The 56,912-nt window shown below is 66.6% G+C and carries 47 protein-coding genes and 1 tRNA gene (1 of these 48 only partly in view); 28 read left to right on the top strand and 20 right to left on the bottom strand.

Features of this window, described 5'->3' with window-relative positions; translation table 11 throughout:
• From AC1RQK_RS22845 to AC1RQK_RS22835, 3 genes are all read right to left on the bottom strand, one after another.
• Positions 1–333, bottom strand: partial view of an ABC transporter substrate-binding protein gene (locus tag AC1RQK_RS22845; RefSeq protein WP_492372718.1) — the beginning only. It extends 636 nt beyond the left edge of the window; only the first 333 of its 969 coding nucleotides appear in the window; it begins with the start codon at positions 331–333; the stop codon falls past the left edge of the window.
• 20 nt (positions 334–353) lie between these two features.
• Positions 354–1,463, bottom strand: coding sequence for an LLM class flavin-dependent oxidoreductase (locus tag AC1RQK_RS22840; protein WP_492811336.1), 1,110 nt, complete (start codon positions 1,461–1,463; stop codon positions 354–356).
• A 238-nt stretch (positions 1,464–1,701) separates the two neighbouring features.
• Positions 1,702–2,091: a hypothetical protein gene (locus AC1RQK_RS22835; protein WP_492811334.1), complete on the bottom strand. Its 390-nt coding sequence runs from the start codon at positions 2,089–2,091 to the stop codon at positions 1,702–1,704.
• A 207-nt stretch (positions 2,092–2,298) separates the two neighbouring features.
• Between AC1RQK_RS22835 and AC1RQK_RS22830 the strand changes: the two genes are divergently transcribed.
• Both AC1RQK_RS22830 and AC1RQK_RS22825 read left to right on the top strand, forming a co-directional pair.
• A complete protein-coding gene (locus AC1RQK_RS22830) occupies positions 2,299–3,156 on the top strand; it encodes a hypothetical protein (RefSeq protein WP_492811332.1) in 858 nt (285 codons plus the stop codon).
• A 247-nt stretch (positions 3,157–3,403) separates the two neighbouring features.
• On the top strand, positions 3,404–4,258 hold the full coding sequence (locus AC1RQK_RS22825) for a hypothetical protein (RefSeq protein WP_492811330.1): 855 nt from the start codon (positions 3,404–3,406) through the stop codon (positions 4,256–4,258).
• 37 nt (positions 4,259–4,295) lie between these two features.
• Here AC1RQK_RS22825 and AC1RQK_RS22820 read toward each other — a convergent pair whose 3' ends face one another.
• Complete coding sequence (locus AC1RQK_RS22820; protein WP_492811328.1) at positions 4,296–5,708, bottom strand: lysozyme inhibitor LprI family protein; 1,413 nt, start codon at positions 5,706–5,708, stop codon at positions 4,296–4,298.
• Positions 5,709–5,869: 161 nt separating this feature from the next.
• Here AC1RQK_RS22820 and AC1RQK_RS22815 point away from each other — a divergent pair, with 161 nt between their 5' ends.
• Genes AC1RQK_RS22815 through AC1RQK_RS22790 form a run of 6 tightly spaced genes read left to right on the top strand, consistent with a single transcriptional unit; the run spans position 5,870 to position 12,822 of the window.
• On the top strand, positions 5,870–7,300 hold the full coding sequence (locus AC1RQK_RS22815) for a leucyl aminopeptidase family protein (protein WP_492811326.1): 1,431 nt from the start codon (positions 5,870–5,872) through the stop codon (positions 7,298–7,300).
• Between the two features lie 35 nt (positions 7,301–7,335).
• Entirely contained in the window at positions 7,336–8,925 is a 1,590-nt protein-coding gene (locus AC1RQK_RS22810; protein ID WP_492811324.1) for an ABC transporter substrate-binding protein, read from the top strand.
• A gap of 16 nt (positions 8,926–8,941) precedes the next feature.
• Positions 8,942–9,907, top strand: a complete 966-nt coding sequence (locus AC1RQK_RS22805) for an ABC transporter permease (RefSeq protein ID WP_492372710.1) — start codon at positions 8,942–8,944, stop codon at positions 9,905–9,907.
• A 16-nt stretch (positions 9,908–9,923) separates the two neighbouring features.
• On the top strand, positions 9,924–10,874 hold the full coding sequence (locus AC1RQK_RS22800) for an ABC transporter permease (RefSeq protein WP_492811400.1): 951 nt from the start codon (positions 9,924–9,926) through the stop codon (positions 10,872–10,874).
• Complete coding sequence (locus AC1RQK_RS22795; protein WP_492811322.1) at positions 10,871–12,598, top strand: dipeptide ABC transporter ATP-binding protein; 1,728 nt, start codon at positions 10,871–10,873, stop codon at positions 12,596–12,598. The genes AC1RQK_RS22800 and AC1RQK_RS22795 overlap by 4 nt, the downstream gene beginning before the upstream one ends.
• Before the next feature lie 47 nt (positions 12,599–12,645).
• Positions 12,646–12,822, top strand: coding sequence for a hypothetical protein (locus AC1RQK_RS22790; RefSeq protein WP_492811320.1), 177 nt, complete (start codon positions 12,646–12,648; stop codon positions 12,820–12,822).
• Positions 12,823–12,882: 60 nt separating this feature from the next.
• On the opposite strand, the gene AC1RQK_RS22785 is transcribed toward AC1RQK_RS22790, so the two are convergent.
• The 6 genes from AC1RQK_RS22785 to AC1RQK_RS22760 form a co-directional block, all read right to left on the bottom strand.
• Entirely contained in the window at positions 12,883–13,653 is a 771-nt protein-coding gene (locus AC1RQK_RS22785; RefSeq protein ID WP_174427668.1) for a ferredoxin--NADP reductase, read from the bottom strand.
• Between the two features lie 235 nt (positions 13,654–13,888).
• Positions 13,889–15,775 (bottom strand): family 2A encapsulin nanocompartment cargo protein cysteine desulfurase, encoded by a 1,887-nt coding sequence (locus AC1RQK_RS22780; protein WP_492811318.1) that lies wholly within the window; start codon positions 15,773–15,775, stop codon positions 13,889–13,891.
• On the bottom strand, positions 15,750–16,682 hold the full coding sequence (locus AC1RQK_RS22775; RefSeq protein ID WP_492372706.1) for a family 2A encapsulin nanocompartment shell protein: 933 nt from the start codon (positions 16,680–16,682) through the stop codon (positions 15,750–15,752). Before AC1RQK_RS22775 ends, AC1RQK_RS22780 begins: the two co-directional genes overlap by 26 nt.
• Positions 16,683–16,858: 176 nt before the next feature.
• A complete protein-coding gene (locus AC1RQK_RS22770; protein WP_150986150.1) occupies positions 16,859–17,119 on the bottom strand; it encodes a helix-turn-helix domain-containing protein in 261 nt (86 codons plus the stop codon).
• The gene (gene epsC / locus AC1RQK_RS22765) at positions 17,116–18,069 is read right to left on the bottom strand and encodes a serine O-acetyltransferase EpsC (protein ID WP_492811315.1); all 954 of its coding nucleotides are present in this window, start codon (positions 18,067–18,069) and stop codon (positions 17,116–17,118) included. The genes AC1RQK_RS22770 and epsC overlap by 4 nt, the downstream gene beginning before the upstream one ends.
• A gap of 103 nt (positions 18,070–18,172) precedes the next feature.
• The gene (locus tag AC1RQK_RS22760; protein ID WP_492811313.1) at positions 18,173–18,640 is read right to left on the bottom strand and encodes a rhodanese-like domain-containing protein; all 468 of its coding nucleotides are present in this window, start codon (positions 18,638–18,640) and stop codon (positions 18,173–18,175) included.
• A gap of 301 nt (positions 18,641–18,941) precedes the next feature.
• Here AC1RQK_RS22760 and AC1RQK_RS22755 point away from each other — a divergent pair, with 301 nt between their 5' ends.
• The gene (locus AC1RQK_RS22755; RefSeq protein ID WP_492811311.1) at positions 18,942–19,790 is read left to right on the top strand and encodes a class I SAM-dependent methyltransferase; all 849 of its coding nucleotides are present in this window, start codon (positions 18,942–18,944) and stop codon (positions 19,788–19,790) included.
• 17 nt (positions 19,791–19,807) lie between these two features.
• Here AC1RQK_RS22755 and uca read toward each other — a convergent pair whose 3' ends face one another.
• The 3 genes from uca to AC1RQK_RS22740 form a co-directional block, all read right to left on the bottom strand.
• The gene (gene uca, locus AC1RQK_RS22750) at positions 19,808–23,407 is read right to left on the bottom strand and encodes an urea carboxylase (RefSeq protein WP_492811309.1); all 3,600 of its coding nucleotides are present in this window, start codon (positions 23,405–23,407) and stop codon (positions 19,808–19,810) included.
• Positions 23,408–23,420: 13 nt separating this feature from the next.
• Positions 23,421–25,274 (bottom strand): allophanate hydrolase, encoded by a 1,854-nt coding sequence (gene atzF, locus AC1RQK_RS22745; RefSeq protein ID WP_492811307.1) that lies wholly within the window; start codon positions 25,272–25,274, stop codon positions 23,421–23,423.
• Between the two features lie 332 nt (positions 25,275–25,606).
• Positions 25,607–26,593, bottom strand: a complete 987-nt coding sequence (locus tag AC1RQK_RS22740; protein WP_492811305.1) for a LysR substrate-binding domain-containing protein — start codon at positions 26,591–26,593, stop codon at positions 25,607–25,609.
• A 146-nt stretch (positions 26,594–26,739) separates the two neighbouring features.
• Between AC1RQK_RS22740 and AC1RQK_RS22735 the strand changes: the two genes are divergently transcribed.
• The 5 genes from AC1RQK_RS22735 (at position 26,740) to AC1RQK_RS22715 (ending at position 33,606) form a co-directional block, all read left to right on the top strand.
• Entirely contained in the window at positions 26,740–27,762 is a 1,023-nt protein-coding gene (locus AC1RQK_RS22735) for a tripartite tricarboxylate transporter substrate binding protein (protein ID WP_492811303.1), read from the top strand.
• A 6-nt stretch (positions 27,763–27,768) separates the two neighbouring features.
• Complete coding sequence (locus tag AC1RQK_RS22730; RefSeq protein ID WP_492811301.1) at positions 27,769–29,292, top strand: UxaA family hydrolase; 1,524 nt, start codon at positions 27,769–27,771, stop codon at positions 29,290–29,292.
• A gap of 466 nt (positions 29,293–29,758) precedes the next feature.
• Entirely contained in the window at positions 29,759–31,243 is a 1,485-nt protein-coding gene (locus AC1RQK_RS22725) for an NAD-dependent succinate-semialdehyde dehydrogenase (RefSeq protein ID WP_492387160.1), read from the top strand.
• 46 nt (positions 31,244–31,289) lie between these two features.
• Positions 31,290–32,093 carry a 4-hydroxy-2-oxoheptanedioate aldolase gene (gene hpaI, locus AC1RQK_RS22720; protein WP_492811298.1) on the top strand — a complete coding sequence of 268 codons (804 nt, stop codon included), beginning with the start codon at positions 31,290–31,292 and terminating at the stop codon, positions 32,091–32,093.
• 112 nt (positions 32,094–32,205) lie between these two features.
• Complete coding sequence (locus tag AC1RQK_RS22715) at positions 32,206–33,606, top strand: FAD-binding oxidoreductase (protein WP_492372278.1); 1,401 nt, start codon at positions 32,206–32,208, stop codon at positions 33,604–33,606.
• 151 nt (positions 33,607–33,757) lie between these two features.
• Here AC1RQK_RS22715 and AC1RQK_RS22710 read toward each other — a convergent pair whose 3' ends face one another.
• Entirely contained in the window at positions 33,758–34,957 is a 1,200-nt protein-coding gene (locus tag AC1RQK_RS22710; RefSeq protein WP_492811296.1) for an MFS transporter, read from the bottom strand.
• Positions 34,958–35,050: 93 nt separating this feature from the next.
• Between AC1RQK_RS22710 and AC1RQK_RS22705 the strand changes: the two genes are divergently transcribed.
• The 8 genes from AC1RQK_RS22705 (at position 35,051) to AC1RQK_RS22670 (ending at position 44,078) form a co-directional block, all read left to right on the top strand.
• Complete coding sequence (locus AC1RQK_RS22705; RefSeq protein ID WP_492811294.1) at positions 35,051–36,445, top strand: aminotransferase-like domain-containing protein; 1,395 nt, start codon at positions 35,051–35,053, stop codon at positions 36,443–36,445.
• 106 nt (positions 36,446–36,551) lie between these two features.
• The gene (locus AC1RQK_RS22700; protein ID WP_492372185.1) at positions 36,552–37,097 is read left to right on the top strand and encodes a DUF1697 domain-containing protein; all 546 of its coding nucleotides are present in this window, start codon (positions 36,552–36,554) and stop codon (positions 37,095–37,097) included.
• 38 nt (positions 37,098–37,135) lie between these two features.
• The gene (locus AC1RQK_RS22695; RefSeq protein WP_492372186.1) at positions 37,136–37,729 is read left to right on the top strand and encodes a thioredoxin domain-containing protein; all 594 of its coding nucleotides are present in this window, start codon (positions 37,136–37,138) and stop codon (positions 37,727–37,729) included.
• 69 nt (positions 37,730–37,798) lie between these two features.
• Positions 37,799–38,608 (top strand): YbaY family lipoprotein, encoded by an 810-nt coding sequence (locus AC1RQK_RS22690; protein WP_492811291.1) that lies wholly within the window; start codon positions 37,799–37,801, stop codon positions 38,606–38,608.
• A gap of 492 nt (positions 38,609–39,100) precedes the next feature.
• Entirely contained in the window at positions 39,101–39,553 is a 453-nt protein-coding gene (locus tag AC1RQK_RS22685) for a hypothetical protein (RefSeq protein ID WP_492811289.1), read from the top strand.
• Positions 39,554–39,852: 299 nt separating this feature from the next.
• The gene (locus AC1RQK_RS22680; RefSeq protein ID WP_492811287.1) at positions 39,853–40,227 is read left to right on the top strand and encodes a DUF2946 domain-containing protein; all 375 of its coding nucleotides are present in this window, start codon (positions 39,853–39,855) and stop codon (positions 40,225–40,227) included.
• 84 nt (positions 40,228–40,311) lie between these two features.
• Entirely contained in the window at positions 40,312–42,627 is a 2,316-nt protein-coding gene (locus AC1RQK_RS22675) for a TonB-dependent receptor (RefSeq protein WP_492811285.1), read from the top strand.
• An 11-nt stretch (positions 42,628–42,638) separates the two neighbouring features.
• Entirely contained in the window at positions 42,639–44,078 is a 1,440-nt protein-coding gene (locus AC1RQK_RS22670; RefSeq protein WP_492811283.1) for a PepSY-associated TM helix domain-containing protein, read from the top strand.
• On the opposite strand, the gene AC1RQK_RS22665 is transcribed toward AC1RQK_RS22670, so the two are convergent.
• From AC1RQK_RS22665 to AC1RQK_RS22650, 4 genes are all read right to left on the bottom strand, one after another.
• Positions 44,062–46,185: a TonB-dependent receptor gene (locus AC1RQK_RS22665; protein WP_492811281.1), complete on the bottom strand. Its 2,124-nt coding sequence runs from the start codon at positions 46,183–46,185 to the stop codon at positions 44,062–44,064. The genes AC1RQK_RS22670 and AC1RQK_RS22665 overlap by 17 nt on opposite strands.
• A gap of 204 nt (positions 46,186–46,389) precedes the next feature.
• On the bottom strand, positions 46,390–47,583 hold the full coding sequence (locus tag AC1RQK_RS22660) for a CaiB/BaiF CoA transferase family protein (RefSeq protein WP_492811279.1): 1,194 nt from the start codon (positions 47,581–47,583) through the stop codon (positions 46,390–46,392).
• Positions 47,584–47,635: 52 nt separating this feature from the next.
• Positions 47,636–48,604 (bottom strand): tripartite tricarboxylate transporter substrate binding protein, encoded by a 969-nt coding sequence (locus AC1RQK_RS22655; RefSeq protein WP_492372279.1) that lies wholly within the window; start codon positions 48,602–48,604, stop codon positions 47,636–47,638.
• Positions 48,605–48,725: 121 nt separating this feature from the next.
• On the bottom strand, positions 48,726–49,607 hold the full coding sequence (locus AC1RQK_RS22650) for an HpcH/HpaI aldolase/citrate lyase family protein (protein ID WP_492811277.1): 882 nt from the start codon (positions 49,605–49,607) through the stop codon (positions 48,726–48,728).
• A gap of 95 nt (positions 49,608–49,702) precedes the next feature.
• Between AC1RQK_RS22650 and AC1RQK_RS22645 the strand changes: the two genes are divergently transcribed.
• Complete coding sequence (locus AC1RQK_RS22645) at positions 49,703–50,572, top strand: LysR substrate-binding domain-containing protein (protein WP_492372195.1); 870 nt, start codon at positions 49,703–49,705, stop codon at positions 50,570–50,572.
• 39 nt (positions 50,573–50,611) lie between these two features.
• On the opposite strand, the gene AC1RQK_RS22640 is transcribed toward AC1RQK_RS22645, so the two are convergent.
• Entirely contained in the window at positions 50,612–51,517 is a 906-nt protein-coding gene (locus tag AC1RQK_RS22640; RefSeq protein WP_492372196.1) for a LysR family transcriptional regulator, read from the bottom strand.
• Positions 51,518–51,666: 149 nt separating this feature from the next.
• Here AC1RQK_RS22640 and AC1RQK_RS22635 point away from each other — a divergent pair, with 149 nt between their 5' ends.
• Together AC1RQK_RS22635 and AC1RQK_RS22630 are read left to right on the top strand one after the other, a co-directional pair.
• Entirely contained in the window at positions 51,667–52,833 is a 1,167-nt protein-coding gene (locus AC1RQK_RS22635) for a serine hydrolase domain-containing protein (RefSeq protein WP_492811275.1), read from the top strand.
• On the top strand, positions 52,830–54,053 hold the full coding sequence (locus AC1RQK_RS22630) for an MFS transporter (protein WP_492811273.1): 1,224 nt from the start codon (positions 52,830–52,832) through the stop codon (positions 54,051–54,053). The genes AC1RQK_RS22635 and AC1RQK_RS22630 overlap by 4 nt, the downstream gene beginning before the upstream one ends.
• A gap of 113 nt (positions 54,054–54,166) precedes the next feature.
• Here AC1RQK_RS22630 and AC1RQK_RS22625 read toward each other — a convergent pair whose 3' ends face one another.
• On the bottom strand, positions 54,167–54,973 hold the full coding sequence (locus tag AC1RQK_RS22625) for a 5'-3' exonuclease (RefSeq protein ID WP_492372199.1): 807 nt from the start codon (positions 54,971–54,973) through the stop codon (positions 54,167–54,169).
• Positions 54,974–55,130: 157 nt separating this feature from the next.
• On the opposite strand from AC1RQK_RS22625, the gene AC1RQK_RS22620 reads away from it, so the two are divergent.
• The 3 genes from AC1RQK_RS22620 (at position 55,131) to AC1RQK_RS22610 (ending at position 56,717) form a co-directional block, all read left to right on the top strand.
• Positions 55,131–55,370, top strand: coding sequence for a hypothetical protein (locus tag AC1RQK_RS22620; protein ID WP_150986120.1), 240 nt, complete (start codon positions 55,131–55,133; stop codon positions 55,368–55,370).
• A 269-nt stretch (positions 55,371–55,639) separates the two neighbouring features.
• Positions 55,640–55,715 (top strand) — tRNA-Met (locus AC1RQK_RS22615).
• A 375-nt stretch (positions 55,716–56,090) separates the two neighbouring features.
• Entirely contained in the window at positions 56,091–56,717 is a 627-nt protein-coding gene (locus AC1RQK_RS22610) for a LysE family translocator (protein ID WP_492811270.1), read from the top strand.
• Positions 56,718–56,912: the final 195 nt, after the last annotated feature.

Below are 56,912 nucleotides of genomic sequence, written 5' to 3'. Positions count from 1 at the left end.
GCCGAACGGGTCCGAGCGGTTGGCGCCGATGATCTTGATCGGCGTGCCAGCGGCCAGCGCGAAGATGGCGGGCGCATCGCCGATCGGGCCGGAATCCACCGCGCCGGCGTTCAGCGCCTCGGCCAGCGGCGCGGCGGCGGGAAACTCCGTCCACTGGATGTCGTAGGCCAGGCCCTTGAGCTCGCCGGCGCTCTCCAGCAGGGCACGCAGGCCACCCTTCTGGTCGCCGGCCTTGAGCACGGGCCGGCCCTGGGCCGACACGGTAAACGGCAAGGCGCCGCTGGCCGCCGCCAATGCGGCGTAGCGCAGGAATTGTCTTCGGGATGCCGTCATGTTGCCGCTCGCCATCCCCTTCAGGCTGCCTTGCGGCCAGCACCGGCACCAGCGCCGGCCGCGGCATCGCGCTGCGCCACCAGCGCGCGCACGCGGGGAATCAGCTCGCGGCCGTAGTCCACGGCATCCTCGAGCGGATCGAAGCCGCGGATCAGGAACGTGGTCACGCCAAGGTCGTAGTAGTCCAGCAGCGCGTCGGCGACTTGCTCCGGCGTGCCAACCAGCGCGGTGGAGTTGGAGCGCGCGCCGGTGAGCTTGGCGATCTCCGTCCACAGGCGCTTGTCCACACGCGGGCCCTTGTCGGCGGCGGCCAGCAGGCGGCGCGCGCCTTCGCTTTGCTGCGGGCCGCCCTGCCCCAGGCCAGCCGCTTCGCGCAGGCGGCGCGTTTCTTCGAGGATGGCATTGGCGCGTGCCCATGCCGCCGTCTCGGTTTGCGCCAGGATCGGCCGGAACGAGACCGAGAAGCGCACCTGCCGCCCATGCGCGGCCGCCTCGGCGCGCACCCGCGTGGTGATGTCGCGGACCTGCTCGAGCGATTCGCCCCACAGTGCGTAGACATCGGCGTGACGCCCGGCGACTTCAATCGCCGCGTCCGAAGCCCCACCGAAGAAGATCGGCACGTGTGGCTTCTGCGCCGGCTTCACTTCGGAGAAGCCCTGGGTGAAGCGGTAATACTTGCCTTCGTGGTCGAACGGCTTGTCCTGCGTCCAGATGCGCCGCAGGATGCCGAGGTACTCGTCGGTGCGCGCATAGCGCTCGTCGTGGCTGAGGAAATCGCCGTCGCGCTGCTGCTCGGAATCGGAGCCGCCGGAGATGAAGTGCACGCCAAGCCGGCCACCGCTGAACTGGTCAAGCGAGGCGATCTGCCGGGCCGCCAGCGTGGGCGCGGTAAAGCCCGGCCGGTGCGCGAGCATGAAATGCACGCGCTCGGTCACGGCAGCCGCGTAGGCAATGGTTAGCGTGGCGGACGGGCCGGTGGAGTGATGCGGCACCAGCACGCGGTCGAAGCCGGCGTTCTCATGCGCTTGCGCAAATGCCCGCACATAGTCGCGATCCACGACCGGTCCGCTGGCCGGATGGATCTCCGACTGCTTCTGGCTCTGGATCATGCCAATGATTTCCACGCTCATCGTAGGCTCCTGTTCCTGGTTTGCGATGATTTGAAGCGGCTGCGGGGGAGTTGCGCGCCGTATCGCCAAAGCATGAACATACGCCGTGGATAAGCGATTCTTAAGGAATAAGAACGAGGGAAGATATGCGGTTTTGCACGATGAGGGGCAGCCCTTGCCTGGCTGGCGCCGAACCGGCGCCATCGTCCGATAGCGCTGGTTCGGGCAGCCGAATGCGATTTTTTTCGGCGCCGCGTGATTAGCCGGCGGCCGCGCTCTTCAAACCGTCCGACACGCCTTGTGCCGAGTCTTGGCACCACTGCTTGGCGCCGAGCGGGCTGCTTTCAATCCCTTCTTCCTTGCCGTCCGGCATCAGCACGTTACCGCGCAGCCCCGCGGCCTCGCTGGCCTCGCCACCACTTGTATCTACCCCCGGGATCCCCGCGATCAGACCGACCATCTTCCTGGCGTTCTTGACACTGTCGGCTTTCAGGAAGCCCTTTCCGACACAGTAGCTGGTGAGGCCAGCGACGTTGCGGGACATGTCATACATGCCCTTGAGCACAGCCGGGTCTGCTTGCGCATGCACCGGAGCGGCAAGCACGATCGTGCTCGCGGCCATCAGGATTGCTGGCATCTTCTTGTTCATCGTTCTCTGTGTTTCCCATCATTGGTGCCCGGCTTCAATTAGCCGGATTTGCCAAGTATACTGGCAGTCACATCGGGCTTCGTGGCCTGCCGTCAAAGCGGACCCTTCGGGGCCCGCTTTCTCGTTGATCGGACTGACACCCTCCTACCTTTTCCTCCTCTCTGCATGGCTCTTCGATTTCGTCCCATCCCCTGCGCTCTATCGGCCTTGCTTCTTTTCGCCGTCGCCGCCTCGCCCCATGCCCTGGCCAACGATTACGTCCTGGTCCCGATCACCGGCAGCGAGCCGGAGACCAGGGAGGTTTCCGTGCTGGAACCGGCCGTGGCCCGATTTGCCGGCCTGGCTTCCGGCTCCTACTACTGGGAGGACGGGCTGCTGGCCGAGCAACTGCTGACCGGCCTGGCATCGCGCCCGCACAGGTTGGAGCAGGCGCTGCCTGATGGCCTGCGCCTGGTGGCGTCGCGCCGGGAGTTTTCCGACGGCGCCGAGCGCGCGGCCGTGCTGGTCGACGCGCGCGGCGCCGTGCTGGCCGCGGCGCTGGTGCACCGGCAGTGCGGCAAGGAATCCGTCTGCCAGGACAGCCAGCACGCCGTGCTGTCGGTTTTCCTGCGGCCCGGCTTCGACCGCGCCCAGGCGCAGCCGCTGGTCGCGTGGGGCCAGGATGTGCCCAAGGACCTGAAGCTTGGCAGGGGCGAGACGATCGCCACGGTGGAGACCATCACGCTGGATGCCAGCCGCACAGGCGCCAGCCCGGTCCAGCGCCCCACGGGATTCCCGGCGCAGGTGCCGCTGTACCCGAGGGCCATCCTCTATCGCACCGGGCAGAATGCATTGAGCGACGCCCGGGCCAGGCGCGTGGTGCGGCTGCAGACCACCGATAGCATCGGGCAGGTGCTGGCCTTCTACAAACGGTTGTCGCCGCCGATGGGGCAACTGGAGACCGGCAAGAATGACAACAGCGGCTACGTGAGCGGCAAGCGCAAGGGCGTGGCGTTTTCCGTCGAGGCGCAGCGCAATGAACACTTCCCGAGCCTCACCAACGTGGAGGTGGAGATCGCCGACTGAGCGCGGCGAGGACGATGTGGGAGCCATGTCAAGCCGGTCGCCGGCCTCGCTGTCGGCCCCGCATCGATCGCCCCGGCATTACCAAGTATACTTACGATCACATCAGGCTTCGCAGCCTCCCGTCAAAACGGACCCTCCGGGGCCCGTTTTCTTGTTGAGCGGACTGACAATCCCCACCATTTTTCCTCTCCTTTTTCCTTTCCGTATGGCTCTTCGATTTCGTCCCGCCTCCTGTGCAGCGCTGGCATTGCTGCTTTCCACCCTCGGCGCCGCGCCCCTTGCCCTGGCCGCGGATGCCGTCCTGGTCCTGGACACCAGCCACCAGCAGGAAACCCGGGAAGCTCCCGCGCTGGATCTCGCCATCACCCGGTTTGCGGGCAATGCGTCCGGTACTTACTACTGGGAGGACGGCCTGCTGGCCGAGCAGATCCTGTCGGGGCTGCAGTCGCACGCCAACCGGGTCCAGCAGGAACTACCCGATGGCCAGCGCGTGCTGTCGTCGCGCCGCCAGCTATCGCATGGCGCCGAGCGCGCGGCCGTGCTGGTAGACGAGCGCGGTGACGTGCTGGCCGCTGCGCTGGTGCACCGCGAATGCGGCAAGGATGGTTGCCAGGACGACCAGCACGGCCGGCTGTCCGTCTTCCTGCGGCCTGGCTTCGATCGCGCCAAGGCGCAACCGCTGGTTGCGTGGAGCCAGGACGTGCCCGAAGACCTGCAGACCGACTCCGGCGAGAAGATCGCCAAGGTGGAGACCGTCACGCTGGATGCCGCCAACACCGCGGCCAAGCCGGTCAAGCTCCCCAAGGGATTTTCGTCGCAAGTGCCGCTATACCCGCGGGCCATCGTTCACCGCACCGCGCAGGATGCGCTGAGCAACGCCAAGGCCAAGCGTGTGCTCCGGCTGCAGACCACCGACAGCATCGAGCAGGTGCTGGCCTTCTACAAGCAACTGACGCCGCCGCTGCAGGATGCTGTGTCCGACCTGGATCGCAACACCGGCTTCATGGCGGGCAAGCGCAAGGGGGTGGCGTTTACCGTCAACCTGAAGGAGGACAAGCACTTCCCGACCATCACCAACATGGAGGTCGAGATCAGCGAATGATCCGGTTGCCGGGCGGCGGGCGGCGGCAAGCGGTGGATTACATGCCGTTGTCGCCCTCCACCTTGCCGATCGACGCCTTGATCCCGACAGCGGTGCGCAAGCCCTTGACGGAATACGTCCGCGCTTGCGCCTGCTCTTGGTCCTCCGGCTTGCGCATCCACAGTTGCGCGAACAGCCCGTCCTTAGGTGAATAGCCGCCAAACCAGTCGACCAGTTGCCCGATGTGGCACTGGCGCCCTACCCAGACGGGCATGTCTGCCACGATTTCAAAGGTGTAGTGGCCCGGGCCGTAGCTGTAGTAGACACCACGGTCATCGCCCTTGACCGTGTCCGGAACCGGGCAAAGGGGCTTGTCCATGGTGCCGACATCGCGTGCCACCTCGTTGCTTGCCTGCGCAAGCGCGCGCGTCAGGGCGGCATGCAGGGTGCTGTCCAGCGTGGTCACCGCGCCCTTCTCTTCGTCCTTCTGGATCCTGGGGATGGAGAGCTGGTAGCGGTATTGCACAGCAAGCCTTGGCACCTCGCCAACCACCGTCAGCGGCCTGAGCAGGTGAACGTTGTCCACCCCGTAGTAACTGCTCCGGTACGCTACATATACGCGTCCGCGCAGGCGGACCCAGTCCGCCGCCTGGTTGGCGCCGCGTCCGTTGACCGAGTAGAGGTAGCCTCCTTGCTCCAACGCGTCGGCCCGGCCCGTCGAGCCATCGGCGCCTGCGAATTTTCCGCCCTCGCGGCGCAGCGCGCTCACGTACGAGAACAGCCCGGTCCCGCCGGAATAGGTGTCGATGATGAGATCGCGCTGGCCGTCGCCGTCGATATCCATCAGCGTGTAGGAAGCGTTGCCGTTCTCCCCGCCGCCCTCGATGCCGGAGGCCAGCAAGGCGCGCCATTCGTCGCTGGTGACGCCTGGGGGGCGCGTCGTCGGGAAATGCGCGTCGTCGCCCGTCTGCTTGCCGTCTTTCACGTTGGCGAACGTTGTCATGCCCGTCTTGATGCGGATCGCATCGAGGGCCTTCTCAAGCGGGAACGCCGGCTCGGTCTTGCGCATGGCTTCCACCGCCTGGCGCAGGTCCTCCAGCGCCTGCCGGTCCACGCTGTCCGGCTTGTAGGCGGCGGCTTCGCGCAGTTGCGCCTGCAATGCCGCAAGCCGCTCGTCATATCGTGCGTTGATACAGCTCTTGTCCGCGCCACACTGATCCCGGGTCTTGAGCCACGCAAGCTGGGCTTGCCGTAGCGCGGCGCGCTGCTGGGCCTGGGCGCTGGCGAGCTTGCCATACACGGCCGAGAGCTTGCTGTCGAGCTTGCGCAGATCCTCATTGGCGCAGATCGCGATCTCCGTGCTGCTCGCCGCGCGCTCGCATTGCATGCCGGCCTGCGCCGCCTGTGCGGCAGAGACATACAGCGCCAACAAGGCGATCAGCGACGAGTAATTCCTGATATTCACATTCACAACGCGCGTTCTCTTCTGAGTGGTTCCAGCCTGGGAAGGCAAGCAGGCACTGCCCCCTCAACAAGCGCATATGGAAGCGCAATATGCTTCTTTGTGCCGATGCGCACCGGCCGGTAGTCTAGCAAGTCCTTGTTCATGGCAAGCCCGCCGCTACCTGCTCCATGCCTCAAAGCTTCTCCACGCTGCCCGATGGCGCCATCCCGCTCCACGTGGCGGCACCGCAAACGCTTGCGGCCTTGCTGGAACAACTGCCGCCGGTGCAAGCGCAGTGGGCACGCGCAACCGGCTTCGTCCCGTTGCCTGGCAAGACGCTGCTGCTGCCGGATGCCGAAGGCGCTCTGGCGGGCGTGATCGTTGGCGCCGATCCGGCCCAGCCGTTGTGGCAACTGGCGGGCCTGCCGAAGCAGTTGCCACCGGGGCGCTATGCCATCACCGCCGCGCAGGACGAACCGCCGCTGGCCGCGCTCGGCTGGGCCATCGGCGCCTTGCCCGCGAGCTGGGACGACACCGAGGACGACACGGTGGACGACGCGGCGAATGGCGCCGAAGACCTCGCGCAACTGGTCGTGCCACAGGCCACGCTGCAAGCCCTCCAGCCCCTGGCCGCGGCCATCGGCCTTGTACGCCGGCTGGTCAACACACCGGCCAACGTCCTCGGCCCAGCACGCTTGTCGGAAGAAGTCCGCGCACTGGCGCGGGCGCATGGCGCCGAGTTCCGCGAATGGATCGGCGACGCCCTGCCGGATGCGGGCTTCCCGCTGGTCCACGCCGTCGGCCGCGCGGCTGCCGAAGCGCCGCGCGTGGCCACGCTGCATTGGGGCGACCCGGCTGCGCCGCGCGTGGTGCTGGTCGGCAAGGGCGTGTGCTTCGATTCAGGCGGGCTGGATATCAAGCCGGCGCAGGGCATGCGCTGGATGAAGAAAGACATGGGCGGCGCGGCCCACGCCATTGCGCTGGCGCGGCTGGTGATGCAGGCGCGCCTGCCCGTGCGGCTGACCCTGGTGGTGCCGGCCGTGGAAAACGCCGTCGGCGCCGGCGCGCTGCGCCCAGGCGATGTGATCCGCGCTGCCAATGGCACGTCGGTGGAAATCGAAAACACCGATGCGGAGGGCCGGCTGGTGCTGGCCGATGCCCTGCATCACGCGCTGGGTGAGCGCCAGGAGAGCGCCGCCATCGCCATCGACCTGGCCACGCTGACCGGCGCGGCCCGCGTCGCGCTTGGGCCGGAGCTGCCCGCGCTGTTCAGCAATGACGACGCCCTTGCAGCCGACCTGCTCGCGCAGGCCCAGCGACTGGCCGATCCGCTGTGGCGCATGCCACTGTGGCAGCCCTATCGCGCCATGCTGAAGTCGTCGTTCGCGGATACGCAGAATGCCGCCGCCGCGCCGCTGGCCGGTGCCATTACCGCTGCCCTGTTCCTGCAGCGCTTTATCCCGGACGGCACGCCCTGGCTGCACCTGGACCTGTTCGCCTGGAACCAGGAAGACCGCCCGGGCCGCCCGCGCGGCGGCGAGGCGCAGGGACTGCGCGCGCTCTTTGGCTTGCTGGCGCAGCGCTTTCCCGCGGTTGCCGGCGAGCCCACGCATTCCTGATGACAAGACAACTACCGTAAGTGAGAACAACCGACATGATCCAACGACTGGCGCTGGCCGCCACCCTGGCCGCCGCATTGCTGGCCGCTCCCGCGCTGCATGCCGAAACCCTGCGCTGGGCGCGCTCGGCCGACGCCTCCACGCTGGACCCGCATGCCGTCAACAACGGGCCCAACCACAACCTGCTGCACCAGGTCTACGAGCCACTGATCATCCGCACCGCCGATGGCAAGCTGCTGCCCACGCTGGCCACCTCGTGGCGGCGCACGGACGACCCCACGGTATGGGAGTTCCAGCTACGCAAGGGCGTGAAGTTCCACGATGGCAGCGTATTTACCGCCGACGATGCGGTGTTCTCTCTGTTGCGCGCCAAGTCGCCCACCTCGGACATGAAATCGCTGCTAGTCTCGATCACCGAGGTGACCAAGGTTTCGCCCTTCGTCATCCGCATCAAGACCGCCGGCCCCAACCCGCTGCTGCCCGACAACCTGACCAATATCCAGATCCTGAGCGCGGCATGGTCCAAGTCGCACAACGTGGAGCAACCGCAGAACGCCTCGGCCAAGGAAGAGACCTACGCCACGCGCAATGTGAACGGCACCGGCCCGTACACGCTGGTGTCGCGCGAGCAGGACGTGCGCACGGTGCTCAAGCTCTTCCCGCAGTACTGGGGCCGCGGCCAGTTCCCGCTGGAGATCGACGAGCTGGTCTACCTGCCGATCAAGTCGCCCGCCACCCGCGTGGCCGCGCTGCTCTCCGGCGAGGTGGACTTCGTGCAGGACCTGCCGATCCAGGACACGGCGCGGCTGCGCGCGGACCCCAAGCTGCGCGTGAACCAGGCGGCGGAAAACCGTGTGATCTTCTTCGGCCTGAACGTGGGCAACGCGCCCTTGAAGTACTCGGACGTGAAGGACCGCAACCCACTGGCCGACCGCCGCGTGCGCGAGGCGTTCCAGCTCGCCATCGACCGCAACGCCATCAAGACGGCCGTGATGCGCGGCCTGTCGGTGCCGACCAATATCATCGCACCGCCGTTCGTGCATGGCTATGACAAGGCCTTCGACGTGGTCGGCAAGCCCGACGTGGCGCGCGCCAAGGCGCTGCTAGCGCAAGCAGGCTATCCCAACGGCTTCGGCATCACCCTGCATTGCACCAACGACCGCTACCTCAACGACGAAGCGATCTGCCAGGCGGCTGCCGGCTTCCTGGGCCGCATCGGCGTAAAGACCACGGTGGTCTCGCGCCCGCTGGCGATCCAGACCGCCGCCATCAACAACCTGGATACGGACTTCTACCTGTACGGCTGGGGCGTGCCGACCTACGACTCCGCCTACATCTTCGACTACCTGGTCCACACGCGCGGCAAGAATGCGCGCGGCGCCACCAATGCCACGCGCTACAGCAACCCGGAGCTGGATGCGAAGATCGTTTCGCTCTCAAGCGAGGGCGACCAGAAGCAGCGCGACGCCACCATCAAGAGCATCTGGACCACGGTGCAGAACGAACTGGTCTACCTGCCGCTGCACGACCAGATCCAGACCTATGCCATGGTGCGCAAGTTCGACATCCCGGTGAACCCGTCGAACACGCCCTACTTCAAGCTGTTCAAGCTGGCGAAGTCGTGACAATGGGCGCGCGCTGATGCTGGTCCACCTTCTCCGCCGCCTCGGCCAGTCGCTGCTGGTGCTGCTGGCCGTGTCCTTTATCGCCTTCCTGGTGTTTCGCCATATCGGCGATCCCACGGTCAGCCTGCTGGGCGAGGATGCCTCGATCGAAGACCGCCAGGCGCTGGTGGCCGAACTGGGCTTCGACCGGCCCGTGCCGGTGCAGTACGCGCGCTATCTCGGCAACGTGCTGCATGGCCAGTTCGGCATCTCGTACCGGGTCAAGCGGCCGGTGACGCAAGTCATCCTGGAGCGCGCGCCTGCCACGCTGGAGCTGGCGCTGGTGGCGGCGGTGGTCGCCGTGCTGGGCGGCGTGGCGCTGGGCGTCTACACGGCGATACAGCGCGACGGCTGGGCCAGCCGCGTGCTGATGACGGTGTCGCTGGTCGGTGTCTCGCTGCCGACCTTCCTGATCGGCATCCTGCTGATCTACCTGTTTGCCGTGGAGCTGCGCTGGCTGCCCTCGTTCGGGCGCGGCGACACCATAGCCGTGGGCGGGTGGAACACGGGCCTGCTCACGCGCTCCGGCTGGGCCTCGCTGGTGCTGCCGGTGGCCACGCTAGGCCTGTTCAAGCTGACACTCATCATGCGCCTGGTGCGCGCGGAAATGATGGAGGCGCTGCGCACCGACTACGTGCGCTTTGCCCGCGCGCGCGGCCTGCCCGAGCGGCGCATCCACTACGGCCACGCGCTGCGCAATACGCTGATCCCGGTGGTCACCATCACCGGGCTGCAGATCGGCTCGCTGATCGCCTTTGCCATCGTCACCGAGACGGTGTTCCAGTGGCCCGGCGTTGGGCTGCTGTTCATCTCATCGATCCAGGCGGTGGACGTGCCGGTGATCGCCGCCTACCTGCTGATGATCGCGGTGCTGTACGTGTGCATCAACCTGGCGGTGGACCTGGTCTACCTGCTGGTGGATCCGCGCCTGCGCCGTGCCTGATCTCTCCATGACCTCAATGCAAAACGCCCCCGCTCCTGCCGCCCCGGCCGCCCCGGCGCAAGCCCGCTGGCGCAATGCCGAGTCGCCCGTGGTGCGGGCGCTGGCGCGCTCGCGTACCACGCAATTTACCGTGCTGCTGCTGGCGCTGCTGGTGCTCGCCGCCCTGTTCGCGCCCTGGCTGGCGCGGCAGAACCCCTTCGATCCCGCCGGGCTGGAGTTGCTCGATGCCTTCACGCCACCTTGGCAGCATGGCGCGTCCGGCGCGTTCTATCCGCTTGGCAGCGACGACCAGGGGCGCGACATTTTCTCCGCCATCCTCTACGGCTTGCGCATGTCCCTGCTGGTGGGCACGGCGGCGGTGGCGCTGTCGCTGGCCATCGGCGTCACGCTTGGCCTGGTAGCCGGCTATGCCGGCGGCTGGTTCGATACCGTGGTGATGCGCCTGGCCGATGTCCAGCTCACCTTTCCCGTGCTGCTGGTGGCGCTGCTGATCTTTGGCATCGCACGCGGCATCCTGCCCGCTGGCTACCGCGACGAGATGGCGCTCTACGTGATCGTGACCGCCATCGGCCTGTCGGAATGGGTGCAATACGCGCGTACCGTGCGCGGCGCGGTGATGGTGGAAAAGCACAAGGATTACGTGCTGGCGGCCCGCATCATCGGGCGCTCGCGCACGGCGATCCTGCTGCGCCATATCCTGCCCAACCTGCTGGCGCCGGTGCTGGTGATCGGCACCATCAGCTTTGCGCTGGCGGTGGTGGCAGAGTCCACGCTGTCCTATCTGGGCGTGGGCCTGCCGCCCACCCAGCCCTCGCTGGGCACGCTGATCCGCGTTGGCCAGGGTTTCCTGTTCTCCGGCGAGTGGTGGATCCTGCTATTGCCCGCGCTGGTGCTGCTGGCGCTGGCGCTCTCGGTCAACCTCGCGGGCGACTGGCTGCGCGACGCACTCAACCCCAAGCTCCAATGACCAAGATGCCTGTGAACCAGCCCGTCCTGAGCGTGCGCGGCCTGTCCGTGGCGTTCGACACCTATCATGGCACGGTGAACGTGCTCGACGACGTGTCCTTCGAGATCGCACCCGGCGAGATCCTGGGTGTGGTGGGCGAATCCGGCGCGGGCAAATCGATGACCGGCAATGCCGTCACCGGCCTGATCGAGCCGCCCGGGCGCATCAGTGCCGGCAGCGTGACGTTGCGCGGGGAACGCATCGACACCTTGCGCGGCGAAGACATGCGCCGCGTTCGGGGCAAGCACATCGGCATGGTGTACCAGGACCCGCTGACCAGCCTCAACCCGGTCTGCACCATCGGCCACCATCTCACCGAGACCATCCGCACCCACCTGCCGCTATCGCCCGCGCAGGCACGCCAGCGCGCGCTGGCATGGCTCGCGGACGTGGAAATCCCCGACCCCGCCACGCGCTTCAACCAGTACCCGCACCAGTTCTCCGGCGGCATGCGCCAGCGCGTGGCCATTGCGCTGGCGCTGTGCGGCGAGCCCGAACTGCTGATTGCCGACGAGCCGACCACCGCGCTCGATGTGGTCGTGCAGGCGCAGGTGATCCAGGTGCTGCGCCGCGTCTGCCGCGAGCGCGGCACCGCCGCCATGCTGATCACCCACGACATGGGCGTGATCGCCGGGGCCGCCGACCGCGTCCTGGTGATGTACCAAGGCCGCGTGCTGGAAACCGGGGCGGTACGCGACATCCTCGACCACCCCCGCGCGGCTTACACGCGCACGCTGATGGCCGCCATTCCCTCCGTGCACCAGCGGCTGCACCGCCTGCCCGTGCCGGACGAAGGCGCCGTGGCGCCGCTGCCAGCGCAGGCATCCCGCCCCGAGGCCAGGCAAGACACCGCGCCACTGGTGCAGGTGCAGGACCTGTCGCGCGACTTCGATCTCTCCGCCGGCTGGCTGCTGCGCACCCTCGCGCGCCAGCCGCGCAAGGTGCTGCACGCGGTGCGCGACGTCAGCTTCGCCATCCCGCGCGGCACCACCTTCGGGCTGGTGGGCGAATCCGGCTCGGGCAAGTCCACCGTGGCGCGCATGATTGCCGGCCTGACCCGGCCCGGCGCCGGACGCATCGTGATCGACGGCGTGGACCGCTGGGCGGACCGCCAAGCCGCGGCCACCCTGCCCGGGCGTTTCCAGATGATCTTCCAGGACCCGTACGCCAGCCTCAACCCGCGCTGGCGCATCGACCGCCTCATTGCCGAGCCGCTGCAAGCGCTGGGACTCAGCAAGAGCCCGGAAGACACCGCGGAACGCGTGGCGCAGGCACTGCGCCGCGTGCGCATGTCGCCGGACGCCGGCCGGCGCTATCCGCACCAGTTCTCCGGCGGCCAGCGCCAGCGCATCGCCATCGCCCGCGCCCTGGTCAGCCACCCCGACTTCCTGATCTGCGACGAGCCCACGTCATCGCTGGACGTCTCGGTGCAAGCCCAGGTACTCAACCTGATGCGCGACCTGCAGGACGAATTCGGCCTGACCTACCTGCTGATCAGCCACAACCTGGCGGTGATCCGCCAGCTATGCGACCAGGTGGGCGTGATGCAGCGCGGGCAGCTGGTCGAAGTCGGGCCAGCGGATGCGGTCTTTGCCGCACCCCGGCATGGCTATACGCGAGAGTTGTTGGCTGCGGTGCCGGATGTGGGGCGGGTACGGGGGTTGCCGGTGGTGGCGGTGGCTTAGTGGAGGCGCACTTGGTGAGTGGCACTCGTCAGCGAAGGAACGCAAGCATGACGCAAGAGAACCATGGCAGTACGCGCAAATGGCACGGGCGTGCGGGCACGGCCGCCGGCGCTGCGGGGCTCTATCTGTCGCTGGGGACGGAACTGGCGTGGATACAGCTGGGGGGTGTCTTCCTGACCACCCTGGGGATTCACTTCTGGGTGATGTCCCGCCAGCGGGATTGAGCGATCACCGGGGAACCCCGGCGATCGTCATGACGCAATGGCCTTCAGTGGCCGGTACGCTTAGCCAACAAATGCCTTTTCAAGCACAAAATGGCCAGGCTCGCTCATATTGCCTTCCGTGAAGTGCTGCTCGGTCAGCATCGCGCGGATGTCCTTGAGCATGTCCGGGCTGCCGCACAGCATGATGCGGTCGTTCTCCAGCGAGAACGGCTCCACGCCCAGGCGCTCGAACAGCTCGCCGTTGGCGATCAGGTCGGTGATGCGGCCCTGGTTGTCGAACTCTTCGCGGGTCACGGTGGGGAAATAGACCAGCTTTTCGCGGATCAGCTCGCCCAGGTGTTCGTGCTGCGGCAGGTGTTCCTGGATCAGCTCGCGGTAGGCCAGTTCCTCGACGAAGCGGCAGGTGTGGGTCAGCACGACCTTGTCATAGCGCTCGTACACTTCCGGATCGCGGATGATCGACAGGAACGGGGCCAGGCCGGTGCCGGTGGCCAGCAGCCACAGGGTCTTGCCGGGCAGCAGGTTGTCGACCAGCAGCGTGCCGGTGGGCTTCTTGCCGACGAAGATCTGGTCGCCTTCCTTCAGGTGCTGCAGGCGCGACGTCAGGGGGCCGTCCGGCACCTTGATGCTGAAGAACTCCAGCGTTTCCTCGTAGTTGGCACTGGCGATGCTGTAGGCACGCAGAAGCGGACGACCGTTCACTTCCAGACCGACCATGGCGAACTGGCCGTTTTCGAAGCGGAAACCGGGGTCGCGGGTGCAGGTGAAGCTGAAGAGCGTGTCGGTCCAGTGGTGGACGGAGAGGATGGCTTGCTGGTTGAGATTGCTCATGAATAAGGCGCTATATGCGCTGGATGGCGCCGGCGTCGATGGCCTGTTGTGGCCTGATACCAAAGGCTTGGCGGTAGCTTGCCGGTTGCGTTCAACAAGGCGGGCTCCGGTCCGAAGGCTGGAAGGCGCGCCGATCAAGGTGAGAAGATAGCGGATTTTAGAAGAAAACGCAGGGCGCGTCCCGATTCATGCAGTTTCAGGGGGGTTATAAGCCCCACGCCCTGCGTTTTCAGGCTCAACGGCGCCCCGAAAGCCGCCTGACCACCGAGATCAGCCGGTCCACCTCGTCCGTAGTGTTGTAGAAGGCCAGCGACGGCCGCACCGTGGCCTCCACGCCAAAGCGGCGCAGGATGGGCTGGGCGCAGTGATGCCCGGAGCGCACGGCGATGCCTTCCTCGTTGAGCGCGCGGCCCACTTCCTCGGTCTCATAGCCCTTGAGCACGAAGGACAGCACGCTGGCCTTGTCGCGCGCCGTGCCTACCAGCCGCACGCCCGGGATGGGCTGCAGCAGGTGGGTGGCGTACTCCAGCAGGTCGTGCTCGTAGCGGGCGATGTTCTCGATGCCTACCCGCTCCACGTAGTCCAGCGCGGCGCCCAGCCCCACCGCATCGGCGATGTTGCCGGTGCCCGCCTCGAAGCGGTTGGGCGGCGGCTGGAACACGGTGCGCTCGAAGGTCACGTCGGCAATCATGTTGCCGCCGCCTTGCCAGGGCGGCATGGCCTCCAGCAGCTCGCGCTTGCCGTAGACCACGCCGATGCCGGTGGGCCCGAACACCTTGTGGCCCGAGAACACGAAAAAATCCGCATCGATGGCCTGCACGTCCACCCGCATGTGCGAGACCGACTGCGCGCCGTCGACCAGCGCGCGGGCGCCGGCACGGTGAGCCAGGTCGACGATCTCCTTGACCGGCACCACGGTGCCCAGCGCATTCGAGACCTGCGTCACGGACACGATCCTGGTGCGGTCGTTGAGCAGCCGGCGGTACTCATCCAGCAGCACCTGCCCGGAATCGTCCACCGGAATCACCCGCAGCCTGGCCCCGGTCTGCGCGGCGAGCTGCTGCCACGGCACGATATTGGCGTGATGCTCCAGGTGCGAGACGATGATCTCGTCGCCCTCGCCCACGTTCTGCACGCCCCAGGTCTTGGCGATCAGGTTGATGGCCTCGGTGGTGCCGCGCACGAAGATGATCTCGTCGGGCGAGGATGCGCCGATAAAACGCTGCACCTTGCTGCGCGCGGCCTCGTAGGCATCCGTGGCGCGCCCTGCCAGTGCATGGGCGGCGCGGTGGATGTTGGAGTTCTCGTGCGCGTAGAAGTACGAGATGCGGTCGATCACCGACTGCGGCTTGTGCGTGGTGGCGGCGTTGTCGAACCACACCAGCTGGCGGCCGTTGACGCGCTCCTGCAGGATCGGGAAATCGCGGCGAATCGCGTTGACGTCGAACGGCACGCGCGCCGAAGGCGATGCCCACGGCGGCGTCCGCTCTTGCTCGCGCCCATAGCCGTAAGCGCCCGCCCCCTGCTGCGGCAGATGCAGCGAGAGCGGATCGCCGAACGCGGCGATCTCGCGCAGGCTCGACGCGCCGCCATGCAGGTCGCGGCCCGCGCCCTCCAGGAAGTAGTAGGCAGGCGCGGCCGAGGACTGCGGCGGCGGCGACGGCGCATGCGGCACGCCCAGCGCCTGGCCGCCGAAGCGGCTTTCCACCGCGGGCGCCACCGTGGCAACCGTGTCGGGCAGGCCATTCTGCGCCACCGAGGTCGGCCGCAAGGCCGGCGCGCGATTAGCCAGCGAGAGCACATGGGTCGGCGCGGCGGGCAGCAGGTTGGCGCCGGGCACGTGGCCCTGCGGGATCGCCGCACCCGGCACGCCGGTGCCCGTGCCGCCAGGACCCGCCACGGGCGAGCCAGGCGGCGCCGGGTTGTTTACCACGGGCAGCGACTGCGCGGCAGCCGGCGATGTCCCCGGCAGGGCCGAGAAAAACGCCCCCGCCAGGCGCGCCAGCACCGCCGGATCCGGCAGGCCGGGCGGCACCGAAGGCGCGCCCGGCAGCGCGGCCGACGGGCCGGCCGGCGGATTCGGCGGATTCACCGGATTACTTGTAGGTGTCAGGATAGTCATGGTACTTGCCGATCTCCACGTCATCGAGAACCGCCAGCGCATCCGGCGCGTGCACGGCCAGCGAGCAGTACAGCGAGATCAGGTACGAAGCGATAGCCTGGTCGTTGATGCCCATGAAGCGCACCGACAGGCCCGGGCCCTGCTCGCCCGCCACGCCCGGCTGGAACAGGCCGACCACGCCCTGGCGCTTGTCGCCCACGCGCAGCAGCAGGATCTTGCTCTTGCCATCAGCCACCGGCACCTTGTCCGACGGGATCAACGGAATGCCGCGCCAGGTGATGAACTGCGAGCCGAACAGGCTGACGGTCGGCGGCGGCACGCCACGGCGCGTGCATTCGCGGCCAAAAGCGGCGATCGCCAGCGGGTGGGTCAGGAAGAACGCGGGCTCCTTCCACACCTTGCTCAGCAACTCGTCCATGTCGTCCGGCGTGGGCGCGCCGGTCAGCGGAAATACGCGCTGATCTTCGGCCACGTTGGCCAGCAGGCCGTAGTCCGGGTTGTTGATCAGTTCGCCTTCCTGGTGCTCCTTGATGGTCTCGATGGTGAGACGCAGCTGTTCCTTGATCTGGTCGTGCGGGCTGCTGTAGAGGTCCGAGACGCGGGTATGCACGTCCAGCACCGTGCTGACCGCGTTCAGGAAATACTCGCGCGGCTGCTCTTCGTAGTTGACAAAGGTGCGCGGCAGCTTGCCTTCGTCGTCGCGCTGGGTGCAAGCAACCTTGACGGACTCGGGGTCCTGCACCTTGTTGAGGCGGTAGATACCGGCTTCCACCGGCACCCACTGCAGGAAATGCGTCAGCCAGCGCGGCGTGATGGTCGCGAGCTGGGGGATGGTCTTGGTGGCATTGGCTAGTTGCCGTGCTGCGTTATCGCCGAGCGCCGTCTGGCCGCTCCCGTTTACCGACATGTGCTACTCCGTTTAGCTGTGAGCTGATGGCTGATGGCTATATGAGAAAAACAAGAATCGTTATTACCGCAGCGATTATCGGGAGACGGCCCGGCCCGTTCAACATGCTATAGACGGCAATGCGCATGGATTTGCGCGTGGATCTGCGCGTGGTTCGTGGCGATCCGCGGCGATGGCTAAGACCGCGTGCCTACCACCTGCGCATCACGCAGCGAGACGTGTGCGGCGCCCGATCCGAGCAGCCACGAGATCGGCACGCCCAGCGCCACGGCCAGCTTTTCCACCGTGACGATCGAGGCAATCGCGCTGCCGCGCTCGATCTCGCCGATATACGAGCGGTTCATGCCCGCATGCTCGGCAAGCTCTTCCTGCGACCACGCATGCGCCTCGCGCAACTGGCGCACGGTGGCGCCCAAAGTCCGCACCAGGTCCGTCATGGCAAGCTCGCCTCGATCACGCGCGCCAGCTCGCTTGCGCCCGGCACCCTGGCGGTCTCGTTGCGCGATACAGCCTGCGTCACATGGGCGCCGGCGGCGACATCCTGCGTGACCCACACATTGCCGCCGATCACCGCGCCGCGGCCCAGCGTGACGCGGCCAAGGATGGTGGCGCCGGCGTAGATCACCACATCGTCCTCGACGATGGGGTGCCGCAGCAGGCCCTTCTCCAGCTTGCCCGTGGCATCGCGCGGAAAGCGCTTGGCGCCGAGCGTCACCGCCTGGTACAGCCGCACGCGCTCGCCGATGATGGTGGTCTCGCCAATCACCACGCCCGTGCCGTGATCGATAAAGAAGCCGCCACCGATCTGCGCGCCGGGATGGATGTCGATGCCAGTCTCCGCATGCGCCAGCTCCGCCACGATGCGCGCCAGCAGCGGCAGCCCGAGGCTATAGAGCGCGTGGGCGATGCGGTGATGGATCATCGCCAGGATGCCGGGATAGCAGAGCAGGACTTCATCCACGCTGCCGGCCGCGGGGTCGCCATGGAAGGCGGCGAGCACGTCGCTGTCGAGCAGTCCTCGGATCCGTGGCAGCTCGGCGGCGAACTCGCGCACGGCCTTTAGCGCGCGCGCCCTTAGCGCGGCTTCATCGCGTTCGGCGTGGCGTGCGGCGTAGTGGAACTCCAACCTTGCCTGGGCCAGCAGCCCGTGCAGCGCCGCGTCCAATGAATGCGCGATATAGAGGTTCTCGCTTTCCTGGCGCAAATCGGGCGGCCCCAGCCGCATGGGAAACAGCACCCCCTTGAGGGTGGCGACCACCTGCGCCAGCGCATCGCGCGAAGGCAGGTCGCGCCCGCCCGGCTCCAGCAAGCGTTGCTGGCCTTCTCTCCATTGCTGGCGCACCTGCTGCAGGGCGAGCACGATCTCGCCGATCTCGAAGTCAGCCACTGTGGTACTCCCCGTTCTGCGTTGTCCGCGCGATAGCTCGCGCGGCTTGTTGATCGCTATGCTTGTGGATCTCTATGGATCGATTGCTTGCGCCAGCCGCGGCTCAGTCCTGGATCCACGGCAGATCGTGAAAGCGCCAGCCGCCGCGCTTGCCGCGCCGTTGCCGCTCGTCGATCTCGCCTTCGAAGCCTTCGAGCACGTTGAACACATGCGCGATCCCCGCCTTGGTGGCGGCTTCGGCAGCCAGCGCGGAGCGGTTGCCGCTGCGGCACAGCAGCAGCACCACGGCGTGCCTGCCGGTCTTGGCTTCCAGCTCGCGCGCAAAGCGCGGGTTGCGGGTCAGGCTGGTGCCGGTGGCCCAGGGCACGTGCAGGGTATCGGGCACATAGCCGACGAACTTGCGCTCTTCCGCCGTGCGTACATCGACCAGCACCGCGTCGCCGGCGCTGAACAGCGCCCAGGCCTGCTGCGGCGTCACGCGGCCTGCATAGGGCAGGCCGGAGGAACGTGCCACGCCGCGCGCGGCTTCCAGCACGGGATGCTTGATCTTGTCTTCCGATGCGACTGTCATGAAACGCTCTCCTTGCAGCATGTTGTCCGCGTGCGGGCTAAGCCGGGCCTGCCCGATGCACGCTTTGTCGTTGACGGCAACCGCCTATAGCCATCACGGCTCAACTATGAAATGACGCTGCTGGATTGAGAACGAATAAAAACGCATTTCCTAAGACGCTTCCTCGAGGGCGGCACCGGCCAACGCGGGAAAGGCATGAGCCGGCTTGACAAACCTGCCTGGCTGCGTCCAGATTCAGGGGCGGCGATGGATAGCCACCGCGCGCCGCGCCATTTACCACTCACCTTCAGCAAGGAATGCCATGACTCCCTCCCCTGCCCGGCGCCGTTTCGTGCGGCACGCCCTGCTGCTGGCCGGCGCCGGCATGTTGGCCGGCGCGGCCGGCGCCGCGCCGGCCGCAGGAGACGATGCCCTCGCCGCCGCCATCGCCGGTCCGCAGCGCAGTGCCGCCAACAAGGCCCGCGACGTGTACCGCCATCCGCTGCAAACGCTACGGTTCTTCGGCTTGCAGCCGGACCAGGCAGTGATCGAGATTGCGCCGGGCGGCGGCTGGTACACGGAGATCCTGGCGCCGGTGCTGCGCGACCACGGCAAGCTATACGCCGCGCACTACGATGCGAGCGCCGCGGATGCCAGCGAGGAAGGCAAGCGCTCAAGGGCGAACTTCGAGAAAAAACTGGCGCAGGATCCGGGCAACTACGGCAAGGTCACGGTCGGCACGCTGCCGGTGCGCGCCTTTACCGATATCGCCCCGCCGGGCGGCGCCGACCTGGTGCTGACCTTTCGCAACATCCACAACTGGATCAAGGACGGCCACCTGGACGACAGCCTGCGCGCTTTCTACGCCGTGCTCAAACCCGGCGGCGTGCTAGGCGTGGAGGAGCACCGGGCCACGCCCGGCACCTCGCTGGAGCAGATGATCGCCACCGGCTACGTCACCGAAGACTACGTCATCGACCATGCCCGCGCGGCTGGCTTTGCGCTGGCCGGGCGCAGCGAGATCAATGCCAACCCGCGCGACAGCCACGACCATCCCGATGGTGTGTGGTCATTGCCGCCGACGTTGCGCGGCGGCGAGCGCGAGCGCGCGAGCTTCATGGCCATCGGCGAATCGGACCGCATGACGCTGAAGTTCATCAAGCCGCGCTGAGGCACGCTTCACGCTTGTCAGGCGATGGACGCCAGGCGGTCGCCCACCTTGATCGCCGAGCCCGCACGGCAGCGCATGGCCAGCAGCGTGCCCGCCACCGGGGCCAGCACGGTCAGCTCCATCTTCATGGCCTCGACCACCAGCAGCGGCTGCCCGGCACGCACCTGCTCGCCGGGCTGCACCAGCACCTTCCACACGCTGCCGCTCATCTCCGCTGTCACGGCATGGCCGTCGTGCTCGTCATGACGCAAGACGGCCGGCGCTTCGATGGGCGCGGCGTTGGCCTCATGGGCTTTCCAGTGCGCCACCTCCGCGCTGAAGGCCGCCTGCTGCCGCGCCTGGAAGGCGGCAATGCTGTGCGCGCTGTCCACGAGCGACTGGCGGTACGCGGCATAGTCGAAGACATCGTGCTCGATGCGCACCGTGGCGCGTCCTTCGCGAAAATCCTCCCGCAACCGGTCCAGCTCCGCCTCCGACACGGGGTAGAACTGCACCTGGTCAAAGAAGCGCAGCAGCCACGGCGCACCGGGCGCGAACACCGGGTTCTTGAGGAACTTGTTCCAGATCGGCAGTGTGCGCCCGATCAGCTGGTAACCGCCCGGGGAGTCCATGCCATAGATGCACATATAGACCCCGCCGATGCCGACCGTGCCTTCCGCGGTGAAGGTGCGTGCGGGGCTGTACTTGGAGGTGAGCAGCCGGTGGCGCGGGTCAAGCGGCACGGCGCAAGGCGCGCCAAGGTAGACGTCGCCCAGCCCCAGCACCAGATAGCGCGCCGCGAACGCAATGTCCCGCACCTCGTCGCGATGCGCCAGGCCGTTGATGCGCTGGATGAAGTCGACATTGTTCGGCAGCCATGGCGCGTCGGCGCAGACCGTCTCGCGGTAGCGCTGCACGGCATCCAGCGTGGCGCCATCCTCGAAGGCCATCGGCAGGTGCACCACGCGCGTGGGGATCTTCAGCATGGCCACGTCCGGCAAGCCGGCCTCGATGGCGAGCAGCGCCTCGATCAACGCCGCCTGATGGATGCGCTGGCCGTCGTAGCGCACCTGCAGCGAGCGCACGCCGGGCGATAGCTCCAGCACGCCGTCTATCGGCTGCGCCTTGAGCGCCTCCATCATGAGGTACACCCGCAGCCGCAGGCCGATGTCGAGCACGTTCTCGCCGTACTCCAGCAGCAAGTAGCCATCGCCCGCCTGGCGGTAGGCGATGGCCGGGTGATGCCCGCTGGCCGCGCGCCCGGCAAGGATGGCGGTGGAACACGCTGGCGCCGGCAGCGGCGGCGCACGCGTTATTTGCCGCAGCCCGGCAATGTCCCGATCCTGCGCCGCCTGCAAGGCACGCGCGGCATCGAAGCTGATCGGCCGGAAGCGGATCCGGTCGCCTGGCTTGACCTGGCCAACCTTCCACAGCTCGGCCTGGGCGACCGTGACGGGACACACAAAGCCGCCGAGGCTCGGGCCATCATTGGTGAGGATCACCGGGAAGTCGCCGGTGAAGTTGATGGCGCCGATTGCGTATTCGCAGTCGTGCACGTTGGATGGGTGCAGTCCCGCCTCGCCACCGTCGCGCCGCGCCCATTCGGGCCGGGGCCCGAGCAGGCGCACGCCAAGGCGGTTGGAGTTGTAGTGCACCTCCCAGTCCGTGGCGAAAAAAGTCTCCATCGATGCCGGCGTAAAGAAGTCGGGAGCGCCATGCGGGCCATGCAGGACCGCGATCTCCCAATGCTGGCCGTAGGCCGGCACCAGTGCCGCGGGTGCGGCCTGCGGCGCTGTCACCGGGGCCTCGATGCCGCTGGCAGCCAGATGTGGCTGGCCAAGCGGGAGCATGTCGCCCAGCCGCAGCGTGCGGCCGGCATGCCCGCCGAACTGCCCGAGCGCGAAGGTGGACCGGCTGCCCAGATAGCGCGGCACATCGAAACCATTGCGCACAGCAAGGTAGGTGCGGCAGCCTTGCGTGGCCTTGCCGAGCGCCAGGACCTGCCCAGGGGCTACGCTGATTGGCGCCCAGAACGGGACGTTCATCCCGTCGAGTGTTGCCGTGCAAGGCGCGCCGGCCAGCGCCACCACGGCCGCGCCATGGAAACGTAGGCGTGGCCCCACCAGCGTGCATTCCAGCCCGGCCGCGCCCGGATGATTGCCAACGATGCGGTTGACCAGCCGGAAGGCGTAGTCGTCCATCGGGCCGGACGGCGGCACGCCGATATGCCAGTAGCCCGTGCGGCCCGGCACGTCCTGGATGCTGGTGTAGGTGCCTGGCTCCAGCACCTCGATGACTGCCGGCGCGTAGGGAAAGCGGTCGAGCATGCGCGTGAAGGCGCGGCCCGTGGTGAACTCGGGCGAGTCGACGATCTGGCGCAGGTAGTCCAGGTTGGTGGCGATGCCGCACAGGCGCGTGGCGGCCAGCGCTGCCGCGAGCCTTGCGCGCGCGGCAGCGCGGGTGGGGCCGTGGACAATCAGCTTGGCCAGCAGCGGATCGTAAAAGGCAGACACCTCCGTGCCGGTCTCGACCCAGCCGTCGACGCGCACGCCGTCCGGAAAGGCCACCTCGGTCAACGTGCCCGGCGAGGGCTGGAACTGCTTGAGCGGATCCTCCGCATAGAGCCGCACCTCCATGGCCGCACCCTGCGGCGGGCGGGAGATGGCATCCCAGTCCAGCGCATCGCCCGCGGCCACCTTCAGCATGCACGCGACCAGGTCCAGCCCGGTCACCAGCTCGGTCACGGGATGCTCCACCTGCAGCCGGGTATTGACCTCCAGGAAGTAGAAATCCTCCCGCTCCACGTCGTAGATGAACTCCACCGTGCCGGCAGAGCGGTAGCGCACCGATTCGCCCAGCTGGATCGCGGCCCGATGCAGCGCGTGGCGTGTGGTCTCGCTCAGGTGCGGTGCCGGGGTTTCCTCCACCACCTTCTGGTTGCGGCGCTGCGTGGAGCAATCCCGCTCGCCCAGCGCCACCACGCGGCCCGCGCCATCTCCAAAGATCTGCACCTCGATATGCCGCGCGCGGTCCAGGCAGCGCTCGATAAAGACGCCGCCATCCTTGAAGAATTGCTCGCCCAGCCGCTGCACGCTGTCAAAGGCCGCGCTCAGCTCGGCGTCATCAGCGCAGCGCGACAGGCCGATACCGCCCCCGCCGGCCGTGCTCTTGAGCATGACGGGATAGCCGATGCGCGCGGCCTCCCGCAGGGCTTGCTCCACGCTGGAGAGCAGGCCGGTGCCGGGCGTCATCGGTATCCCCGCTTCGGCGGCCAGCTCGCGCGCCCGGTGCTTGAGCCCGAACTCGCGGAGCTGGTGCGGCGTCGGGCCAATGAACACCAGGCCCGCCGCCTCGCAGGCCTCGGCAAACGCCGCGCTCTCCGACAGAAAGCCGTAGCCGGGGAAAACGGCTTGGGCGCCGGTATCCAACGCGGCTTGCAGCACGCGCTCGGCCACCAGGTAGCTATCCGCCGCACGCTCGCCACCCAGCGGCACGGCCAAATCGGCCAGCCGGGCATGCGCGGCATTGCGATCGGCATCCGAATACACGGCCACGCTCTTGATACCTAGCGCACGCAGGGTGCGAATGGCCCGCACGGCGATCTCGCCACGATTGGCGATCAGTACGGTGTGGAACATCGGCGCTCCCGGGTCAGGTTGCGTTGGCGTCCGCGCTGGCGAGATAGGCGCGCCAGCCGCCAAATGCCGTGATATCGCTGGCGCCTTCCAGGCCTCGGGGTTCGCAGATGAACCCGGTAACTTGCCGGCCGTCTTCCAGCAGCAGCTTGCCGATGCCAAGGGGCGCGGGAATCTCCGCGACGAAGGCGCCAAAGCTGGCCAGTGGCACATCCCAGAGCTCGACTTCGATCGGCGCGCCCTGCCCTGTGCCGATATGCACCAGCCCGGGCTTGGGCGGGATCGTGTCCGCCAGCGCATAAAGCCGGTAGCACGGCGCCGTGTTGCAAGCCTCCACAAAGGCCGCGTGGCGCGTGAGCAGTTGATGGTTAAGCGGCATGCCGCTAAGGTGGGCGCCGACCACGGCCAGCCGCACCGATCCCGGCGTGACCGGCGTCGCGCGCTGCGCACCAACGGGACAAGCCCGCCCGGTGGCGCCCAGCGGCAACGCTTGCGCCGTCTGCCACTGCCGGCCAAAGCGGGCCAACGCGCGGTCCGCCCAGGCCGGGGCAATCAGCGTGATGCCGGCAGGCAGGCCGTCCTCGCGCGCACCGGCCGGCAGCGCCAGCGCCGACAGGTCAGCCAGGTTGGCGAAGTTGGTATAGGTGCCAAGCCGCGCGTTCAGGCGGATCGGATCGTCCTGCACCGCGGCCAGCGTATAGATCGACGGCGCGCTCGGCACCACCAGCGCATCGACCGTTGCCAGCGCCAGGTGGATAGCGCGGGTCAGCGCCGCGCGCCGGTACTCGGCGCTGAACGCGTCCATCGCGCTATAGCGGCCCGCTTCCTCCACGATCACGCGAACGACCGGATCGATGGCTTCCGGCTGGCTGGCGTGAAGCTGGCTCACCGCCAGGAAGCGTTCGGCCACCCATGGCCCCTGGTAGAGCAGTGCGGCCAACTCGGCGAATGGCGAAAAATCAATCGGCACCAGCTTGGCGCCCATGGCCTGCAAGTCCGTCAGCGCTTGCTCGAAACTGGCCTGCGCCTGCGTATCGCCAAAGAATGCCGGCGCATCGGGAATGCCCAGCACGGGCGATGGCGCCAGCGCGGCAGGCGCGCTCTGCGGATAGGTGCGCGAGTAAGGATCGTCGTGGTCGAAGCCGCCGGCGATCTCCGCCACCAGCGCGGCATCGTCGACCGTCAGCGCAAACACGCAGACGCAGTCCAGCGTGCGGCAGGCCGGCACCACGCCGGCGCTGGAGAGCCAGCCCCGGGTCGGCTTGAGGCCCACGATATTGTTGAATGCCGCGGGAATGCGCCCCGAGCCCGCCGTATCGGTCCCGAGTGAGAACGGCACCCAGCCGCGCGCCACCGAAGACGCCGAGCCCGAACTGGAGCCACCGCTGACATATGCCGCATCGAAGGTGTTGGGCACCGCGCCGTAAGGCGAACGCACGCCCACCAGGCCCGTGGCGAACTGATCCAGGTTAGCCTTGGCCACCACAATGGCCCCGGCCGCGCGCAGCCGCGCCACCGCGCCGGCATCGCGCTCGGCCACATACGCAAACGCGGGACACGCCGCCGTGGTGGGCCACCCTGCCACGTCGATGTTGTCTTTCACCACGAACGGCACGCCGTAGAGGGGAAACGCATCGAGCTTGCCGCCCGCTTCTTCAACGCGCGCGGCCAGCGCAGCTAGCTGGGACTGCAGCCGCGCCGCATCCAGCCGCGCGATCCAGGCCGGGTCCGCTGCGTCCAGGTCCAGGAACGGCGCCAGCGCGTCCGCGGGCGAGGCGCCTCGCGTCTTGTAGAGCTGTTGCCAGTCAGGCAGCGTTCGGCAACTGCCAAGCCTGGCGGCGGATCGGCGCAGAGGCGTCTTGCTGGTCATCGCTTGTATCCCAGGTTGTATACATGAGGGCGTTGCAGACCAACAAAGCAGGAGACATGCCATGTAAGAAGGAAAATGTATTCAAATGTGTTCCTCTTACATATCAGGGAGATTGGTCACCAGGGCGCCTTCGCGGGCCGAATACGCATGCAGGGCACCCGCGCAAGCCGCACCATGGGGCGGCTTGCGTGGACCTAAACAGTGCCTGTGGGAACGACCGAGCCGCAATGTGGTGCGTCGTGGGCCGGCTCCGCTAGCGCTTGGTTTATCCCGGCGTTTCACGCGCTGGCGAAGTACCTGCTGGCCAGGCCGCGCTGATCGCGGCGGGCTGGCTATTTCGTGCGCCGCGGCGCGCGCGCCGGCCTCTTCGCACCGGCCGGCGGCGCGGCCAATTGCCCGGCCGCTGCCCGCAGGCATTCGACCAGCTGGATGCTGCTGGGCGTGGGCCGCCCCTCGCGCAGCGTGATCACGCCCACTGGCGGCAGCTCCAGCGCTATGTCCATGGGCAGGATATGGAAGCGGCCTTCCCGCTCGAACTGCTGCCCCACCGACCTGGCCAGGAAGCCCACGGCATCTAGCTGGGAGACGAAGGTGGTGATGCCAAGGTAGGACGACGACTCGATCAGGTCGGTTGGTGGCTGCAACCCAAAGCGGTAGAACTCCTGCTCGATCTTGACCCGTAGCGAGGCCCATGGCGGCGGCACCACGCAAGGCATGCCGGCCAGGTCCGCCCAGCCCGGTGCACGCTTGCTTGCCAGCGCGTGGCCGCTGCGCACCACCGCCACCATCGGCTCGTTATAGAGCGGCTCGGTGATGAGGTCCGGGGCGGCGTAGCCAGGCTCCAGCCGCCCCACGATCAGGTCCAGTTCGCTGATGCGCAGCTTGGGCAGCAGGTGGGGCAGGTCGCCCTCCTCCACCAGCACGGTGGCCTGGGCCGAGCGCTGCTTGAGCAGGCCTATGGCTTGCGCCAGCAGCACCGGCAGGGCCGCGCCCATCGATCCCACCCGGGTGCGCCCGGCGGCGCCGCTGGCCTCCGCGGCGATCTCGTCGCGCGTGCGCTCATATTGCGCCAGCACCGAGCGGGCAAAACGCACCAGCGACGCGCCCGCCAGCGTGGGCTCGGTGCCGCGGGTGGAGCGCGTGAAGAGCGTCAGGCCTAGCGTCTTCTCCACCTCGGTGAGCATCTTGGAGACGGCTGGCTGGCTGACGGAGAGGAACTCGGCGGTATGGCCGAGATGGCGGAACTCGTCCAGCGCCACCACCAGTTGCAGGTGGCGTAGCTTGATATTGGAGCGCAGGGCGCGGTCGATCTGGGGCATGCCACGATTCTACTTAACTTTAAGGTTATGAAGCCATTCCGATGATTGATTGGATTGTTATGAATGGCTTTGCCACAATCCAGCCTGACCGGTGGACGTTGCCACCAGCCCATGACTCCAATAACGACACCCTGCGAGGACGACACATGACCGCACCCCACGGCATCAACCACGGGCGGCGCCGCCTGCTCATCAGCGGCGCCGCTGCCGCCACGGCTGCGACGGCTGGCAGTGCCGGCCTGTTGCTGCCGGGCCTCGCACGTGCCGCCGACTATCCGGACCGGCCCATCACCTTCATCTGCCCGTGGCCCGTTGGCGGCACCGCCGACCAGTCCATGCGCGCGCTGTGCCAGGTGGCGTCCGGCGTACTCAAGCAATCCATCGTGGTGGAAAACCGCGCCGGCGCATCGGGCATGATCGGCACCAAGGCACTGGCCCGCGCCAAGCCGGACGGCTACACCATCGGCCAGGTGCCGATCTCGGTGACGCGCTTCTCGCAGCTTGGCATGCTGCAGTTGGACCCGCGCAGCGAGCTGACCTACCTGGCGCGCACCTCCGGCCAGACCTTCGGCATCGCGGTGCCGGCGAACTCGCGCTTCAAGTCGCTCAAGGACGTCGTGGCCGAGGCCAAGGCGCATCCGGGCAAGCTCACCTATGCGCATGCCGGCATCGGCGGCGCCACCCACGTGGGCATGGAAGAATTCGCGCAGGCCGCCGGTGTGCGCTTCAATGCCATCGCCTACAAGGGCGGCGCGCAGGCCTTGCAGGACGTGCTCGCCGGGCAAGTGGACCTGCTGGCCGATTCCAGCTCGTGGGCGCCCCACGTGGAAGCCGGCAAGCTGCGCCTGCTGGCCACCTGGGGCGACCAGCGCACGCCGCGCTTCAAGGACACGCCGACGCTCAAGGAACTGGGCTACAACGTGGTGGTGGAAGCGCCCAATGGCATCGGCGCGCCCGTCGGCCTGGATCCGGCGGTGGAAAAGAAGCTGCGCGACGCCTTCCGCCAGGCCGTGGCTAGCAAGGAATTCCAGCAGGTCGCCGCCCGCATCGACGCGCCGGTGATGTACCTGGACGGCCCGGAATACAAGCGCTACATCAGCACGGTGTACGAGCAGGAAACCCACCTGATCCAGCGCCTCAAGCTCAAAGAACTGCTGCAACAAGGCTGACCCAACGTGAACTCCGCCGCCCTGATCCGCCTGCATGCGAACGACAACGTCCTGATTGCCCGGGACGCCCTGAGCCTTGGCCAGCACCTGCCTGAACTGGGGCTGCGCGTGCGCGCCCAGGTGCCCGCGGGGCACAAGATTGCCGCCTGCGCCATTGCCAAGGGCACCCGGATCCGCAAGTTCGACACCGTGATCGGCGTGGCCGAGCGCGACATCGAGGCCGGTGATCATGTGCATTCGCACAACCTGGCGCTGGTGGATTTCTATCGCGACCCGGGTTTCTGCCAGGACGTGCGGCCGGTGGACTATGTGCCCGAGGCCGAGCGCGCCACCTTCATGGGGTTCGTGCGGCCCGACGGCCGGGTTGGCACGCGCAACTTCATCGGCATCTTGTCGTCGGTGAACTGCTCGGCCACGGTGATCCGGCATATCGCTGACCACTTCACGCCCGAGCGCATGGCGGCCTTTCCCAATGTGGACGGCGTGGCCGCCTTCGCGCAAAGCAGCGGCTGCGGCATGTCCTCGCCCAGCGAGCACTTCGACGTGCTGCGGCGCACGCTGGCGGGCTATGCGCGCCACCCCAACCTGGCCGGCGTGCTGATCGTGGGCCTGGGCTGCGAGCGCAACCAGGTAGCGGGCCTGATGGAGTCGCAAGGCCTGGTGCCCGGCAGCCACGTGCGCACCATGGTCATGCAGGACAGCGGCGGCACGGCGGCCACCATCCAGGCCGGCATCCGCGCCATCGAGGCAATGCTGCCCGGCGCCAATACCGCCACGCGCCAGCCCGTGCCCGCCAGCCACCTGAAGATCGGCCTGGAATGCGGTGGCTCCGACGGCTTCTCCGGCATCAGCGCCAACCCGGCGCTCGGCGCGGCCATGGACATCCTGGTGCGCCACGGCGGCACCGCCATCCTGTCGGAAACCCCCGAGATCCACGGCGTGGAATACATGCTCACGCGCCGCGCCGTCACGCCGGAAGTCGGCCAGAAACTACTGGACCGCCTGGCCTGGTGGGAGCGCTACACCGCCGGCCAGAACGCCCAGTTCAACGGCGTGGTCGGCCACGGCAACCAGCAAGGCGGCCTCGCCAACATCTTCGAAAAATCACTCGGCTCCGCCATGAAAGGCGGCACCACGCCGCTGCAGGCCGTCTATGAATACGCCGAGCCCATCGAGCAAGCCGGCTTCGTCTTCATGGACTCCCCCGGCTACGACCCCGTCGCCGCCACCGGCCAGATCGCCAGCGGCGCCAACCTGATCTGCTTCACCACCGGGCGCGGATCGATGTTCGGCTCCAAGCCAGCGCCGACCATCAAGCTAGCGAGCAATACGCCGATGTACACGCGGCTCGAAGGCGATATGGACATCAACTGCGGGCTGGTGCTGGACGGCGAATTGACCGTGGACGAGATGGGCCAGCGGATTTTTGAGCACATCCTGGAAGCGGCCTCGGGACAGCCAACCAAGAGCGAAGCACTCGGGCTGGGGGACAACGAGTTTGTGCCTTGGCACTTGGGGATTGTCAGTTAGAAAGTAGAAAGCCTCGCAGCCTGGAACCATTGCGAAATTGCGATCACCCGCCCTCTCCCCCGCCCCTCCCGCAGGCGGGAGAGGGGAGCAAACCAGCGGCAAGATCAACCAACTGGTGTAGCCGTGTTTCCCGCCCGAATGGGCGGGAAACACCCACGCGCGATGCGAAGCGAGCCGTCAAGGTGTGCCAAGGCCGTATGGGGCGCCTCGGGATTCGGCGAAAAGAGCGGAAACGAGGGACCCATGTCTGAGTATCGCCCTAAGGCGATGCGAGTTTGGGTCCCGGCCGCTCTTTTCGTCGAAGCCCGAGGGGGTGTCGCCCCATCCGGCGCGCCTTCTTTGCCTACTTTCTTGGCAAGACAAGAAAGTAGGTCGCCGCCCCGCAGGGGTGGTGAAACTGCAGTTGCAGTTGTCATTGAATTCAAGCAGTTGCAGTTGCAGTCAACCCCCCCATATCCCAAAAACCATGCCATCCACCCCACTCCCCCTAACCCACCCAGCCCTGCTCCGCACCGGCAACCTAATCGGCCAAGCGTGGTCAGCCGCCCACACCGGCCACCGCCTGGATGTCACCAACCCTGCCACCAACACCGTCTTCGCCTGCGTGCCCGACAGCGACGCCCAGGATGCCATCCAGGCAACCGATGCCGCAGCCGCAGCTTTCCCAACCTGGAGCCGCCGCACCGCCCGCGACCGCGCGCAGATCATCAAGCGCTGGCACGCCCTGATCCTCGAACACCAGGAAGACCTGGCCCAGATCATCTCCGCCGAACAGGGCAAGCCCATCAAGGAGGCCCGCGGCGAAGTGCTGTACGGCGCCTCCTACGTAGAGTGGTTCGCAGAGGAAGCCACCCGCATCAGCGGCGAGATCGTCGCCGAGTCCGTCCCCGGCCGCAAGATGCTGGTGCTCAAGGAACCGGTTGGCGTGGTAGCCGCCATCACGCCGTGGAACTTCCCGCTCGCCATGATCGCCCGCAAGATCGCGCCCGCGCTGGCCGCCGGCTGCACCGTGGTAGCCAAGCCCGCGGAAGACACGCCGCTGACCGCGCTGGCGCTGGTCTACCTGGCGCAGCAAGCCGGCCTGCCCGCCGGTGTGCTCAACATCGTCACCGCCTCGCGCGCCAATACCCCCGCCGTGGTCGATGCCTGGCTGGCCGACAGCCGCGTGCGCAAGATCACCTTCACCGGCTCCACGCCGGTGGGCAAGCACCTGGCCCGCGAATCCGCCGGCACGCTCAAGAAGCTGTCGCTGGAGCTCGGTGGCAATGCGCCGTTCATCGTGTTCGACGACGCGGACGTCGATGCCGCCGTCGATGGCCTGATGGCCTCCAAGTTCCGCAACGGGGGCCAGACCTGCGTCTGCCCGAACCGCGTCTATGTACAGGCTGGCGTGCACGACCATTTCGTCGCGCGCCTGTCGCTGCGGGTGGCCGCGCTGCAGGTCGGGCCTGCCACCGAGGACGCGTCGCAGATCGGCCCCATGATCAACGCGCGCGCCGTGGAAAAGATCGCCCGCCATGTCGAAGATGCCGTCGCCAAGGGCGCCGTGGTGATGACCGGCGGCGAACGCGTGCGCCTGGCAGACGGCCCGCACTACTACGCGCCCACCGTGCTCACCAACGCCACGCCGCAAATGGCGCTGTCGTGCGAAGAAACGTTTGGCCCGGTAGCCGCCGTGTTCCGCTTCACCGATGAAGCCGAAGTGATCCGCGACGCCAACGACACGCCCTTCGGCCTGGCCGCCTACTTCTACTCCAATGACGTGCGCCGCATCTGGCGCGTGGCGCAGGCGCTGGAAACGGGCATTGTCGGCGTCAATGAAGGGGCCATCGCCTCGGAGGCCGCGCCCTTCGGCGGCGTCAAGGAATCCGGCTACGGGCGCGAGGGCTCGCGCCACGGGCTGGACGACTACATGCACACCAAATATATTTGCCAGGGCCTGCTCGGCTAAGACCCGGCGGCATCCCATCCACGCCCACGACATTCTTCGGAACACCATGCCCGCACAAAACGCATTCAAGGCCGCGCTGGCGGCCAGCCGGCCCCAGATCGGCCTGTGGCTCTCGATGGCATCGCCTTATCTCGCCGAAGTCTCGGCCACGGCCGGCTTCGACTGGCTGCTGATCGACGGCGAGCACGCGCCCAACGACCTGCGCGGTACGCTACATGCGCTGCAGGCGATCGCCCCGCACCGCTCGCAACCGGTGGTGCGCTGCGTGGCCGGCGAAGTCCCGCTGATCAAGCAGTTGCTGGATATCGGCGCGAAGAACCTGCTGGTGCCGATGGTGGATACCGCCGAGCAAGCCGCCGCGCTGGTATGCGCCACCCGCTACCCGCCGCAGGGCATCCGCGGTGTGGGCAGCGCCGTGGGCCGTGCCTCGCAATGGAGCGCACGCGCCGATTACCTGGATGTGGCCGACGATGAGATCTGCCTGCTGGTGCAGGCCGAAACCGTGAAGGCCCTGGCGAACCTGGATGCCATCTGCGCTGTCGACGGCGTCGACGGTGTCTTTATCGGCCCCGCCGACCTGGCCGCCTCCATGGGCCATCGCGGCAACCCGGGCCACCCCGAGGTGCAGGCCGCCATCGAAGGCGCCATGCGCACCATCGCCGCCAGCGGCAAGGCCGCGGGCACGCTGAGCTCCGACCCCAAGCTGGCGCGCCGCTACCTGGATCTGGGCTGCACCTTCGTGGCGACAGGCGTGGATGTGCTGCTCTATGCCGGCGCGGCACGCCGGCTGGCCGCGGACTTCATCGGCACCGGCGCCGCGCCCGCGGCAGGGCCATCTGCCGCATACTGATGCCCGCCACCGCAATCACAGAACACGACAGAACACGACAAAGCACGCCAACATGCCGACTGATTCCCACACCGCCCCTGACACCAGCGCCACCAGCGCCACCCTGGCCGCGATGCAAGCCATCGTCGGCGCCGGCGCCTGCCTGAGCGGCGACGCCGACACCGAGTCCTACGTCACGGATTACCGCCGCATCTATCGCGGCAAAGCCCAGGTGGTGGTCATGCCATCCACCACCGAACAGGTCAGCCAGGTCATGGCCTGGTGCCACGCGCACGATGTGCCGGTGGTGCCGCAAGGCGGTAATACCTCGCTGATGGGCGGCGCGGTGCCCGACGACAGCGGCACCGCGGTGCTGCTCAGCCTGGGCCGCATGAACCGCGTGCTGGCCGTGGACACCATCAACGACACCATGACGGTGCAGGCCGGCGTCACGCTCAACGCGGCCCGCACCGCAGCCGAGCAGGAGCAGCGCCTGTTCCCGCTGCGCATCGGCTCGGAAGGCTCCTGCCAGATTGGCGGCAACCTGGCCACCAACGCAGGCGGCACCGCCGTGCTGCGCTACGGCAATATGCGCGACCTGGTGCTGGGCATCGAGGCCGTGCTGCCCGATGGCCGCATCTACTCGTCGCTGCGCGGCCTGCGCAAGGACAACACCGGCTACGACCTCAAGCAACTCTTCGTCGGCTCGGAAGGCACGCTCGGCATCATCACGGCGGCCGTGCTCAAGCTGATGCCGCAGCCGCGCGCCAATGCCGTGGCCTTCGTGGCCGTGCAAAGCCCCGAAGCCGCCGTGCGCCTGCTCGGCGTGGCCAAGCAGCATGGCGGCCAGGCCGTCACCGCGTTCGAACTGATCTCGGCGCCCGCGCTGGAGCTGGTGCTCGAATACCTGGGCGACGTGGCTTCGCCGCTGCCCGCGCGGCACGACTGGATGGTGCTGATCGAGCTGACCTCCGGCGGCAGCGACGAAAGCCTCAATGCCACGCTGATGGAAATCCTCGAAGCCGGGCTGGCGCAAGAACTGGTGCTGGACGCCGCGGTGGCCGCCAGCCTGGCCGACGCCCAGCGCTTCTGGCGCATCCGCGAGGAAATCTCGGACGCGCAGACCCGTACCGGCGGCAGCATCAAGTGCGACGTGTCGGTGCCGTTGTCGCGCATCGCCGCGTTTATCGGCGACGCCTCGGCCAAGGTGCTGGCACTGGAGCCCGCCGCGCGCATGGTGATCTACGGCCATATGGGCGACGGCAACGTGCACTTCAACCCGCTGCGCCCCAAGGACCGCAGCGCCGCGGACTTCCTCGGCCAGTGGTACGCACCGATCTCCGAGGCGGTGGACACCCTGGCCCACGCGGAGAACGGCTCGATCTCCGCCGAGCATGGTATTGGCGTGGCCAAGCGCGACGACCTGAAGCGCTACAAATCACCCGTGGAGCTGGAACTGATGTGGCAGGTCAAGCGGGCACTGGATCCGAAGAACCTGCTCAATCCCGCCAAGATGCTGCCAAGGCTGGACTGACGGAAAGCGGGCTCCGGCGGCCTATCAATGCGGAACATTCTCACTGATAATCCGCCGGTTCCTGCCTTTGAAAAAAACGGAAGCCGGTGGTTATTGGTTTCTCACCATGCGCAGGTAATTCCGAATTACAGGCTGTCGTTGGGAAACCGGACTAAATCGTCCGATATCTCCTGATAGACGATCGCAGCGCCATGGACAGCGCGAGCAAAACGGTCGCCGCAATGATTGCGCCGTCGAAGATCCAGAGCGCCGAATGCACACCGACCCGATCCGCCAGCGCACCGCTCGCGATGACCGGCACGCTGAATCCGAAATACGCGAAGAGGAAATAGCCGGACGTTGCCCGAGCCCGGTTGGCGTCGGTTGAACAGGTTGAATTCGCGGCGAGGCCTGCGAGATAGGTAAAGCCGTAGCAAGCCGCGCTCGCGAGCATCGCGCCTGACAGCAGCAACGGCAACGACGAGAAGACGACGCCCACGATCAATACGGTGAAGCCGCAGGGTACGAGCAGCATGCCCAGGCGCAACGACCGCGGAGGCGATAGCTTGCGCGCCACAGGCTGGACAACGAGTCCGGTTGAAATCACGAAGAACGTGGAGAACCCCGTCCACGCATCGTGCCCATGCGCGGCGAGCGCCACCGGGACCAGAGCGATCACCATCCCGACGGCCGACCAGGCAATGAGGATCGCAATGCTATAGATGAGCGTCTGCCTGGGAAAAACGGGCATGCGAAGCCACGCCGACGACCGCGGGAACGATGGCTCCCGGATCATGGCGAGCAAAACCACCCCGCAAGCGGCGCAAAATATGTAAGCACCGTAGGTCGCGGGGGTCTGTTGAGACGGCACCGCCAAGAGACAGAGGCCGGTCGCCAGCGCGCCGCAGCCGAAGCCCAGCGAGGTGGCCGCCGCAACGATGCGCGCGGCCCGCGCAGCCGCCGCTGGCCGAGGCCCGATCAGTTCGACAAGGAACTGCGTGCCGCTTCCGGCCATCAGCCCGGTCGCGATGCCGCACAATCCGCGTGCCGCTGCTAGCGCCTCCAGCCGGGGCCACATCATCGGCAACGCGGTTGCTGCGGATGTCAGCAGCAGCGCGCCGATCAAAGGCAATTTTCGCCCTACGCGATCCGATAGCCCGCCAAGGAAAACCAGCGTGGGCACCAATCCGGCCACGTAACAAGCGAAGGCAAGCGTCTGCGCCCCCGCGCCCATCTGGCTTGCCCGTGCGTAAGTCGTGTAAAGCGGCGCCTGCAGATTCACCGCACCGGTAATCAGGAACAGCGTCAGGGCCACCACCCGGACGGGCCATGGGCCCGCCTTCGCAGTGGAACGGACCAGGGGATCAAGCATGGATTCGTGGGCAAGGGATCGAGGGAGCTTAGTATTGGCCCTCGGGGATATTAGTGCAATAATTTCATTGCACTAATATCAATCCAAGAAACGATGGCTGCCCCTGCGCGATACCTGGAACACGTTGAAAGACTTGCGTCGCTGATACAGGACGGCACGCTCGAAGCGGGCAGCCGGTTGATGGCGCATCGCGATTACGCGGATGAGCATGGCATCGCCGCCGCGACTGCCGCCCGCGTTTATCGGGAACTCATTGACCGCGGACTGGCGATTGGCGAAGTTGGGCGGGGTACCTTTGTCCGCGCACAAGAGACACAGGCCGCTGCCGAGTTCTCTCAAATCAGCGAACGCGAGCCCGGCCTGATCGACCTGGCATTCAACTATCCGGTCCTGCCTGAGCAGGCCGCACAGTTGCGTCATGCGCTTCGCCATCTCTCCGACAAGGGGGACCTGTCGACCCTGCTGGACTATCACCCGCATCCGGGGCGTCGCGAAGACAGGGAGATGGCGGCAAAGTGGTTCTCCACCGCCAGCGCGCCAATCGATGCCGCGGGCATCATGGTCTGTGGCGGCAGCCAGCACGCCCTGAGTGTCATTCTCGCAAGCCTTGTCACGCGGCGTGATCTGGTTGCCGTGGAATCCCTGACCTACCCCGGTTTCAAGAGCGCGGCAAAACTGTTGGGCATCCCCTTGGTCGGCGTACCAATCGACGACGACGGCATCGTGCCGGAGTCCCTCGATGCGGTTTGCCGCAAGCATGCAGGCCGGGTACGCATCGTCTACACGATGCCCACGGTTCACAATCCCACCGGGAGCGTGATGCCGCTCGAGCGCAGGCTCGCCTTGATCGAGGTCGCGCGTCGCCACGACTTGCTACTGGTCGATGACAGCGTGTACGGCTTTCTCGAGGCTTCGCCTCCGCCAACGCTGCGCAGCCTGGCGCCAGATTGCGTAATCGAAATTCACAGCCTGTCGAAGAGCGCGGCCCCAGGCTTGCGAGTGGGCTATATTGTCGCACCCGAACGGCTCAGGGAACGGCTCCATGAGGGACTTCGCGCCACGTTGTGGTCCGCAAGCGCCATGACGGCCTCACTGGCCACCGCATGGATGCGGGATGGCACGCTGGCGCACTGGATCGTGGCGAAGCGCGACGAGGCGCGCTTGCGGCAAGACCTCGCGCGGCGCATCCTCGGGGCGTGGCCCATCAAGGCGCACCACACCAGCTTTCATCTTTTGCTCGACCTGCCGAAACACTGGAGACCCGATGACCTCGTCGTCGCGTTGGCACGGCAAGGCGTGACAATCACCCCCCTGGCCGCCTTTGCCGCGCCTGATGTGTCGGCAAGCCGTACGATAAGAATCGCCATGGCGGCGCCTGCCACAATCCGGCAACTGGAAGCCGGGCTCCTGGCCGTGGCGCAGACGTTGAACGGACCACGCCAGCGTGACGCGTTGCAGACGGCCAGGAACGTACGCCCCAGCCCTTGACGCGGGCCTCGATGTGATAGAGCTCAGTCAGCCGGGCCACTATGGTCGGCTCCTACATAGAAGCGACGCAGTCTATACTTGCCGTTTAGCAGCCGAGACATTCACGATGGCGTCGAACCATGAAGACAAGATCATTCTGTTGCGCGGTGTAACGCCGACGGGAAAGAACAAGGTGCTCATGGCACCGCTGCGCGCTGCGCTGGAAGAAGCGGGGCTCGGCAACGTGAGAACCTACATCCAGAGTGGCAACGTCATTGCTTCCACGAACCTGAGCCAGTCCGCCATCGAGGACCTGGTTCACGATGTCATCAAGGAACGGTTTGGTGGCGATATCAAGGTCCTGGCAAGGTCGGCGCCGTACTTCAACAAAGCGATGGAGAACAACCCGTTCAAGGGCGCCGATCCCGCCAAGCTCTATTTCACGCTGCTGTCAGCCGGGCCTGAAGATGCGTTGCTCGAAGCGTTCCATGCGCTTGGACATGCGCCAGACCAGGTACAAGTGGTCGGCGACATGGCGTATGTGTTGTGCGCCACGAAATACAGTGACCTGAAGGCCAACAACAATTTCATCGAGAGAAAGCTCAAGGTGGCCGCGACGACGCGTAATTTCAATACGATCTCGAAGCTCATTGCGCTCGGTGCTATTGGCTGACGGCTTTCCCGCTGAATTTTCTTTGAAACGATCTCCATATGAAAAGAACACTACTGCTGCCGATCTGCGCAGCGCTCATCGTCCAGATTCATGGTTGCGGAGAGAAAGCCAAAGTCGACGCGAATCCCGCGCCGTCCAGCGTTGCCCAGCAGCCGGCTGTCACGCTGTCGATCGAGTCCGTGGCAAGCAACACGCACGGTTTCAATGCCGGCAATGTGCTCAGCGCCAGGAAGATCTATATCTTCTTTGATCCGCAGTGCCCCCATTGCGGTGAGCTCTGGAAGGCAGCGAAGCCACTGCTGTCGTCCGCGCATTTCATCTGGATCCCGGTCGGACTGCTGACCCCGGAAAAATCCGCGCTGCAGAGCGCCTACCTGCTCGGTAGCCAGAACGCCGTCAGGGAAATGGACAATCATGAAGCCTTGCTCGATGCGCGCAAGGGTGGGCTTGAGGTCTCCGCCGCACAGACCCCGGAAAATGCCGTGAGCCAGGTCAAGGCCAACACCGAGTACTTTCTACGTTTGAATCTGGACAGCGTGCCGTTTGCCGTATATCAGGGCCCTGGGGGCGAGATGTTGACGTTTTCGGGAGCGCTGACTACCGATGCACTCAAAGAGCGGCTGGGCATATAGTCAGCCGTTGTTTCCCAACCTGGCAAACTACCTGATCGTGATGGCATGAACGCTTCACGATTCCACCCAATGAACCTGAGAACAGACAAGACCATGTGGAAGCACCCCGTACGCCAAACCCTTGCCGCATTCGCTGCCACCCTGGCGTTACCTGCGCTGGCCGGTATCGTGACGGGCACGGCGACTTATCGTGAGCGTATCGCGCTGCCTCCCGATGCCGTGTTCGAAGTCACGCTGCAAGATGTGTCGCGCGCCGGCGCGCCAGCCCTGGTTATCGGCCGGTCCACGCTGGATCCGGCGGGCCAGCCGCCCTTCCATTTCGGGGTTGCCTACCAGGACCAGGCGATCGAGCCTGGCCATCGCTACGCCGTGCGGGCGGTGATCCGGCAGCATGGCCGCTTGCTGTTCACCACCGACACGCATGTCCCGGCACTGGGCGGCAACAACGCGCCGCTCCAGTTGCAGCTGGTATCGGCTTCCAGGGGCGAGGGGAAGCCATCGGGAAAGCCAACAGCCCAGGTGCCTGACAGCCCGTTGCGGGGGACCTACTGGAAGCTCACGCGGCTGGGCGATGCGCCGGTCAGCGTGGCGGAGCACCAGCGCGAACCGCACCTGATCCTCGCCACGAACGACGCGCGGCTGTCTGGCAATGGCGGCTGTAACAGCCTGATGGGCGGCTATGAAGCCGATGGCGACCAGCTTCACTTCAAAGGCCTGGCGGGCACCATGATGGCCTGCGCGCAGGGCATGGCCCAGGAAACGCAGTTCCTGCACGCTCTGGAAACGGTACGGCGCTACCGCATTGCGGGCCGCCAGCTCGACCTGCTCGGCACCGGCAATGCCGTGGTGGCGAGCTTCGAGGCTGTAGCGCTGCGGTAGAAGAGAGGCTGTCCATCTAAGGGGGGCAGCTGCTCGCTTGAGTGTTGTCATGCACGGCCCAGGCTGAAGTCCAGGCCTGGCTTGGGCGCAGGTGACTGCGGCCACCTCACAGCGGATACAGGCCTGACCGCAAGCCGTGATGCACGTCAATTCGCATCATCTGGTGCTGGGGGCGCTGCGCGACCGGCGCCTGTCAGCGGTCGCGGATCGCACGGGACTGGCCGCGCGGTCAGCGCGCTAGCCACTGGTTGCCCCCGCCGAGAACCATCAAGAAAGCGCCACTTTTTGCAGACAAGCCACACAGGTCACGGGTAAAGTGCAGCTTCCGTCGCGTGCCACCACGCCACGTGCTGGGTCGCATCGCCCGTCAACCCGTCAACCCGATCGACGGATTGCCGCCGTGGGCGGTAGCGCTCAGGCCTCACTCAAATCGGCTTTTCTGACCGGCTTTCCGACTTCTTACCTATTTACCTATTACTCCGGAGCGTGACGATGAATCCAGATTCCGATTCAATTTTTTCCAACCTCGACAAGGCGGCCGCAGAGGCCCGCGCACAGGGTGACAAATGGATTGTGATCGATCGCATCTACGAACACCTGGATGCGCTAGAAAGCCAAGACTATCAAGATGTCCTGGCGCGCATATTGGCCCTGATCGAAAAGTATCCCGAGCTGGATTATGGTGGTCCTGGCCCCTTCGGGTCGCTGATTGAGCGCCAGCCCGTCGGCGCCTATGCGGCGCAGTTGCTGGCGTCATTAAAGCGGCAGCCGAGCACGCAAGTGGTAGCGCTCCTGGACCGCATGATGCGCATGGACGAAGCTGAGCGAGAGGAGCAAGGCGGCCCAACCGTTGCGGCCTTCCTGGATGCGCTTGACGCGGTGCTGCGGCATCCCGCCGCGAACGACGATTGCAGAGAGTTTGCGCGGATGTGCCTGACTCCGTGAGCGCCAGGACCTGCTGTTTGGAAGCCGCATATCTGCTACGCGAGCTCACAGTAGAAATGCCGTATCAGGCGCACTAACACAACCTCTTTGCTGTTGAGCGTCGGAATGGCGCGGATACCCAGAGTGGCGCGGCTTCGGTTATCGCGCCACAATCGCGCCACTTCTGAGGGGAACCGCGCCAATCTCCCGTGCCCGCCGCGCATTTCTCGGTTGCGCCTGTGTCAAAATGACGCGCAGCCTGCCTGATCGCACCTCGCCTTGGCTGGGGTAGACTGCGCCGCGCCCGCTCGCAACTAACAATGACGCTTATCCGCCGCATCCGCTTGACCGCATGGCTTGGCCTGATCGCCATGTGGCTCATCGTGCTTGCGCCGGCAGTCAGCCAGTTTGTGGCCGCGGCCCAGGCCAGCGATCCCGCAGCCGTCATCTGCTCGGCCGCCCACCCGGGCGATGCGCCGCATGACATGCCGGGCAGCTCGCTGAACACCTGCGGCTATTGCGATCTGCTGGCGGACCATGTGCCGCTGCCTACCCTAGCGCCTGCGGCGCTGTCGGCGATCCCGCTGCTGGTGGTCGCCACGTCGCACGTGCTGGTCACCCGCTTCACGCCACTCGGGGCTTTTCCTTCAGGACGCCCCAGGGACCCTCCGGCCCTGCCTCAATCCAGTCTGTAAGCAACGCACGCCCTTTGGCGTGATCGTGGCGTCCGCGCGCACCTGCGCACGGGCGCCGGACAACGATGTGAGGTAGACCCAATCATGCGCACGCTGCTGCCCCTAGTCATCCTTGGCACCATCGGCACGCTGGCCGAGGCCGCCGACGAACAGAGCCTGCCGGCGGTCCAGGTGACCGAAACTCGCTCGTTTGCCGAGAAAAACCAGTTGCCGCAGACCACCGCGAGCATCACCGGCGAACAAGCCGCGCAGGCCATCAACGTGATGGGCGCGGAAGACGCCCTGAAATACCTGCCCGACGTGCTGGTGCGCAAGCGCTTTATCGGCGACACCCAGTCCCCGATGGCGACCCGCACCACCGGCATCAACGCCAGCGCGCGCAGCCTGATCTATGCCGACGGGGTCTTGCTGTCGACCCTGATCAACAACAACAACGGCAACGGCTCCCCGCAGTGGTTCATGGTGACGCCGCAATCGATCGACCGGGTCGACGTCATGTACGGCCCGTTCGCCGCGGCGTATCCGGGCAACTCCTACGGTGCCGTGACCGAGATCACCACGCGGATGCCGAAGACGTTCGAGGGCAGCCTGGAAGTCACGGGCGCCATCCAGCAGTTCAGCAAGTACGGCACCGACCAGAACGAGCCGGCGCAGCAGGTCAGCGCCACGCTGGGCGACCGCACCGGAAAGTTCTCGTGGTGGTTCAGCGCGAACCACCTCAACAGCTTCAGCCAGCCGCTTAGCTTCGCCACGGTCGGCCAGTCGACGGCCGCCGCCGGTGCCGCCCTGCCGGTCATCACCGGCGCGTACGCCGACCGCAACCGGACCGGCGGCGCCATCCAGGTAATTGGCGCTGGCAATTTCATCCATACGCTGCAGGACAACGCCACCGTCAAGCTGGGCTACGATTTCACGCCAACGTTGAGCGCGGTCTACACGCTGGGCTATTGGCAGAACAGTTCGAAAGCGAGCGCGCAAACCTACCTGAGCACGACATCCGGGTCGCCCTTCTACGGCGCGTCAGCCGGCAACGTCAATATCGGTGGATTCGCGTACAGCGCCAGCACCATCGCGGGCCAGTTTTCCAGCAACAACGTCGATCAGGAACACCTGATGCAGAGCCTCAAGGTCGGGACCCGGACGCAAGGGCTGTTCGACTGGGAGGCCATAGTCAGTAATTTCTACTATCTGCAGGATTCGAGCCGCTTGTCCACCGGGCTCTACCCGGCGGCGCTGACGGGTGGGCCGGGCCGGACCACCGACATGAGCGGCTCCGGCTGGTCCACCTTCGACGTCAAGGGCATCTGGCGGCCGCAGGGCATCGCCGGCGCGAACATCGTCAGCTTCGGCGCCCACTACGACCAGTTCAAGCTGAGCAGCCCGACCTACAGCACCACCAACTGGGTCTCCGGTGGCAATGGCGCCCTGTTCAGCACCTCGCAGGGCAAGACGCAGACCGGCGCGCTCTGGCTGCAGGACGTTTGGCGCATGACACCAAGCCTGCAGGCAACGCTGGGCGGCCGCTATGAGATGTGGCGCGCCTATGACGGGTTCAACTACGCCATTGGCAGCAACGGCGTGGGGGTGCCGATCCAGCAGCCCAGCCTCGACAAATCCGGCTTCTCCCCCAAGGCGTCGCTGACATGGGAGGCCAGCCAGCTGTGGTCGGTGACCGGCTCGTTCGGCAAGGCGCTTCGCTTCCCGACGGTCGGCGAGCTCTACCAGAGCGTGCAGACCGGGACGACGTTCACCCAGGCCAATCCGTTCTTGCAACCGGAGCGCGTCCTGTCTGGCGAACTTGCCATCGAGCGCCACACCAGCGAGGGCAAGCTGCGTGTTTCCGCCTTCAGCGAGTACGTCAAGAACGCGCTGATCTCCCAGACCTCGACAATTGCCGGGTTCGCCACGCCCGTCTCCTTTACGCAGAACGTGGGCAAGACACGACAACTGGGGCTCGAGCTGGCCGGCCAGCAAGACCATGTGCTGATCAACGGCCTGACGCTCTCGGGCAACGTCACCTATGTCAACTCCCGGATTCTCTCGGACGACAGCTACGTGCCGACTACCCCTGGCGCAACGGCGGTCGGCAAGCGCGTGCCCTACGTGCCCACGTGGCGCGGCACGGTAGCGGCAACCTATCGGCCTGACAACAAATGGGCTTACACGCTGGCCGCGCGCTATAGCAGCCGCGTGTACGCGACGGTCGACAACACCGACATCAACCCCGCGACCTACCAGGGCTTCGAGAGCTTCTTCGTGATGGATGCGCGCGTGCACTACCAGCTAGACAAGCATTGGAGCGGTGCACTGGGCGTGGACAACCTGAACAATCACAAATACTTCCTGTTCCACCCCTTCCCGCAGCGCACGTTCTACCTGAGCCTGAAATACACCCTTTGACAGATCCCGCCATGTCCCAGCCTCTCGAACGGCCGCCCATGCCCGCGCAAGCCACCCAGCCCTCGCCGGCCGCAGCGGCGTCTTATCGCATGCTCTGGCGGTGGCACTTCTACGCCGGGCTCTTCGTCGCACCCTTCCTGGTCATCCTGGCGATCACCGGCACGCTCTACTGCTTCCAGCCGCAGATCGAATCGCTGCTCTATCCGCAATTGCTGCGCGTGGAGCCCGTGGGCGCGAAGCTTCCCGCCCAGGCCTTGCTGGACCGGGCATGGGCCCAGGCGCCGGAAGGCGCCGTGGCGACGACGTACACCGTCGATTCGTCCCCGCGTGCCAGCGCCGAGTTTGTCTTTCGGCTGCCGTCGGGCAAGAGCGAAAGCCTGTACCTGGACCCGTACACCGGCAGCTTTCTCGGCAGCCTGAGCGTGGAGGACCGGCTCATGAAGCAGGTGCGCATGCTGCATCGCGCGCTGCTGCTGGGCAAGACCGGGGAGCTGCTGATGGAGCTGGCGGCATGCTGGTCGCTGGTGATGATTGCCACGGGCGTCGCGATGTGGTGGCCGCGGCTGCGCGACAAAGGCGGCAAGGCCTTCGTGATGGGCAAGGCCGCCGGCGGGCGCGGCTGGTGGAAGGAAGTCCACCTGGTCTTCGGCGCGTGGATGGCCATCGGCGCCGTGGCGTTCGTGTTGTCCGGCTTACCCTGGACCGCATCGTGGGGCAAGCAATTCAAGGCGATCGCGACCGCAGCGCGGCTGGGCAATCCGGCCGGCGCATGGGGCGACGCGGGGGTCCGGTCGACACCGGGCGCGGCCAGCATGGATGCACTTCCCCTCGCTGCAGTCCCCTGGGCGGTCGGCATGGCCAAGGTTCCGTCCGGCACGCCGCCGGCAGTGGGCGCTGCCACGATCAGCCTGGACCGTGCGGTGGCGATCGTGGCCGAGAACGGTGTGTCGAGCGGCTACCAGCTCGTGCTGCCGAAGTCCGCCACCGGCGTGTTCACCGCCTCCTATTTCCCCGCGGATCCCAAGGTGGAACGCACGCTGCATATCGACCAGTACACCGGCAAGGTGCTCAAGGACATTCGCTACGGCGATTACGGCGCGGTGGCGCAGGCCATCTCCTACGGCACGTCCCTGCACATGGGCCGCTATTTCGGATTGGCCAACCAGATTGCGTGCACGGTGATCTCGCTGGGCCTGATGCTGCTCGCCGTGACGGGCCTCGTGATGTGGCTAAAGCGCCGGCCCGCGCGCGCCCTGGCCGCGCCGTCTTTCCCGCGCACGCTCCCGCCCATGCGGGCGTGGGTGATTGGCCTGGGTCTGCTGGGCGCGGTGTTCCCGATGATGGGCGCCACGCTGGTGATGGTCTGGCTGCTGGATCGCTGGTTCGCACGGCCGGCCGCCGTGCGGCGGGCTGCGCCAGACGCTGCCAGTCCGCTCAGAAGCGGTAGTTGACGCTCAGTTCGACCCGCCGGCCAGATCCTTGCAACCATTGCGTGGCGTTGTAGTAGGCGGTGGTGACGTAGCGCTTGTCGAAGACATTGAACCCGCGCAGCGCCAGCGTCGTGTCCCGGCGCGCGCGCCATTGGAGCGACAGGTCGGTGGTCGTATAGGCCGGCATCTCGAGCGTGTTGGCGCGGTCGGCGAAGCGCCGGCCCACATAGCGCAGGCCTGCGCCGGCGGTCCATGCCGGGTGGAAGCGCCACGTCACCCAAACGTTGGCCAGCCGCTCGGGCACGTCCGTGGGCACATTGCCACTACGGGAGACCGCTGCGCCCCCCACGGACTCCGTGAAATCGTCATAGCGCGCCTGCAGCAAAGCGGCATTGGCATCCACGCGCCAGCCGGAGAGAAACGCCAGCCCGAAGGTGGCTTCCAGCCCCTTCGACGACTGCTGGCCCACCTGCACGCTGGCCGAAGGATTGGCAACGTCACGCGTGACCAGGTTCTTCTTGACGATCCGATAGGCGGCCAGCGTCAGCTCGCCCTTGCCCTGCCAGAAGCACTGCTTGACGCCGACTTCAACCTGGCGACCGGTGGAGACGTCAAAGTTGCTGTTGGCCGGCGTCAGCATCAGCAAGGCGCTGACCGGATCGGCCGCTTGCGCGTACTGCGCGTACACGGCGAGATCCGGCGTCAGGTTGTATACGGTGCCAGCACGCCAGCCAACATTGGAAAACGTCCTGTCGAAGGCCGCCTGCCCGGCCACCAGGTCACGGCGCGACAGGTCGGCGCGGTCATAGCGCAACCCGCCCAGCACGGACCAGCGCGGCGTCACCTCAAGGCGATCCTCGGCAAACAGCGCGTATTGCGTCGCCTCGTTGCGATAGCGCGGCGTGGTGCCCGTCACGTTGATGAACGTACCGCGATCGAACACATAGGGATCCACCGCCGATGTGCCTGAGTACGGCGAATTATTGGTATGCGTGAACGACGCCCGGTTGACGTCGAAACCCACCGACACGCTGTTCTTCATGCCAAAAAGATGGTGCCGGAACGTGGCATCGGTAGTATTGCCGACCTGCCACTGGTCGTGCAGGATCTCCGTATAGGACGAACGGCTGACCAGCCCCGTGGCCGGCACGTAGTTGTAGTACTCGGCATTGCGCCAGTGCCGCTTGCTGTCGATGTAGTAAAAGCGCGAGCGCACCGTGGCATCGGCATTCGGTGTCCACTGCGCGGCGAGCTCCGTCCATTGGTCATCGAACTTGAGCAGGCTGTCGCCCACGTTGTAGTTCTTGCTCCGCAGCGCCGCGTCCTGCTGCCCGTTGACCAGCGGCACGCCGAAGTAGCGCTGCGGCTCCTGCCAGCCTTTGGCATAGCTGAGCTTCAGGCTCAGGTCCGGCGTGGCGTCCCACTGGATGGCACCGGACAGCGACAGGTTCCGGGAGTCGCCGAGATCGACGGATCCGTCGGACCGGTTGCCGCTCACATCGAGCCGGTAGGCGAGCTTGTCGTTGATGGCGCCGCCGCTGCCGAACGCCAGCCGCTGTGTATTCTCCGTGCCCAGCGCGGCCTGGATTTCACTCTCGACCGGGCCACGCGCTGGCTTCTTCGGCACCACGTTGACCACGCCGCCGATGGCGCCCTCTCCGTAGATCACCGAAGCCGGGCCGCGCAGCACCTCGATGCGCTCGACGGACCAGGTATCGAAGGGGAACGTGATGCCGATGCCGCCATACTGGCGAATCCCGTCATAGAGCTGCATCACCGAGGTCGAGCCCGTGAAGCCGCGCGCCGACAATGCGGCGCCGCCGTTGCCGGGGTGGCCGAGGCCGGACAGCCCGGGCGCGCGGGTGATGGCATCCACGAGCGATGCGTCGCCGCGTTCTTCCAATTGCTCGCGCCGGATGACGTCGACGCTGGCCGGGGTCTGCATGGGCGTCAGTCCGAGATTGGAGCCCGTGGATGCCCGCCCGCGCAACGCGGAATCCGGCGCGGCGGAGACAGTGACCGGGGCAAGGTCGGGCGCTTCGCGAAGTGCGTCCTCAGCGTAGGCGGGAAAGCCGGCGGTTGCGGCGGCGAGTGCAAAGCAATGATGTCGAAGCGAGGTGGGGAGCATGAATGGAGGCGCGCTGAGTCCGGAGAGTTGTCGGCTCGGAGCGCCACTCGTGCGAGTGGCGCTAGAGGCGCGAAAGTCTACCCAGCGGCCTGACATCAAAGGAATGCGGCAATGCGACGCATTGGGCGCATTGCGTGGTCGCGCCATCCATGCAGCGACCATTTGCCACGGGCTTGTCGATGAATCGAAGCCCGGCGAGATCGGCTACATCTCCTCGCTCACCAACCTGTCCGCCTCCGCCTTCACCCTCTGCCCATGCTGATCCAGCACCGGCGCCGCGAACGGCTCGGGCCCGGGCGTGCGCCCGAACTTGATGGCACGGGTAAAGCCGCGATACCGGCCCACGGTGGGATGCTCGAACGTGGTCACCATGCCTTCCGCCTGCACCTGCGGGAAGTCGAACATATCTTCCACGGAGCGCGCGGCAGCGCAGGGCACCGCTTCGCCGAAGTGCGCCTCCCATTCCAGCGCGGTGCGGGCTGCCAGCGCGCGGTGCAGCATGGGGACGATCTCATCCTGATGCTGCGCGCGCTTGCGCACGCTGTCATAACGCTCGGTGGTGAGTTCAGCCAGGCCGGTTTTCTCGCAAAGCGCCGCCCAGAAATGCGGCGTGTTCGCGGAGATGTAGAGATAGCCTTCCTTGGTCGGATGGATGCCGGTGATGCCGCCGGAGCGCATGTCGCGGCCAACCTCCCTGGGTTCGTTGTCCGCCCAGACCATGCGGGCCGATTGCATGGTCAGCGCCGCGCGCAAGAGTGAGATGCCGACATACTGGCCTTCGCCGCTTTTCTCGCGCTCGTAGAGTGCGGACGCGACGCCGCCGGCGACCAGCGCCGAGCCGTAGTAGTCGACGACCGAGCCATAGAGAATCTCTGGCGCGCCGCCCTGCTTGCCCTGCAGCGTGCACATGCCGGTCATGGTCTGCAAGACCTGGTCGTAGCCGGCCTTGTCCTTGAGCGGGCCATCTTCCCCATAACCGGTCACGGCGCAATAGATCAGGCGCGGGTTGACCAGCTTGAGCTGTTCGTAAGCGATGCCCAGCCTGGGCGGCACGGTGGGCCGGAAGTTGTGCACCAGCACGTCGGCGGTGCGCACCAGCGCCATCAGCCGCTGCAGGTCGTCGGCTTGCTTGAGGTCCAGCACCACGCCCAGCTTGCTGCGGTTCACGCCCAGGAAGGCGCGGCTCTCGGCCTCCAGCGAGGAAGGGTACTTGCGCAGGTTGTCGCCGGCGGGCGGCTCGATCTTGATGACCTCGGCACCCTGGTCGGCCAGCAGCGAGCAACCATAGGGGCCAGCTATGTAGGCGCTCAGGTCCAGCACGCGCAGGCCGGACAGCGGGCCCGGCTTGCCGGTGCGCTCGCTCAGTGGCGCGGCGCGGTCATCAAAGGGGGGACGCATGGAAATCTCCGGAAACAGGAAATAGAGGCAGTAGAGGCAAGGCGGGCGAGCATCAGTCCACGACGATGTTCTGGCGCTTGGCGAGCGTCTTCCACCGTTCCACGTCCTGCCCGATGATGGCGGCGAACTGGGCCGGCGTGACGGGCCTGGCTTCGGCGCCCTCCTTCAGGAAGGCCGCTTTGATCTCGGGCTTGGACAAGATGGTGTTGACGGCGGCGTTGAGCTGGCTGACGATCGCCGGCGGCGTGCCGGCCGGCGCCAGCAGGCCCCACCAGAGTTCGAATTCATAGCCCGGCACCGCGCTGGACATGGGCGTGAGATCCGGCGCGATCGGGCTCGGCTTGAGGCTGGTGATGCCAACGGCGCGTACCTTGCCGGCGCGCACCATCGGCAGCAGCGAGGGGCCGCTGGAGATCAACAGCTGTGTCTGGTCGCCGATCAGGTCGGTCACGGCGGGACCCATGCCGCGATACGGGATATGCGTGATGAACAGGTTCCCGGCCCTGGCCTTGAGCAGCTCGGTGCCAAACTGGTTGACGCTGCCCGGCCCGCTTGAGGCGTAGTTGTACTTGCCCGGCCTGGCGCGGATCGCCGCGATCAGTTCCTGCGGCGTCCTGGCGGGAAACGCATTGTTGACCGCGACAATGAACGGCCCTTGCGCAAACATCGCCACCGGCACAAAGCTCTTGACCGCATCGAACGGCAGCTTGGCCTGCACCGCGGCATTGGTCGTCATGCTGGACGACACGGCGACCAGCGTGTACCCGTCCGGGGCGGACTTGGCCACGATGCCCGTGCCGGTATTGCCGCTGGCGCCGGGCCGGTTGTCGATGACCACGGGTTGCTTGAGCTCCTCGCCGATCTCCCTGGCGACAATGCGAGCGAAGATGTCGTTGGAGCCGCCCGGCGGATAGGGCACGACGATGGTGATGGGCTTGCTTGGATATCCGCCCTGTGCGAACGCCGCGCCGGATACCAGGCTGGCAATGGCCGTGGCGGCCAAGGCCACGCTACGGGAAATGGATACGAATGCGGATGCGGTTGCGGTTGCGGTTGCGGTTGGTGTAGTCAAAGTGTCTCCTTCTGTTTTTTTGTTTGCCCCATGCGATGCAGCCTGATCCCGGCAGCGGATCCCGGCGGAGTCAGGCAGGCAGCAATCCAAGGCGCCTGGCGGTAGCCACGATGGCTTGCGCCCGCTTCAGGAACGGCGGGTCGATCATCTTTCCGTCCACCACGTAGGCGCCCACGCCCCTGGCCATCGCATCGCGCGCGGCCTCCAGTACCCGCGCCGCATGCCCGATCTCCTCATCGCTCGGGCGGAAGGCCTGGTTGGCCAGGGGGACCTGGCTGGGATGAATGCAGCTCTTGCCAAGAAAGCCCATGCGGCGCGACAGCTCGGCCTCGGCACGGAAGCCGGCTTCATCCTTGATGTTGGCAAACACCGTGTCGTAGGCGAATACGCCGGCCTCGCCGGCTGCCATGCGCACCGCGTACATGGCCTGCTGGATCGCCGCGCTTTCGCGCCGGGCGATGCCCAGCGGCTCGAACAGGTCGCCCAGGCCAAGCTGCAAGCCAGCCACGCGCGGGTGGGCCGCGGCCAGTTCGCCGGCCAGGCGCAGCGCCTTGGGCGTTTCAATATTGAGCAGCAGGCGGACCGGGCTGTCCACGCCAAGCGCAAACCCGTTGACCCGTTCCGCCTGCTCGATGGCGGCGGCAGCGCGGCGCACGTCGTCGGCGCTCTCGGGCTTGGGCAGGTTGATCAGGTCCAGGCCGGGCTGCACCACTGCGGCCACGTCGGCCGCAAAGTGAGGGGTGTCCATCGCGTTGACCCGGACGATCAGGGTCTTGCCGCTGGCGCGGGCCTGGCCCGAGCGCAGCAGCTCGCGCAGTGCCTCGCGCGCTTGCGGCTTGCGCTCCTGCGCCACCGCGTCCTCGAGGTCGAACGAGAGCCCGTCCGCGGCGCTGGCCAAGGCCTTGTCGAACAATTCCGGGCGGGAGCCGGGGACGAACAGTTTGCTTCTCATGGCAACGTGAACCGATGGCTTTGGAGTGCGCCAGTGTGTGTCACGCCATAACAAAGATAAACTATGTATCTCTTTCTTTAATCGATAGAAAATGTATGGAGACAGCCTACCTCAACGCGTTCCTGGTCGTCGTGGATACCGGCTCCCTCGCGCAAGCCGCCCGGCGGCTCAACGTGACGCCCGCCGCCATCGCGCAGCAGATCCACGTCCTGGAGCGGGAGCTGGGCACTGCCCTGCTGGGCCGTGCCGGCCGCACCGTGGCGCCGACCGAGTCGGGCGCACGGCTCGCCGAACGCGCGCGCACCTTGCTGCGGGACTTCAGCCAATTGCGGGATTGGGTGAATGAGGTGGAAGCACCGCGCGAACTGCGCCTGGGCACGATCAACACTGCGTTGCACAGCCTGCTGCCGGAAACGCTAGCCGGGTTCGCCGCGGAGCATCCGGGTGTCTCCGTGTTTATCCAGTCGGACAAATCGGCGGCGCTGTATGACGCCGTGAAAAACGCAGAGCTGGATGCGGCCGTCTGCCTGCACCCGCCCTTCGCGCTGCCCAAGACCATCGTGTGGGAACTGCTGCGTGAGGAACCCCTGGTTGTACTGGCGCCCGCCCGGCTGGCCCGGCGCGATCCGCACGAACTGCTGCGCACCGAGCCGCTGATCCGCTACGACCGCAGCGTGGGCGGCGGCAAGCAGGCCGACCGGTACCTGCGGCAGGCCGGCATCGCCGCGCACGAGCGGTTCGAGCTCAGCTCGCTGGTGGCGATCGCCATGATGGTCGACCGGGGGCTGGGGGTGTCTCTGGTGCCCGACATAGCGTCGCCGCTGACGGCAGGCCTGCGCATCGCCAAGCTGACGCTGCCCGAAGCGACCGAGCCGCGCCGGTTCGGCATCTTGTGGCAACGCTCGTCTCCCCGCACGCCGTTGATCCACTCGTTGCTGCGGCACGCGCGGCAGGCAGCCGCCTGAGCGCTTACTGGCGCCGATCCGGCGCCGATCCGGAGATGCTCAAACGGCATGATCCGCGCCGCCCGGAAACACCCGCTCGCCCAGGAAGTCGATGAACACGCGCAATTTGGGCGACGGGTGCCGGCTGGCAGGCCACAGCACGCGGAAGGTGCCGCTACGGTCCACGTAGTCGTCCAGCACGGTGCGCAACCGGCCGTCGGCCAGCGCCTCGCGGATGGCAAAGTCCGGCAGGCAGGCGATGCCGAGGCCCTGCAACGCAAAGCTCACGCGGGTCTCGATGTTGTTGCAGATCATCGAGGTAGGCAGGTTCAACTCCGGATCGACGGCTGCGCGGCGCAACGGCCAGGCTTCCAGCTTGCCGCTGTTCGGGAAGCGGTATTGCAGGCAGGCATGCCCGGCCAGGTCCGCGGGCTGCCGGGGCTCCCCGCGCTGCGCGAGATACGCTGGCGACGCCACCAGCAAGATCCGGAACGCGCCGAGACGCCGCGCCGATAGCCGGGAGTCGCTTGGCTCGCCGGTGCGCACCACGGCATCGAAACCCTCTTCGATCACGTCCACCATGCGGTCGGTGAAATCCAGGTCCAGCTCGATTTCCGGGTACTGCCGCATGAAGTCGCCCAGCACCGGCAGCACCAGCGAACTCACCAGCGGCAGGCTGACGCGCAAGCGCCCGCGCGGCGCTTGCGCTGCGCGCGACAGCTCCTGCTCCGCCGCCTCGATCTCGGCCAGGATGCGGCGGCTGCGCTCCAGGAACTGCGCGCCTTCCGCCGTCAGGGTAATGCTGCGCGTGCTGCGGTGAAACAGCCGCGCGCCGAGCTTTTCTTCCAGCCTTGCGACGCTCTTGCCCACGGCCGACGCCGACACGCCCATCAGGCGGCCGGCGGCCACGAAGCTGCGGGTCTCGGCGACCTGCACAAACACCGTAAAGCCACTCAGGCTGTCCATCGGCTTTCCCCTCATGCCAAGCGCCTCGATCCTCGATTACGGATAATTATGTCCGGATAACCAGGAACTCTAGCCTACTTTTTCCCGAGTCAAATGTTTCTTATCGTTTGCTTGATCCCATCCCTGTCTTGCGACGAAGGAAAACACGCATGTTGTCACCCCTGCCCCCCCTGTCCGCCCGCGTTGACGCGGCGATTGAACAAGCCCTTGCCGCCCACCGCCTGGTCGGCGCCGTCGTGCTGGTTGCCCGCCACGGCGAAGTCATCCACCGCCGCGCCGCGGGCCTGGCCGACCGTGAGGCCGGCCGGCCCATGCGCACCGATACGCTGTTCCGCCTGGCGTCGGTATCCAAGCCCATCGTGTCGAGCGCAGCGATGGTGCTGGTGGCGCAGGGCCGCCTGGGGCTCGACGAGGCCGTGACGCGCTGGCTGCCGGATTTCACGCCGCGGCTGGCCGACAGCAGCCCCGCCATCCTCACCGTGCGGCAGCTGATGACCCATACCGCCGGGCTGGGCTACCGCTTCTTCGAAGCCGACGAGCACGGGCCCTATGCCCGCGCTGGCGTGTCGGACGGCATGGACCAGCCGGGCATCACGCTTGCGGAGAACCTGCGCCGCATCGCCAGCGTGCCCTTGCTCTATAAGCCGGGCACCGCCTGGGGCTATTCGCTGGCCACGGACGTGCTTGGCGCCGTGATCGAACGCGTTTGCGACGCGCCGCTGGCCGACGCGGTGCACGCGCTGGTCACGGGTCCGCTGGGCATGGGCGACACCGGCTTTGCCGCGGCCGATGCCGAGCGGCTAGCCACCGCCTACGTCAACGACACGCCAGTGCCGCGCCGCATGCGCGCGCACGATGTGGTCCCCGTCGTCGACGGCACGGCCGGCATCCACTACGCGCCGGCGCGCGCATTGGACACCAGTGCCTTCCCCTCCGGCGGCGCCGGCATGGTTGGCAGCGCCAGCGATTTCCTTCGCTTGCTGGAGACCCTGCGCCAGGGCGGCGAGCCATTGATGCCCGCGGCCTGGGTCGATGAAATGGGCCGCAACCAGACCGGCGCATGGGGTCCGCCGGATGCGCCGGGCACCGGCTTCGGCCTGGGCTTCTCGGTGCTGCACAATCCGGCTGCGGCCGGCTCGCCGGAGTCGGCCGGCACCTGGCGCTGGGGCGGCGCTTACGGGCACTCTTGGTTCGTCGACCGCGCCCGGGGCCTGAGCGTGGCCGCGTTCACCAACACCCTGTATGAAGGCATGTCCGGCCGCTTCGTGACGGACCTGCGCGACGCCGTCTATGGGCAAGAGGCGGTGGCGCGATGAGCGATGTGGCACCCATGAAGGCCATCGATGCCGGCCGCTCCCTGTTCTTTATCGCGCTCGGCCTGTTTGGCCTTTACACCATCGAGTTCGGCGTGGTCGGCATCCTGCCCGCTATCGTCGCGCGCTACGGCGTCACGGTCGCCCGGGCAGGCTGGCTGGTCGGCCTGTTCGCGCTGGTGGTGGCCATGTGCGGGCCGTTCATGGTGCTGTGGCTGTCGCGCTATGCCCGGCGCAGGGTGCTGGCGGGCTCGCTGTTCGTGTTCGCCGTGTGCAGCGTGCTGTCGGCGTGGGCGCCGAACTTTGCCGGGCTGATGGCGCTGCGCATCGTCCCCGCGCTGCTGCATCCGGTGTTCTTCTCGCTGGCGTTCGCGGCGGCCGTGTCGCTGTACCCGAAGGAGCGAGCCACGCATGCCACGGCGATGGCCTTCGTGGGCACCAGCATGGGCCTGGTGCTGGGCGTGCCAATCACCGCGTGGATCGCGGCGCGCTTTTCCTATGAAGCCTCCTTCCTGTTCTGCGCCGCCGTCAACGCGGCGGCGGGAATCGGCCTGCTGGCCATGCTGCCGGATGCGGCGCAGCGGCCCGCACCCGCGCAGGCCGCATCGGCCAGCCGGCCCTCGGCCATCCTGCGCAAGCCGGCGCTGTGGCTCAACCTGTTCGCAACCGTGTTCGTCTTCGCGACGATGTTCTCGGTCTACAGCTATGCGGCCGAGTACCTCGCGAGCGAGGCCGGCATGGGCGGCGAGGCCATCAGCGCGCTGCTGGTGGTGTTCGGTATCGGCGGCGTGGCGGGCAATCTGATCGCCGGCCGGTTGCTGGGCAGGAGCCTGGCGCGAACCGCGCTGCTGCACCCGGCGGTGCTGGGTGGTGCCTACCTTGTGCTCTACGCCTGCGGCAATGCCTCGTTTGTCCCGATGATCGCGGTCTGCCTGCTGTGGGGCGCCGCGCATACCAGCGGCCTGATCGTCAGCCAGATGTGGCTGGCATCCGCCGCGCCGGAAGCCCCGGAGTTCGCGACCAGCCTCTATATCTCGGCCGCCAACCTGGGCGTGGTATCCGGCTCGGCGGTGGGCGGCTGGTGCATCACCGCAGCGGGCATGACGGGCGCGTTGTGGAGCGGCTGGCTGTTCGCCGTTTTGACAACGCTGTGCATGGCGCTGAAGCTGCTGCTGTTCGACCGCAAGCCGGGTCACGCCAGCGTCATGGCGGCTAAAACCTAAAACGCCGGATGCAGCGGCAGGTACGCCTTGATCACGATCGCATTGGCCAGGTCGATGAGAAAAGGCACCGACCATGGCCACCACCAGGAACGCCAGGTGCCGCTACTCAGCCGCTACTCAGCCGATTCGCCCACCCGCAGCATGTTCCACGTCAGGCCAAGCTGGGCATCGGTCTTCAGCGAGAGCAACTGGCGGGAGAGCCGGGCCAGATGCGCCTGTTCCGCCAGGTTCTTGCCGACCACGCCTTTCTCCTCGGCGGCGTTGGCAAGCACGCCCTCCAGGTCGCCGTAGCGCTGCAAGAGCTTGGCCGCGGTCTTGGCCCCGACCTTCTCGACACCGGGGATATCGTCCGTGCTATCCCCCAGCAGCGCGAGATAGTCGGCCAGCTGGTGACTGCCCACGCCGAACTTATCCATGACGTAGCGTTCATCGAACCAGGACGGCTCCCCGTTCTTCGCGGTGGCAAAGTGGTTGCGCACAATGGCGCCGTCGGCAATCAGCTGCAGCACGTCCTTGTCCGTGCTCACCGGGATCACCTGCCCCTCCTTGCTCGCGGTCCAGCGATAAAAGGCCGTGGCGATGATGTCGTCGGCCTCGTAGCCGTCGATCATGGCTGTCTGCAGCCCGAGCACTTCCGTCAGCGTCAGCCGGAAGTCCGGCAGGACCTCCGCCAGCTCCGGGTCCATGGGCTTGCGGTGCTGGCGGTACTGGGGATACAGCGCGTGGCGCCAGGTCTTGCCGCCGGTGTCGAATGCCGCCAGCGCGTGTGTCGGCTTGCATTCGGTCAAGGCCCGGCGGAACGAGGCCAGCGCCGAAAGCACGGCGCCCTCGACCTTGGCCGGAATGTCCTCAGCCGGGTTGGCTTCGTAGACCCGGCGCAGGATGTTCAGGCCGTCGATGAGCAGTAGAGTGTGCTTCATTGTTCTTGCGATTCTTGCGATGCGTGCGATCAGACCCTCTATTTTGACGTGCGAAGCCCGTCGCGCAACCTTTTCGGGCGGGGGAATCAGCAAGAATGCGGGGTTGCGCCGGCGGTCCACCTCGTCTAGTCTGAGCAGACTCAACCTACGCCCGGAAATGAACAACAATCACGACACTCGCCAGGCAGTAATCGACGCCCTGCAAAAGACGGGCACCCCGATGGATGCATATCAGGTCGCAAAGGCCACGGGCGTCAGCCCGATCCAGGCAGCGCGCACACTCACGAAACTCGCCGCAAAAGGCGTCGTGCAGACCGACGCCCAGCTTGGCGCCGAGGCCGACTTGTCCGCGCAGTTCCGCCTGGCTCCGGCGCCGAAGGATGCCGCCGGAGGGTAAAAGCGGAGGTGGTTGCTGCCAGGCCGGCGCCAGGATTTGGTGCATGTGCACCGCCGATCTCACGGGCAATCGTGTCCGTTGATACCGCGCGTGCGGCGAATACGTGGCTTGACGACGCGATCGGCCACCGGGCGGATGCCCGAAAAAGCGCGAATGCCGCGCTCATTCTTGCAGCAACTGCATTGATTCTGGCAATGCGCCGAGACCATTTCTGGAAATAATCCCAATCAGGACTATCCATGACGCGCCAACCCGCGTATATTTCGGCCCGCGGGGTGGAGCAGTTGGCAGCTCGTCGGGCTCATAACCCGAAGGTCGCAGGTTCAAGTCCTGCCCCCGCAACCAGATTCTGAAAAGCCCGTACGGTTCACGCCGCACGGGCTTTTTGCATTGCCGGGGCCAGACGGCGAGCAGCGACGGTGTCAGCAGCTTCGGCACCACCAGTTCCATTGCCGGGTTGTCCGCCAGCAAGCAAGCCTGCGGGAAGCCATCGGCCGGCGCCGGAGGCAGCCTCGGGCAGTCCGGCGACCTGGCACCCTTGACTGGGCCAGCCAGACCCAGCCAGAGCCAGCCAAAGCGTCTGGCTGGCACAAAACGCTGCCTGGCTGGCAATATTCGGATGGCGCGCCGGATGCTACGGCCATGCCTTTTGCACGATCTTGCCCGATATCGGGCCTAACCCGACAACGCGATATCCGCGGCCGCAAAGGAGTAAAGCGCATGCCCCCGCTCGAGACACTATTGCCATTCTTCGGCATCGCCGTGGTGCTTGGACTGACGCCGGGCCCGGACAATGTATTCGTGCTGCTGCAATCCGCCATGCGGGGGCCCCGCGCGGGCATGGTCGTGGTGCTTGGCCTGTGCACCGGGCTACTGGTGCATACGGCTGCGGTCGCGTTTGGCCTGGCCGCGCTGTTCGCCGCGTCCAAGCTCGCATTCATGGTGCTCAAGATCGCCGGCGCGCTATACCTGGCCTATCTTGCCTGGCAGGCGTTCCGCGCCCCGGTGGGCGCGATGAGCCTGGGCAACGGCGACAAGGCTGGCGTGGGGCATATGTACCGGCGGGGCGTGGTGATGAACCTGACCAACCCCAAGGTGGTGATCTTTTTCCTCGCGTTCCTGCCGCAGTTCGTCGCGCCGGACCGTGGCCATATCGCGCTGCAGATCATGGTGCTCGGCGTGGTCTTCATCATCGCCACCCTGCTGGTCTTTTCCGTCATCGCCTACTGCTCGGCCATGTTCGGCGCCCTGCTGCTGCGCTCGGCACGCGCGCAGCGTGCGCTGAACTGGTTTGCGGGGGTGGTCTTCCTGGGGCTGGCCGCGCGGCTGGCTACGTCGAGGATGTAGGGCAGAGCTGGGGGTTCGGAGTTTTGATGTCCCGTTCCGTTGATTCGTACGCAAAATCTGTTGAGCTTGGAGCAGGAACTGTAGGTCGGGGGAAGTATGCGATGTGTATTGCTTGTAGCCCGCTGACGCGGGAACGTCTCTTGTGGGTGGGGTTTTGATGCTTCTAGCTGCTGTCGCGGCTAGAAGCATCAAAAC

The organism is Cupriavidus sp. GW822-FHT02D05 (genome assembly GCF_058802485.1).
This window is presented reverse-complemented; position numbering and strand designations above follow the sequence as displayed.

Bases quoted from the DNA above. Each gene is read 5' to 3' on its own strand.
- AC1RQK_RS22805 (WP_492372710.1), top strand. From the start codon at position 8,942: ATGCTGGTCCACCTTCTCCGCCGCCTCGGCCAGTCGCTGCTGGTGCTG.
- AC1RQK_RS22770 (WP_150986150.1), bottom strand. From the start codon at position 17,119: ATGACGGACCTGGTGCGGACTTTGGGCGCCACCGTGCGCCAGTTGCGC.
- AC1RQK_RS22665 (WP_492811281.1), bottom strand. From the start codon at position 46,185: ATGCTCCCCACCTCGCTTCGACATCATTGCTTTGCACTCGCCGCCGCA.
- uca (WP_492811309.1), bottom strand. From the start codon at position 23,407: ATGTTCCACACCGTACTGATCGCCAATCGTGGCGAGATCGCCGTGCGG.
- AC1RQK_RS22725 (WP_492387160.1), top strand. From the start codon at position 29,759: ATGCCATCCACCCCACTCCCCCTAACCCACCCAGCCCTGCTCCGCACC.
- AC1RQK_RS22610 (WP_492811270.1), top strand. From the start codon at position 56,091: ATGCCCCCGCTCGAGACACTATTGCCATTCTTCGGCATCGCCGTGGTG.
- AC1RQK_RS22675 (WP_492811285.1), top strand. From the start codon at position 40,312: ATGCGCACGCTGCTGCCCCTAGTCATCCTTGGCACCATCGGCACGCTG.
- AC1RQK_RS22780 (WP_492811318.1), bottom strand. From the start codon at position 15,775: ATGACTATCCTGACACCTACAAGTAATCCGGTGAATCCGCCGAATCCG.
- AC1RQK_RS22695 (WP_492372186.1), top strand. From the start codon at position 37,136: ATGAAAAGAACACTACTGCTGCCGATCTGCGCAGCGCTCATCGTCCAG.
- AC1RQK_RS22800 (WP_492811400.1), top strand. From the start codon at position 9,924: ATGCAAAACGCCCCCGCTCCTGCCGCCCCGGCCGCCCCGGCGCAAGCC.
- AC1RQK_RS22755 (WP_492811311.1), top strand. From the start codon at position 18,942: ATGACTCCCTCCCCTGCCCGGCGCCGTTTCGTGCGGCACGCCCTGCTG.
- AC1RQK_RS22705 (WP_492811294.1), top strand. From the start codon at position 35,051: ATGGCTGCCCCTGCGCGATACCTGGAACACGTTGAAAGACTTGCGTCG.
- AC1RQK_RS22635 (WP_492811275.1), top strand. From the start codon at position 51,667: ATGTTGTCACCCCTGCCCCCCCTGTCCGCCCGCGTTGACGCGGCGATT.
- AC1RQK_RS22630 (WP_492811273.1), top strand. From the start codon at position 52,830: ATGAGCGATGTGGCACCCATGAAGGCCATCGATGCCGGCCGCTCCCTG.
- AC1RQK_RS22785 (WP_174427668.1), bottom strand. From the start codon at position 13,653: ATGAGCAATCTCAACCAGCAAGCCATCCTCTCCGTCCACCACTGGACC.
- AC1RQK_RS22680 (WP_492811287.1), top strand. From the start codon at position 39,853: ATGACGCTTATCCGCCGCATCCGCTTGACCGCATGGCTTGGCCTGATC.
- AC1RQK_RS22775 (WP_492372706.1), bottom strand. From the start codon at position 16,682: ATGTCGGTAAACGGGAGCGGCCAGACGGCGCTCGGCGATAACGCAGCA.
- AC1RQK_RS22620 (WP_150986120.1), top strand. From the start codon at position 55,131: ATGAACAACAATCACGACACTCGCCAGGCAGTAATCGACGCCCTGCAA.
- AC1RQK_RS22640 (WP_492372196.1), bottom strand. From the start codon at position 51,517: ATGGACAGCCTGAGTGGCTTTACGGTGTTTGTGCAGGTCGCCGAGACC.
- AC1RQK_RS22685 (WP_492811289.1), top strand. From the start codon at position 39,101: ATGAATCCAGATTCCGATTCAATTTTTTCCAACCTCGACAAGGCGGCC.
- AC1RQK_RS22840 (WP_492811336.1), bottom strand. From the start codon at position 1,463: ATGAGCGTGGAAATCATTGGCATGATCCAGAGCCAGAAGCAGTCGGAG.
- AC1RQK_RS22625 (WP_492372199.1), bottom strand. From the start codon at position 54,973: ATGAAGCACACTCTACTGCTCATCGACGGCCTGAACATCCTGCGCCGG.
- atzF (WP_492811307.1), bottom strand. From the start codon at position 25,274: ATGACCAGCAAGACGCCTCTGCGCCGATCCGCCGCCAGGCTTGGCAGT.
- AC1RQK_RS22760 (WP_492811313.1), bottom strand. From the start codon at position 18,640: ATGACAGTCGCATCGGAAGACAAGATCAAGCATCCCGTGCTGGAAGCC.
- AC1RQK_RS22790 (WP_492811320.1), top strand. From the start codon at position 12,646: ATGACGCAAGAGAACCATGGCAGTACGCGCAAATGGCACGGGCGTGCG.
- AC1RQK_RS22670 (WP_492811283.1), top strand. From the start codon at position 42,639: ATGTCCCAGCCTCTCGAACGGCCGCCCATGCCCGCGCAAGCCACCCAG.
- AC1RQK_RS22645 (WP_492372195.1), top strand. From the start codon at position 49,703: ATGGAGACAGCCTACCTCAACGCGTTCCTGGTCGTCGTGGATACCGGC.
- AC1RQK_RS22690 (WP_492811291.1), top strand. From the start codon at position 37,799: ATGAACCTGAGAACAGACAAGACCATGTGGAAGCACCCCGTACGCCAA.
- AC1RQK_RS22715 (WP_492372278.1), top strand. From the start codon at position 32,206: ATGCAAGCCATCGTCGGCGCCGGCGCCTGCCTGAGCGGCGACGCCGAC.
- AC1RQK_RS22650 (WP_492811277.1), bottom strand. From the start codon at position 49,607: ATGAGAAGCAAACTGTTCGTCCCCGGCTCCCGCCCGGAATTGTTCGAC.
- AC1RQK_RS22835 (WP_492811334.1), bottom strand. From the start codon at position 2,091: ATGAACAAGAAGATGCCAGCAATCCTGATGGCCGCGAGCACGATCGTG.
- AC1RQK_RS22660 (WP_492811279.1), bottom strand. From the start codon at position 47,583: ATGCGTCCCCCCTTTGATGACCGCGCCGCGCCACTGAGCGAGCGCACC.
- AC1RQK_RS22740 (WP_492811305.1), bottom strand. From the start codon at position 26,593: ATGCCCCAGATCGACCGCGCCCTGCGCTCCAATATCAAGCTACGCCAC.
- AC1RQK_RS22735 (WP_492811303.1), top strand. From the start codon at position 26,740: ATGACCGCACCCCACGGCATCAACCACGGGCGGCGCCGCCTGCTCATC.
- AC1RQK_RS22810 (WP_492811324.1), top strand. From the start codon at position 7,336: ATGATCCAACGACTGGCGCTGGCCGCCACCCTGGCCGCCGCATTGCTG.
- AC1RQK_RS22815 (WP_492811326.1), top strand. From the start codon at position 5,870: ATGCCTCAAAGCTTCTCCACGCTGCCCGATGGCGCCATCCCGCTCCAC.
- AC1RQK_RS22700 (WP_492372185.1), top strand. From the start codon at position 36,552: ATGGCGTCGAACCATGAAGACAAGATCATTCTGTTGCGCGGTGTAACG.
- AC1RQK_RS22710 (WP_492811296.1), bottom strand. From the start codon at position 34,957: ATGCTTGATCCCCTGGTCCGTTCCACTGCGAAGGCGGGCCCATGGCCC.
- AC1RQK_RS22795 (WP_492811322.1), top strand. From the start codon at position 10,871: ATGACCAAGATGCCTGTGAACCAGCCCGTCCTGAGCGTGCGCGGCCTG.
- hpaI (WP_492811298.1), top strand. From the start codon at position 31,290: ATGCCCGCACAAAACGCATTCAAGGCCGCGCTGGCGGCCAGCCGGCCC.